Source organism: Bradyrhizobium sp. AS23.2 (assembly GCF_001908185.1).
In the GTDB taxonomy this organism is placed as follows: domain Bacteria; phylum Pseudomonadota; class Alphaproteobacteria; order Rhizobiales; family Xanthobacteraceae; genus Bradyrhizobium.
The window spans coordinates 1-56,093 of sequence record NZ_LGHM01000156.1 but is presented as its reverse complement, the minus strand read 5'-3'; the positions used below and the strand labels follow the sequence as shown (position 1 = coordinate 56,093).

Here is a 56,093-nt window from a genome sequence, read left to right as displayed (position 1 = left end):
TCAACGCCGGCTCCGGCATGAACACCGCAAGCCGCGACAAGTTTCCGCGCTCGGTGCTGCCCCGCAGCTTCGATTTCGGTTTCGCCACGGGACTGATGGTCAAGGACGTGCGGCTGGCGCTGGAGGAGATGAAGCAGCTCGGCCTGTCGATGGAGGTCGCGGATGCGGTCGGACGGTTGTGGGAGACCGTGATCAGCGCTGAAGGCGCCGATTCCGATTTCACCGCGGCGATCAAGCCGATCGAGAAGAAGGCGGGCGTCGTGGTTGGCGGGAAGACGGGCGGATTAGCGGGGAAGTAGCGATCCACACTCTCCTCGTCGTCCCGGGGCGCGCGAGGCACGAGCCCGGGACCCATAACCACAGGAAGACGTGGTTACGGAGACTCGGAGTTACAGCTTAGCCAAACAACTATAGCCTGGGGTTATGGGTCCCCGCCTTCGCGGGGACGACACCGAGGAGGAGGCGCGCTTGTACCGCCCCTCAACCGTTCACAGCCACGGTGCCGGCGTGTCCATCGCGATGAGCTGCTCGATCTCGATGCGCGGGCGCACCACGGCGTACTGGTCACCCTTCACCAGCACCTCGGGCACCAGCGGCCTCGTGTTGTACGTGCCGGCCTGCACCGCGCCGTAGGCGCCTGATGTCATGATGGCGAGAAGATCGCCGGGCTTCGGCGTCGGCAGCGTGCGATCGAGGGCGAGATAGTCGCCGGTCTCGCAGACCGGACCGACGACGTCGGCCATGATGGTCGCCGCGCCCTCGGCAGGCTGCGTCACCGGCAGGATGTCGTGATGCGCCTCATACAACGTCGGGCGGATAAGGTCGTTCATCGCGGCGTCGATGATGACGAAGTTCTTGCCGTCGCCGTGCTTCACATAAATGACCTTGGCAACGAGGATGCCGGCATTGCCGACGATCATGCGGCCCGGCTCGAACATCAGCGTGCAGCCGAGATTGTGGCTGACGCGCTTGACCATGGCGGCATAGGCGTCGGGCGCGGGCGGGGCCTCGCGGTCCATGTAATAGGGAATACCGAGGCCGCCGCCGAAATCGACGTGCGAGATATCGTGGCCGTCGGAGCGCAGCGTCTGCACGAATTCGGAGAGGATGCGGAACGCTGTCTCCATTTTGGAGAGGTCGGTGATCTGGCTGCCGATATGCACGTCGGTACCGGTCACCTTGATCCCCGGGAGTTTCGCGGCGCGCGCATAGACCTCGCGCGCATGCACGATCGGGATGCCGAACTTGTTCTCGGACTTGCCGGTGGAGATCTTTGCGTGCGTGCCGGCATCGACATCCGGATTGACGCGCACGGAGATGCGCGCGGTCTTGCCCATTTCGGTCGCGAGGCGCGACAACAACTCCAACTCGGGCTCGGATTCGATATTGAGACAGAGGATGTCGGCGGCGAGCGCGGCGCGCAGCTCGGCCTCGGTCTTGCCGACACCGGAGAACACGATCTTGCTGCTGGGAATGCCCGCAGCCAGCGCGCGCTTCAATTCGCCGCCCGAGACGACGTCGGCGCCGGCCCCGAGCTTGGCCAGCGTGCGCAGCACCGACTGGTTGGAGTTCGCCTTCATGGCGTAGCAGACCAGGACCTTCTCGCCGGCGAAGGCATCAGCGAAGACGCGGTAGTGGCGCTCGAGCGTCGCGGTCGAATAGCAATAAAACGGCGTGCCGACAGTTGCGGCCAACTCGGACAGGTTCACCGCCTCGGCGTGCAGCACGCCGTTGCGATAGTCGAAATGGTTCATGGCGTTGGCTCAGTTGCCCCAGCCTATCTGCTGGGCTTTTCGTCCAGGAGCGGGTCGAGAATAAACGATTTTTTCTTGCCGTTGGACGCCGCGGGCGCGGCGTCCGCACCGTAGGTGGGATTGAACACGCTGGGCGTCTTCTGGGCTTCGGTCTCGGTGTCGGTCGGCGCGGCGATATTGGCCGTCGAGGCGCTGGAGGCGGTCGGCGGCAAATCCAGCGGGCCCTTGCGGCCGCAGCCGGCAAGCGCAAGCGCCGTCAGGCTAAGGACAATGATGGCCCACCCCGAGCCGGCCGGCCGAAACTTTGACGTCACGACGAAATCCCCACTACGCGGGGCGCACCATACAGAGATTGGCGCGCTCTGGCGAGAGCCCGATGATCATGAAACATAAGCGAAATTTTTGCCATCAGCCCAATTTTCGCTCTTTTTCCAGCCGCTTCGCCCAAGCCTTTGCCTGGGACGCCACATTCTTCGGCGCGGTGCCGCCAAAGCTGGTGCGGCTCTTCACCGACGATTCGACCGAGAGCACGCCGAGCACGTCCTTGGTGATCTTCGGCTCGATCGCCTGCATGTCCTTGAGCGGCAGTTCGTGCAGCGCCACGCCGCCTTGCGCGGCCTTGGCCACGATCCGGCCGGTGACGTGGTGCGCCTCGCGGAACGGCATCTTCAGCGTCCGCACCAGCCAGTCGGCGAGATCGGTCGCGGTGGCGTAGCCCTCGCCGGCAGCCGTCTTCATCCTGGCCTCGTCGGGCGCGAGGTCGCGGACCATGCCGGTCATGGCGCGGATCGCCAGCGACAGCGCCGCAAAGCCCTCCATGGCGCCCTGCTTGTCCTCCTGCATGTCCTTTTGATAGGCGAGCGGCAGGCCCTTCATCACGATCAGGAGCCCGTTGAGCGCGCCGATGACGCGGCCGGTCTTGGCACGCACGAGCTCGGCGGCGTCGGGATTGCGCTTCTGCGGCATGATCGACGAGCCAGTCGTGAACTTGTCGCTGAGGCGGATGAGGCCGACCAGCGGCGAGGTCCAGATCACGATCTCCTCGGCAAAGCGCGACATGTGCACCGCGCAGATCGAGGCCGCCGACAAGGTTTCCAGCACGAAGTCGCGGTCAGAGACCGCATCGAGCGAATTCGCCATCGGGCGGTCGAAACCAAGCGCCTTCGCGGTGGCATGACGATCGATCGGGAACGAGGTGCCGGCGAGCGCGGCCGCGCCGAGCGGAGATTCATTGAGCCGCTTGCGCGCGTCCTGGAAACGGCCGCGATCGCGCGCGGCCATCTCGACATAGGCGAGCAGGTGATGGCCGAAGGTGACGGGCTGCGCGGTCTGCAGATGCGTGAAGCCCGGCATCACAGTTCCGGCATGCTCCAGCGCGCGATCGACCAGCGCCTGCTGGAACGCGGCGAGCGCCGCATCGGTCTCATCGATGACGTCACGGACGAACAGACGAAAATCGGTCGCGACCTGGTCGTTGCGCGAGCGCGCGGTGTGCAGGCGGCCGGCGGCCGGCCCGATCAGCTCGGACAGACGGCTCTCGACGTTCATATGGATATCTTCGAGCGCACGCTTGAACGTGAAGCCGCCCTTGCCGATCTCTGACAAAATCGTGTCTAGACCCTTGCCGATATTTTTCGCATCAGAGGCCGTGATGATGCCCTGGCTGGCAAGCATCGCGGCGTGGGCCTTGGACGCGGCAATGTCCTGGGCAAAGAGGTGACGATCGACGTCGATGGAGACGTTGATCTCTTCCATGATCTCATCGGGACGTTCCGAGAACCGGCCGCCCCACATCTTGTTGCTCATGATCCCCTGCTCACGCCTTGCCTGTGGCTGCTAGCGGCCTTTTTCGTCGCTGCGCGGCCCTGCCGCACGTTTGCTGGCCGCCGCCAGCCGTATTAAGAGGCCCCTGATAGCCATATCTGCGACCGGATGACAAACGATATGCTCGACAAGAAGCCCTCCGCCACGCGCCGGATCCCCATCGTCATCGCCACCGTGGCGGTCGGAGGGCTGGCCGGCTTCGCCGCGCTGTATGGCCTGGGCCTGAGCCGGGCCCCATCCGGCGATCCGGCCTGCAAGGCCGCGGTGGCGACGGCGCAGAAGATCGCCCCGCTCGCCCACGGCGAGCTGGCGGCGCTGACCATGGCGAGCGCCCCTTTGAAGCTGCCCGACCTCACCTTCGAGGACGCCGACGGCAAGCCGAGGAAGCTGTCCGATTTCCGAGGCAAGACGCTGCTGGTGAACCTCTGGGCCACCTGGTGCGTGCCCTGCCGCAAGGAAATGCCGGCGCTGGACGAGCTCCGGGGCAAGCTTGCGGGTCCCAATTTCGAGGTGGTGGCGATCAACATCGACACCCGCGATCCCGAAAAGCCCAGGACGTTCCTGAAAGAGGCCAATCTGACCCGGCTCGGCTATTTCAACGACCAGAAAGCCAAGGTTTTTCAGGATCTTAAGGCCATAGGCCGGGCGCTGGGCATGCCAACCTCGGTGCTGGTCGACCCGCAGGGCTGCGAAATCGCAACCATTGCCGGCCCCGCCGAATGGGCGAGCGAGGATGCGCTCAAGCTGATCCGGGGGGGCCGTGGGCCCGGCCGCGGCTAATTTCTAGACGATTGCACAAGGATTGGGCTAGGACCGCTCCCGATCTTTCAAGATTGGGGAATGCGAAAATCGTGGTTCATATTGACGAAAAGCTCGAGCCTATCCTTACGGAGGTGCTGCACAGAAACGCGGGCGAGGAAGAATTCCATCAGGCCGTCAAGGAGGTGCTCGGAAGTCTCGGCCGCGTGGTGGCCAAGCATCCACGCTACGCCAACAGTGCCCTGATCGAGCGGCTCTGTGAGCCGGAGCGGCAGATCATCTTTCGCGTGCCCTGGGTGGACGACAAGGGGCAGGTTCGCATCAATCGCGGCTTCAGGGTGCAGTTCAACTCGGCGCTCGGCCCCTACAAGGGCGGACTGCGCTTCCACCCGTCCGTGAACGTCGGCATCATCAAATTTCTTGGCTTCGAGCAGACGTTCAAGAACGCGCTGACCGGCATGCCGATCGGCGGCGGCAAGGGCGGATCCGACTTCAACCCGCGCGGGCGCTCTGACGGCGAAATCATGCGATTCTGCCAGTCCTTCATGACCGAGCTTCACCGTCACATCGGCGAATATGTCGACGTTCCGGCCGGAGATATCGGCGTGGGCGGTCGCGAGATCGGTTTCATGTTCGGGCAGTACAAGCGGCTGACCAACCGCTATGAAGCGGGTGTTCTGACCGGCAAGGGGCTCGTCTATGGCGGTTCCCGCGCCCGCACGGAAGCGACCGGCTATGGAGCGACGTATTTCGTGCAGAGCATGCTGGGGACGAAAGCGCAATCCTTCGACGGTCGTCGCGTCGTGGTCTCCGGCTCGGGCAACGTCGCGATCTATGCGATGGAGAAGATTGCCGAGTTCGGCGGCAAGGTCGTGGCCTGCTCGGATTCGAACGGATACGTCGTCGACGAGCGCGGCATCGACATTGCGCTCGTCAAGAAGATCAAGGAAGTTCGACGTGAGCGCATTTCCCAATATGCCCACCTGAAGAAGGCCGGCGTGCACTATATCGAGGGAGGCTCGATCTGGGACGTCCCGTGCGAAGTCGCGATCCCCTCTGCCACGCAAAACGAGCTGACTGGAAAGGATGCGCTGACACTGATCCGCAACGGCGTTGTTGCCGTCGGTGAGGGCGCCAACATGCCGTGCACGCCCGACGCAGTGCGCGCCTTTCAGGAAGCTGGCATTCTGTTCGGGCCTGGCAAAGCCGCCAATGCCGGCGGGGTTGCCACCTCGGCGCTGGAAATGCAGCAGAACGCATCGCGCGACAGCTGGACGTTCGAGCAGACCGAAGCGCGCCTCGCCGACATCATGCGCAATATTCACGATCGCTGTGCCGAGACCGCCGCCGACTACGGCGCACCGGGCGACTATGTCCTGGGTGCGAACATCGCTAGCTTCGTTCGCGTTGCGGAAGCGATGGAGGCGCTCGGCGTGATCTGAGATCGCGTGCTTTCACCCCGCTGCTGCCCTGCCTGGCAAGGTCGAAGCCGCGGAATCTGTCATCGGGCCGCGCTTCACGCGGGCCCGGTGGCGGCGCCTGGAATGACACCGAGTGAATGAGGCGTCAGAAGCGCAACGCCAGACTAGGCGGCAATATTCAGATTGCCGCCTATGCCAGCGCCGACATTGGCGAGCGAAGGAGCCTGCTGGCCTGCGCCGAGCAGCGTCAGGACGGTGGATTTCTCCATATCCATGTTCTGCTTCGTCAGCGTCGCCGCGATGTTCGACTGCAGCGCGCCTTGCTGAGCGGCCAGCATGGTGCTGACCATCGCCATCATGTCCATTACGCAAACCCTCGTACCGGCGGTAAACCTAGGCGCGTGGGGTTAACGGGAGGTGGAGATTTCGGACGGTTTCCGTGACCCGCACATATGCGACACAAAGTGCCGTACGGTGGGCAAAGCGAAGCGTGCCCACCAAATCCACCGCATGATTGGAAATATGGTGGGCACGGCGCTGCGCGCCTTTGCCCACCCTACGGCCGCGCTGCCCTACCTAGTCGGAACCGGCTTGGCGCCGCGATAGTCGTAGAAGCCGCGCTGGGTCTTGCGGCCGAGCCAGCCGGCCTCGACGTATTTCACCAGCAGCGGGCACGGGCGGTACTTGGAGTCGGCCAGGCCCTCATGCAGCACCTGCATGATCGACAGGCAGGTATCGAGGCCGATGAAATCGGCGAGCTCCAGCGGGCCCATGGGATGGTGGGCGCCGAGCTTCATCGCCGCGTCGATCGCCTCAACGTTGCCGACGCCTTCGTACAGCGTGTAGATCGCCTCGTTGATCATCGGCAGCAGGATGCGGTTGACGATGAAGGCCGGGAAATCCTCGGAGACCGCGACCTGCTTGCCGAGCTTGGCGACGAATTCCTTGGACGCCTCGAAGGTCGAATCGTCGGTGGCGATGCCGCGGATCAGCTCCACCAGCTCCATCAGCGGCACCGGATTCATGAAGTGAATGCCGATGAAGCGCTCGGGCCGGTCGGTGGCGGCGGCCAGCCGCGTGATCGAGATCGACGACGTGTCCGAGGCGACGATCGCCTCCGGCTTCAACACCGCGCAGAGCTCGTGAAATATCTTGCGCTTGACCTCTTCCTTCTCGACCGCGGTCTCGATCACGAGGTCGCAGTCGGCAAGTTCATCCAGTTTCTCGGCGAGCTTGATGCGCGCAATCGCCTTGGTCTTGTCGTCCTCGGTCACGGCCTTCTTGGAGACCTGGCGCGCCAGATTGCCGTTGATCGTGGCCATGCCCGACTTGAGGCGGTCGGCCGAGACGTCGTTGAGCACCACCTCGAAGCCGGCCAGCGCCGCGACATGCGCGATGCCATTGCCCATCTGCCCCGCGCCGATCACGCCGACCTTCTTGATCACTGCCGCCATAATGTCATCCACCGGAACGGCGCGCATTGTCGCGCCTGCCTATCCCCAAAGCCGGGAGGTCTGATTTGACCAGGAGCTTGATTTAATCAGAACCTGGGCTCGAAACCTAGATTGGATCGCTCCCCCGGCGTGCCCCACGCCAAAGAAAACGCCTCAGAAATGAAATACCGGCCGGAGTTTATACCTCCGGCCGGTGTTTTTGACGCGTTTTACTTGCCGAGCTTGCCGAGTTCGGCCGTCAGCTCAGGAACCGCCTGGTAGAGGTCGGCGACCAGGCCGTAATCGGCGACCTGGAAGATCGGCGCGTCCTCGTCCTTGTTGATCGCGACGATCACCTTGGAGTCTTTCATGCCGGCCAGATGCTGGATCGCGCCGGAAATGCCGACCGCGACATACAGCTCGGGGGCCACGACCTTGCCGGTCTGACCGACCTGCCAGTCGTTCGGCGCATAGCCGGCGTCGACCGCCGCGCGCGAGGCACCGACGCCGGCGCCGAGCTTGTCGGCGAGCGGCTCGATGTACTTGGCGAAGTTTTCCCGGCTCTGCATGGCGCGGCCACCGGAGACGATGATCTTGGCCGAGGTCAGCTCGGGACGGTCGCTCTTGGCGACTTCCTCGCCGACGAAGGACGACAGGCCCGGATCGGCCACTGCGGCGACGCTCTCGACCGGCGCGCTGCCGCCGGCAGCTGCCGCCGCGAAGGTCGAGGTGCGGACCGTGATGACCTTCTTGGCGTCCTTCGACTTCACCGTCTGGATGGCGTTGCCGGCATAGATCGGACGCTCATAGGTGTCGGGCGCGACCACCTTGATGATCTCCGAGACCTGCATGACGTCGAGCAGCGCTGCGACGCGCGGCATCACGTTCTTGAACCGCGAGGTCGCGGGCGCGACGATCGCATCATAGGACGGCGCCAGCGAGACGATCAGCGCGGCCAGCGGCTCCGCGAGATCGTGCGCGTAAGCCTCGCCCTCGGCGACCAGCACCTTGGCAACACCGGCAAGCTTCGAAGCCGCCTCGGCCGCAGCCTTGGTGCCCTGCCCGCCGCCGGCGACCAGCACGTGAACATCGCCGCCGAGCTGGGAAGCCGCGGTGAGCGCCTTGTTGGTGGAGTCCTTGAGGACCTCGTGTTCGTGTTCAGCAATCAACAGCGTCGTCATCAGAGCACCCCGGCTTCGTTCTTGAGCTTCGACACCAGCTCGGCGACGTCCTTGACCTTGACGCCGGCCTTGCGGCCCGCGGGCTCAGCCGTCTTCAGAACTTCGAGGCGCGCGGTAACGTCGACGCCGTAATCGGCGACGGCCTTCTCCGCGATCGGCTTCTTCTTGGCCTTCATGATGTTGGGCAGCGACGCATAACGCGGCTCATTGAGACGGAGATCGGTGGTGACGATCGCCGGCCCCTTCAGCTTCACGGTCTGCAAGCCGCCGTCGACTTCACGGGTGACCTTGAAGTCGGAGCCTTCGACCTCGAGCTTCGAGGCGAACGTCGCCTGCGACCAGCCGAGCAGCGCGGCCAGCATCTGACCGGTCTGGTTGCTGTCGTCGTCGATCGCCTGCTTGCCGAGAATGATCAGGCCCGGCTGCTCTTCTTCAGCGACCTTCTTCAGGATCTTGGCGACGGCGAGCGGCTCGACGGTGCCCTCGGCCTTCACCAGGATGCCGCGATCGGCGCCCATGGCGAGACCGGTGCGGATCGTCTCCGACGCCTGCGCCGGTCCGATGGAGACCACAACGACTTCGGTAGCCTTGCCGCCTTCCTTCAGACGCAGCGCTTCCTCGACCGCGATTTCGTCGAACGGGTTCATCGACATTTTGACGTTGGCGAGTTCAACGCCCGATCCATCGCCCTTGACGCGGACCTTGACGTTGTAATCGACCACCCGCTTTACCGGCACTAAGACCTTCATCGATCCTCTTTCACTCAATTTGGGAGGGGGGTTATCAACTGGCGCGGAACCTAAAGGCCTGATCCGGCCCGGTCAACGCGCGTAGGTGCCAAATTTTAGACCGTAGAAATGCGCTGCTCAATGGGTCAGCGATTCTGGCCCGGAACCCAGAGCACGTCGCCGGCGCCATTATGGTTAGCGGCGCGGCTCGCCACGAACAAAAAGTCCGACAGGCGGTTCATATATTGGATGCCAGCGGCGCCGACCGGCTCACCGGGCTGGGCCGCCAGTTCCACCATCACCCGTTCCGCCCTGCGGCATATCGTGCGAGCGACGTGGAGGTAGGCAGCGGCCGGCGTGCCGCCCGGCAGCACGAAGGAAGTCAGTGGTGCCAGCTTGTCGTTGAGCGTGTCAATGTCGTGCTCGAGCCGCTCAACCTGGCTTGCCACCACCCGCAGCCGCTCCGCCTTGCCTTCACGTTCAGGCACCGCGAGATCGGCACCGAGGTCGAACAAATCGTTCTGGATGCGGCCGAGCATTGCGTCGAGCTCGGGCGCGTCCCTGGTGTTGAGCCGCACCACGCCGATCGCGGCATTGGTCTCGTCGACCGTGCCATAGGCCGCGATGCGCAGATCATATTTCGGACGACGCTCGCCCGAGCCGAGCGCTGTCGTGCCGTCGTCACCGGTCTTCGTATAGATGCGGTTCAGTACGACCATGATGGCCTCCTTGATCTCAGGGGCATGATCTTGCCGGAAAACCGCTGCGCACTTTGCGCTGGCGCGGCCCTGCGGGTCCGGATCATGCCCTAGCGCCCCATCGCCCAGACCGCAGTCATGGCGATGACGATCGCCGCGAACTGAAGCAGCACGCGCAGGCGCATCAGCTTCTGCGAGGTGTTGGGCGAGCCGCCACGCATCATGTTGACGAGACCGAGCAGCAGCACCAACGCCACGGCGCCGGCTGCCACCGGCAGGATGAAAGTACTCAGGAGAGATGCCATCGGGGGTAGATAACACCGTATGCGGCGGTCCGCCATCTCCCCATTCTGGTCATTCCGGGGCGATGCGCAGCATCGAACCCGGGAATGACGAGGGAGAGGAACGCTACCGCCTTCGTGATCTGGCTTTTAAGCCAATAATATCAGAAGCTGGCAGGATGATTTCCGATTTGCGCGAACTGCCCGTCTTCATCGCCTCTCCCCGCTTGCGGGAAGAAGGTGCGGGCTGGGGCAAGCTGTGAAGGCCATCGGCTACATCTACGTCGTCGTGATGGATGCGTTCTACACGTTCCTAGCCGACGACGGCTGGGCGATCGCAAGCCATATCGCACTGTCGACGCTGATGGCGCTGTTCCCGTTCCTGATCGTGCTCACCTCGCTGGCCGGCTTCTTCGGCTCCAAGGAGCTCGCCGACCAGGCGGCCGGGCTGATGCTCCAGGTCTGGCCCAAGCAGGTCTCCGATTCGATCTCCGGCGAAGTCCACGACGTGCTGACCACCACCCGCTCCGGCGTGCTGACCATCGGCGCGGTTCTGTCGGTCTACTTCGCCTCGAACGGCGTCGAGGCGCTGCGGGTTGCGCTCAACCGCGCCTATGCGGTGGTGGAGATGCGGCGCTGGTACTGGCTGCGGCTGGAATCGATCGGCTACACGCTGGTTGCGGCCTTCACCGCGCTGGCCATGGCGTTCCTGATCGTGCTCGGCCCGCTCATCATCGAGGCGGCGCGGCGCCACATTCCGCTGTTCGTCGAAAGCAACGAGAGCATCCTCACCTGGCTGCGCTATGGCATCACCATCGGCGCGCTGGTGGTGGCGCTGTTCATCCTGCACGCCTGGCTGCCGGCGGGGCGGCGCAGCTTCTTCCAGATCATGCCCGGTATCGTCTTCACCATGGTGGCGTCGCTGATCTCGGGCATCGTGTTCGGCCAATATCTGGCGCGCTTCGCCAACAACTACGTGACGATGTATGCGGGACTGGCCTCGGTGATCATCGCACTGGTGTTTCTGTACTTCATCGCCGCGATCTTCGTTTACGGCGGCGAGCTCAACGCCGCGATCATCAAGTCGCAGCTTCCTCACGGCGTTTCGCTTCAAGCAGCGCAGTCGCTAAAGCCCGAGGAGACACAGGCTTGACCAGGAAGGCGTCGGCGCCGGCCTCGCGCGAAGCCGCCTCGTCCTCGCCGCGCCCGGAGACACCGATGATGGGGATCTGGGCCAGCGGTGCCGGCATCGTGCGGATCCGCCGGATGGCCTCGACGCCGTCGATGCCCGGCAGCACCATATCCATCAACACCGCGTCGAAAGCGCCCTGGGCGAGCCGGTCGACAGCGTCCTCGCCGCGCCCGATGAATTCGGCATGATGACCGAGTTCGGTCAGGATGGTGTTGAGCACGACGCGGCCGAACGGATTGTCCTCGACGCTGAGCACGCGCAGTGCCGCTATCGCATCCGCCTCACCATCGTTCTTCGACTTGCGGGACTTGCCTGATCCCGTCGCATCCAGCGACACCGTCAAAGTGAAGGTGGCGCCGCCGCCACGACGCGGTGCGACCGTGATGTCGCCGCCCATCGCGCGCGCGAGTTGCTTTACCGACGATAGCCCGAGCCCGGCGCCACCGAAGCGCGAGGCGATGGTGACATTGGCCTGAGTGAACGGGCGGAACAGCCGCTTGATCTCGGCCATGGTCAGGCCGATGCCGCTGTCTGAGACCGAGAAGGCGACGCCGACCCGGCCTTTGCCCTTTTCCTTGCTCTTGCCTTTGGCGGGACGCCAGGGCGCGACCGCGAGCGCCACGGCGCCCTGCTCGGTGAATTTGACGGCATTGTCGATCAGGTTCTCGAGCGCTGCGCGCAGGCGGACGGGATCGCCGACCACCAGCCCGGGAAGCTTTTCGGAGATGTCGACCTGGGCCTGCAGGCCCTTGGCCGCGGCGCGTCCGGCCAGCGAATCGCCGGTGCTGCGGGCGAGCGCGCGCACGTCGAACAGGTCCTGCCGCAGCGTACCGCCGCCCTTCCCAGCCCCTTTGCCGGTCCGGGCCGCATCCACGAACAGCGTGGCAAGGCTCGCCAGATGTTCGGCACCGGCCTTGATCGTGTCGGCCCAGCGCCGCTCCCGCTCACCGAGATCTGAGGTCGCGAGCAGGTCGCTGATCGCCAGAATGCCGGTCAGAGGGGTGCGGACCTCATGGGCAAAGGCGGCAAGCGCGGCCTGAACCACGTCAGGAGCGACGGTCTTCGCGCTGCGCTCACGCGTCGTGCCAGCCGCCCCGGACTGCTTCCGAGGCGGTCGCCTGGACGTCCGCGTGGTGCGCGCTGCGCGCGTTTTCGCCGCCATAAATCCCCTTTGAAGCATCCCCTTCGACCCCCCGGGGTCGTGAAGCGAGCATGGCACGGCGGAACCCCAGGAGTCACGGCGACGTTTGGCTAAACCCCAGAGAAACTTAACCTAATCCCACCAGCCGGCGGATCGCCGCAGCCGAAGCACCCGCGTCGCGCAACTCCCGCAGACCGGTCGCGCGGCTCGATTTCGACAGCTTCTTCCCGGCCTCGCCGCGAATCAGCGGATGGTGGCGATAGGCGGGTTCCGGCAAGTCGAGCAGAACCTGGAGCAGACGATGGACTGAAGTGGCGTGAAACAGGTCCTGGCCCCGCACCACCTCGCTGACAGCCTGGAGGGCGTCGTCCGCGACCACGGAGAGATGGTAGCTGGTCGGCGTCTCCTTGCGGGCCAGGATGACGTCCCCCCAGGCTTCGGGCCGCGCCGGGACGGTGCCGCGCTCGCCGTCGGGTCCCTCGCCCAGCTCATTCCAGGTCAGGCTGGCAGCGCGGCGGCAGGCGGCCGCCATATCGAGTCGCAGCGCATAAGGCGCTCCAGAGGCGATCAGCCGGTCGCGCTCATCGGCGGGCAACGATTTCGCGGTGCCGGGATAAAGCGGCGCGCCGTCGGGATCACGCGGCCACGGCCCATCCGCCTCACGCGCGGCTACGAGCTTTGCGATCCCGGCGCGACTCTCGAAGGCGGGATAGACGAGGCCGAGCGCGGAGAGCTTTTCCAGCGCGGCGCGATAATCGCCGAGATGCTCGGACTGCCGCCGCACCGGCGTCTCCCAGGAAATCCCGAGCCAGGCGAGATCTTCGTAGATTTCCGCCTCATATTCCGGCCGGCAGCGCGTCGCATCGATGTCCTCGATGCGCAGCAACAGCCGCCCGCCGATGTCGCGTGCGCGATCGAAGTTCAGCAGCGCCGAATAGGCGTGCCCGAGATGCAGGAGGCCGTTCGGGCTGGGGGCAAATCGGAAAACGGGTGGCATGAGTTCTCGGTGTATTCGTCATTGCCGGGCTTGACCCGGCAATCCATCTTCCAGGACTCTGTTACGATAGGAGATGGATGCGCGGGTCAAGCCCGCGCATGACGAGTTGAGCCACATGACCATCCACCTCGAAACCCAATCCGACCTCGAAGAAGCCGTCCACGCGCTGGTCAAGCGCGATCCACGCCTCAAGCCCGTGTTCGAGATCGCCGGCATGCCCGCCTTGCGGCGGCGCGAGCCGGGATTCGTGGGGCTCGCCCACATCGTCTGCGGACAGCAGCTCTCGACGGCCAGTGCGGCGGCGATCTGGGGACGGCTCTCTGCCGCCTTCGATCCGTTCGACCATGAAGCCGTGCGCCGCGCCCGCACCGACCGGCTGGGTCGGCTCGGCCTCTCCGCCGCGAAAATCAAGACGCTGAAACATCTCGCGCGCGAGATCACCGCACAGCGGCTGAACCTCGACGTGCTCGCCGAGGAGGATGCCGACGCCGCGCATCACACGCTGATCGCGCTGCCCGGCATCGGGCCGTGGACCGCGGACGTCTATCTCCTGTTCTGCCTCGGCCACGGAGATGCCTGGCCCGCCGGCGACCTCGCCGTGCAGGAAGGCATCCGCGTCGGGCTGGGCTTGCAGACGCGGCCGACGGAAAAGCAGATGGCGCCGCTGGCCGAACCCTGGCGTCCCCTGCGCGGCGCGGCGGCGCATCTGTGGTGGAGCTATTACCGCGCGGTGAAGAAGCGCGAGGGCGTGCTCACCGCCTGAAGCCGCCGAACAGCGTTTAAAACTATGTTGCTGTTGCAAACGGCGCGCACGTGATCGATGAGATGCCGGCACGGACAAGAGCCGGGATCGACATCATGACAGCCACCGACTTCATCGTTGCGCGCGGCGATTTCGAAACCTGCAAGACGATCGCAACCACGCTTCCCGATAGCGACGCGCTGCCGCATGATGCGCTGCTCGTCAAAGTCGATCGCTTCGCCTTCACCGCCAACAACATCACCTATGCGGTGCTCGGCGACGAGGCGAAATACTGGCAACTCTTTCCTGCGCCAAACGGCTTCGGCAACATTCCGGTGTGGGGCTTTGGCGAGGTGATCGCCTCGAAACGTCCGAACGTCCCCATCGGCGAGCGCCTGTTCGGCTATTTCCCGATGGCGACGCATCTCGTCATCGAGGCGACCGACGTCAGCAAACGCGGCCTGCGCGACGGTGCCGCGCACCGGCAAGGCGTGGCGCCGGTCTACAATGCCTATGCGCGCGTCAGCGGCAATCCCGACTATGCCGGGCGGCAGGGCGATTATCAGGCGCTACTGCGGCCGCTGTTCATGCTGTCGTTGCTGGCCGACGATTTTCTGGCCGAGAACGACGATTTCGGCGCGCGCACCGTGCTGCTCTCGAGCGCCTCGAGCAAGACCGCGTTCGGGCTCGCCCATTTGCTGCACACGCGCGGCCGCAAGGTGGTCGGATTGACCTCGGCGAACAATACCGGCTTCGTCAGCTCGCTCGGCTGCTATGACAACGTCGTCATCTATGATCGCGTGACGTCGCTGCCATCAGACACGCCGGCCGCCTTCGTCGACATGGCCGGCAACAGCGCGCTACGCGCCACATTGCACCGGCATTTCGGCGACCGGATGAAATGCTCCGTACGCGTCGGATTGACGCATCGCGCCACCGACGCCGATGAGGGCGAGTTGCCCGGCGCAAAACCACGCTGGTTCTCCGCACCCGACCAGATCCGCAAGCGCGCCAAGGAGTGGGGTCCGGGCGGCATCGAGCAACGCTTTGGCGCGGCATGGTCGGGTTTTGAGCCGCTCTTGGAGAAGTGCCTGACCGTTGTCGAAAGCCGCGGGCCAGAGGCGGTGCGGCAGGTTTATCTCGACACGCTGAAGGGGCGTATTCCCCCTGAGCAGGGCCACATGCTGTCGCTGCTCGGGTAAAGCGCTTTTGACGCAGGCTGATCCAGTATAGCGTCAACCTCAATAATTGGAGCATGATCTCTTCGGAAAACCGCTCTACACTTTCCGGATCACGCTCGAGAGGAAACGCCGCGAAGACGGCCACGAGGTCGCGCATGCTGGACCGTACCAAGGATATTTCCGTCTCCGCGCAAGCCTGGCTCGATGAATTCGAGCGCGCGCTGGGCAAGCCCGATCCCGTCGCGCTCGACCGCCTCTTCCTCGCCGACAGTTTTTGGCGCGACGTGCTGGCGCTGAGCTGGAACCTGCAGACGCTTGCCGGCCGCGATGCGATCGCACACGCGCTGACGGCGTTCGCGCTCAAGGCGACGCCGACAAACTTCAAGATCGCGCCCAACCGCGCGGCACCGCGCTGGGTGATGCGCGCCGGCACCAACACCGTCGAGGCGATCTTCAATTTCGAGACCGCGGTCGGCCGCGGCAGCGGCATCGTGCGGCTCGCGCCCGCCCCCTCGGACGGCGATCGCCTGAAGGCATGGACGCTGCTCACCGCACTCGACGAGCTCAAGGGCTTCGAGGAGCAGCTCGGCACCTCGCGGCCGCGCGGGCAGGCCTATTCGCGCGATTTCCGCGGGCCGAACTGGCTCGATTTGCTCAACGCCTCGCGCGACTACACCGATCGCGATCCCTCCGTGCTGGTGGTCGGCGGCGGCCAGGCCGGGCTCGCGATCGCAGCGCGGCTGAAGCAGCTGAAGGTCGACACGCTGATCGTCGATCGCGAGACACGGATCGGCGACAACTGGCGCAAGCGCTATCATGCGCTGACGCTGCACAATCAGGTGCAGGTCAATCACCTCCCTTACATGCCGTTCCCTCCGAACTGGCCGACCTATATCCCCAAGGACAAGCTCGCCAACTGGTTCGAAGCTTACGTCGATGCCATGGAGCTGAACTTCTGGACTGGCACCGAATTCGAGAGCGGCGCCTACGACGGGGCGAAGGGTCACTGGACCGTGACGCTGCGGCGCGCCGACGGCAGCAAGCGCACCATGCATCCTCGCCACGTGGTGATGGCGACCGGAGTCAGCGGCATCGCCAACATGCCGGACATTCCGGGCCTCACCAACTTCAAAGGCACGCTGCTGCATTCGAGCCGTTACGAAGACGGCGAGAACTGGACAGGCAAGCGTGCCATCGTCATCGGCACCGGCAACAGCGGCCATGACATCGCGCAAGACCTCTGCTCCAGCGGCGCCGAGGTGACGCTGGTGCAGCGCTCGCCGACGCTCGTCACCAATATCGAGCCGTCGGCGCAGCTTGCCTACGCGACCTACAATGAGGGCACGCTCGAGGACAACGACCTGATCGCGGCCTCGATGCCGACGCCGCTCGCGAAGAAGACGCATGTCATGCTGACGGAGCAATCGAGGGAGCTCGACAAGGAGCTGCTCGATGGCCTGCGTCGCGTCGGCTTCAAGCTCGATTTCGGCGAGGCCGGCACCGGCTGGCAGTTCAAATATCTCACCCGCGGCGGCGGATATTATTTTAACGTCGGCTGCTCCAACCTCATCATAGAGGGCGCGATCAAACTCCGGCAGTTCTCCGACATCGAGAGCTTCACGGCCGAGGGCGCGCGGATGAAGGACGGCGCGACCATCGCCGCCGACCTCATCGTGCTCTCGACCGGCTACAAGCCGCAGGAATATCTGGTGCGAAAGCTGTTCGGCGATGGCGTCGCCGACCGTGTTGGCCCGGTCTGGGGCTTTGGCGACGGCTTTGAACTACGCAACATGTATGCGCGCACGAAGCAGCCCGGCCTGTGGTTCATCGCCGGCAGCCTCGCGCAGTGCCGCATCAACTCCAAATATCTCGCGCTGCAGATCAAGGCGATCGAGGAAGGGATTTTGGGGCGGGAGGCGGGCGCAACGTAGGCCAGCCGTCATTCCGGGGCGCGCGTAGCGCGAACCCGGAATCCATTGTGCAGCAGATTTCGCGGTTGGATGGATTCCGGGTTCGCGCTGCACGCTCCCCGGAATGACAGGAGGAGAGGACATCCCATGCCAGCGATTCTCGGCACCGGCGAGCACCGCTACCGCGTCGTCGACAACTTCGCAAAGCTGCCGGACGGCTGGCAGCTCACCGACGTCGCCTCGGTCGCGGTCGACAGCAAGGACCGCATCTACGTCTTCAACCGTGGCGCCCATCCGATGGTGGTGCTGGACCGCGAGGGCAATTTCCTGCGCAGCTGGGGCGAAGGGCTGTTCTCCCGCGCCCACGGGCTGCACATCGATGCCGACGACAATCTCTACTGCACCGATGACGGCGACCACACGGTGCGCAAATGCACCACCGACGGCAAGGTGCTGCTGACGATCGGCATCCCCGAGAAGCCGGCTCCGTTCATGAGCGGCGCTCCCTTCCATCGCTGCACCCACACCGCGCTGTCGCCGAAGGGCGAGATCTACGTCTCCGACGGCTATGGCAATGCGCGCGTGCACAAATTCACGCCGGACGGCAAGCTGATGAAGAGCTGGGGCGAGCCGGGTACCGATCCCGGCCAGTTCAACATCGTGCACAACGTCGCCACCGACGCCGACGGCTGGGTCTATGTCGCCGACCGCGAGAACCACCGCGTGCAGGTGTTCAATGGCGAGGGCAAGTACGAGACGCAGTGGAACAATCTGCATCGTCCCTGCGCGCTGTGCTGCTGCGGCGGCGGCAACAACCCGACCTTCGTCATCGGCGAGCTCGGCCCCGGCATGGCCGTCAACCGCAAAGTACCCAATCTCGGCCCACGGCTGTCGATCGTGGATGCCAAGGGCAAGCGCATCGCGCGGCTCGGCGGCGAGGAAGGGCCGGGCGTTGCCAGCGGAAAATTCCTGGCGCCGCACGGCATCGCGCTGGATTCAAAGGGCGACATCTATGTCGGCGAGGTCGGCGTCACCGACTGGAAGACCAGCTTTCCGGACGAGGAGATGCCGGCCTTCGTGCGCGGCACGCGGTGTTTGCAGAAGCTGGAGCGGGTGCGGGAGTAATTCTCTTTCGTCATTCCGGGGCGCGCATAGCGCGAGCTATGATGCGCAATTGCGCATCTGAGAATCCATCCATCCCCGGAACATGCCGCCAGATGGATTCCGGGTTCGCGACTTCGTCGCGCCCCGGAATGACAGGCAAGGCTACTCCACCTTGAGCCCCGACGCCTTGATGATCCGGCCACCAGCGGTCCGCATCTTCCTTCTGGTAGGCGCGCAGCGCGTCCGGCGATTGCTGCGCGAGCGCCGAGACCTGGATGCCGAGCTCGGAGAAGCGCTGCTTCACTTGCGGGCTCGCCAGTATCTGCACCATGGCCGCGTTGAGCTTTGCGACGATGTCTTTCGACGTGCCCTTCGGCACCCACAGCCCGTACCAGAGCGAGGCGAAATAGCCGGGGAGCCCCGCTTCATCCGCGGTCGGAATGTCCGGCCAGGACGGCGATCGCGCCTTGCTCGTGACCGCGAAGGACTTGATGCTGCCGGCGCCGACCAACGCCCTGAAGTTCGAGGCCGGCTCGATCATCGCGTCGATCTGGCCGGCGACAAGGTCCTGCATCGCCGGCCCGTTGCCGCGATAAGGCACGAACTGGAATTGCGTGCGGGTCTCCTTCTGGAAGGCGATACCGGCGAGATGGCCGGTGGCGCCGACACCGGCGATGCCGACCGAGGCCTTGTCCGGGTTGGCCTTCAGCCACGCGATCAATTGTTTGAGATCGTCTGCCGGCAAGTCCCTGCGGCCGACGATGAGCAGCGGCTCGCTGCCGATCAGGATGACCGGCTCGACATCGCGCAACAGATCGAACGGCGGCGCATAGAGCCCGCCGGTCAGCGTGTGGGTGGTCGAGGTTCCGATCGACAGCGTATAGCTGTCGGCGGCGGCGCGCACCGCGCGGCCGACGCCGAGCGAGCCGGCCGCACCGCCGACATTCTCGATCACGATCGGCTGCTTTAGCACCGCGTTCAGGCGTTCGCCGAGGAACCGCGCCAGGGTATCGGTGGCGCCGCCCGCCGGGAACGGCACGATCATGGTGACGGGGCGCGCCGGATAGTCCTCGGCCGCAGCACAGCGAATCGGCGCGGCACCAAGCACGGCCGCGAGCAGCACGGCGAGCCAGCCCCGCATGGATTCCCCCCAAATCGCGGCGATTTTGAGCGTTTTGCCACCCCGCCGCCGCATTGCCTGCGCCTGAATAAGTCGCTCAACGGGCTTCACAATCCCGTCACGCTGCATGTAGTATGTCAATACATGCTGCTTCGCAGCGTACATTGGAGGCCGGGAGCGTTACTTGAACGCACATGTCTCGCAAGGCAGTTGGCCGGTGCTGGTCCTGAACGCGGACTTCCGGCCGCTGAGTTACTACCCACTGTCGTTGTGGTCGTGGCAGGACGCGATCAAGGCGGTGTTCCTCGACCGCGTCAATATCGTAGCGCATTACGATCAGGCGGTTCGAAGTCCCACGCTGCAAATGCAGCTGCCGAGCGTCGTCTCGCTCAAATCCTTCGTCAAGCCGTCCACCCATCCTGCCTTCACCCGTTTCAACGTCTTCCTGCGCGATCGTTTCGCCTGCCAATATTGCGGCTCGCCCGAAGACCTCACCTTCGATCACATCATCCCGCGCAGCAAAGGCGGCCAGACCACCTGGGAGAACGTGGTCGCGGCGTGCTCGCCCTGTAACCTGCGCAAGGGCAATCTCACGCCCGCACAGGCAAAAATGTTCCCGCGCCAGAGCGCGTTCGCGCCGACCGTGCACCAGCTCCACCGCAACGGTCGCCTCTTCCCGCCGAACTATCTGCACGACAGCTGGCTGGACTATCTCTACTGGGATACGGAGCTGGATCCGTAGGATCCAAGGACCGGTATGAAGCCTGGCTGCCACCGCGCGCTGTCAGCAGCGATATCGTTTGCGCTTGGCGTTGGGTGGCCCTTTAACGTCCGTGCTCTGGACTGCGCGTCCGCCATCCCGCCCCACTTCGAGTCCGTCGATGCGAGCATCGATCCGGCAAAGAAGGTCGCGGATCTCGAGGCACGTGCCGCCCTCGCCAATCTGAGCCCGATTGTCTTCAGCGCTCGCCTTGCCAAGGAGCGCCTTCTCGGCGGTTTGGAAGCTCAAGCTCCGGTCGAATTGCTGACATTCACGCATGTCAGGATTTTGAGAGGTGTTCTGCCTCGAACCCAGCGCGATGGCAAAGCAATCATTGCATACTATGGATGGTGCGACGCCAGCTGCTCCCCGTGGCGGCGGCAGTGGCGGCCCGGGGCAGTCCTCACAATCGGCATCGAGTCCACCTCAGACAAGGTAACGACCATCGGCGGCGAGACGATTTATCATGGGCGCATCGACGGTCGTTTTGGCCCCTGCGGCGGGGGCATTCTATCGCAGCGCCAGCTGAAGCTCATTGCCGCGCCTGCCGAAGAAATCGCGCGGCTCGAGCGGGAGTATCCGCGCCGTAAAGCTCCGTAGACGTCGGTCGGACGCCTCGCGGACGCTCACACCCCGATCGCATTCCGCGCCACTACGTCGCGATAGGACGCCGCGCTCAGTTTCGGCACCCTCGCCTGCGTTGCGAAGTCGACCCGATAGAGGCCGAGGCGTTTCCCGTAGCCAAAAATCCACTCGAAATTGTCCATCAGGCTCCACAGGAAGTAGCCGCGGATCGGCACGCCCTCGCGTGATCGTGCGCTGCATCTGGGTCAGATAGTTGCGCAGGAACATGATGCGGTCGAGGTCGTAGACCTGGCCGTCGGTGGCGATCTTGTCCTCGGACGAGGTGCCGTTCTCGGCCCATTCCTTATCCTTTCCTTACCGTCCTTTAGTCTATGACGGCAATCTCGGCCGTGATCGACGGGCCGGCCTTCCGGCCCGCCGATCCATCCGGTTCGAGGTCGTCGCCCATGCTCGCCGAAACGCTGGAACAGCTCCATGCCTCGCCGTCAAAGCGAGCAGCCTATGTGCGCTTCGTGCTGGCGGCGCTGACGGTGATCGTCGCCTTCAAGACCTTCTGGTTCGCCCGCTTCGGCGGCTGGGCGGACCGCGAGCTTGCCGACTTCGACGCCTTCCACATCGTCGCGCTGCGCATCTGGCTCGGCGATCTCGACCAGGTCTATCATTTCAAGGCGCTGCTGAAGATGCAGATGGACGCTGCGGGTGGCGCGACCGGCTTCATGCCCTGGACCTATCCGCCGCAATACGGCCTCTTGCTCGCACCGCTCGCATTCCTGCACGTCGGCGTCGGCTATCTCCTCTTCACCACTGCAACGCTCGCGGTCTACCTCGTGACGCTGCGCGCGATTGCCGGCGCAAATTTCGCGCAAGTCCTGGTGATCCTGTTTCCAGCCCTCGCGATCACGATCGGCTGCGGGCAGAACGGCTTTCTCACGGGGCGATGATCGGGCTCGTTTGCCTCAATGTGGAGCGGCGGCAGCTGGTCGCCGGCCTCGCACTTGGCGCCATGGTGATCAAGCCGCACCTTGCGATTGCCGTCAGCCTCTACTTGCTGGCGACGCGCCGCTGGATTGCGCTCGGGACGGCTGCGGCTGTCGTGCTTGCGAGTTCGCTGCTCTGCACGCTCCTGTTCGGATGGCAGATCTGGACCGCATGGCTCGGTGCGATCAGGGAATCGGCGAGCTACCTCGAGCAGGGCTTCTATCCGCTATTCCGCATGATTCGGCCTATGCGGCGCTGTACAAGGCCGGCTTTCCGGCCAGCGCCGCCTTCTGGGGACAGGCGAGCGTTGCCGCGCTCGCCTTGCTCGCCGTCCCGCTCGGCGTGGCACGCGGCGTGTCGCCCGCCTTCGCGTTCGGTATCGCGGCGATGGTATCGGTGATGATCAGCCCGTATGCCTATGATTACGACCTGCCCATGCTCGGGATCGGTCTTGCCCTGACGCTGCCCGATCTCCCCAGGATGGCGCGCCCGGGCGAGCGCAGCGTGATCTACGGGCTGATCCTGCTCGCCGGAGCCTATGGGCTGGTGCAGCCGGCGCGCCTGGCAGTGCAGTCCGGACAGAAGGCCGATCCCAATCAGCATTTTGCACCCGCGCTCGGCGGCTTCGCACTGATCGCGCTGCTGGTCCTGCTGCTGCGACTGCTGTGGCGCGGGACGCAGGCTGTGCCCCGCGGAGTAAGATCTCTACGCCCGCTGCAGGGCCAGCGTCACGCCGCCCAGCGTGAGCGCCATTGCCCCCCATTCACGCACGCCAAGCGGCTCGCCCAGGATGATCGCGGCGGAGATCACGCCGATCACGGGAACGATCAGCATGCCGGTCGAGGCCGAGGTCGGCGGCAGGCGGCGCAGCGTCTCGAACCAGGTGACGTAGCAGACACCCATCGGCACCAGCGTCATGTAGACAAAGCAGCCGAGCCCCACGGGCGTGATCGCCGAGACATTGGGATGCTCGAACAGGATGCCGAGGATCAGCATCGCGGCGCAACCGAGCCCGACCTGCCAGGCGACGACGGCCAGCGGCGGCATCGGCAGCGGCTTGCGGTTGAGCACATTGCCGAGCGCGAACAGGATGGCGCACAGCAGCGCCAGCACAATGCCAAGCAGCTTGTCGGCGCCGAACACAAAACCGTTGCCGCTCAGGAGCAGCGCGACGCCGGCGACGCCGAGGACGAGTCCGAAGACGTCCCGCATGGTCGGCCGCGTCTGCAGCACCGGCCAGGCGAACAGCATTGCCCAGATCGGCATGGTGTAGGCGAGCAGCGCCCCTTCGCTTACGGTCACATATTTCATCGCGACCGTGCCGAGCCCCATCCAGGCAAAGACGTTCGTAAGGGTCGCAAACAACAACCGCGGGATCGCCTCGCGCGGAACGGCGAACGACTCCTTCCGGCTCAGCGCCAGGGTGCCAAGAATGAGCGAGGCGCAGACGCCGGCAAGCCCACGCGCAAACAGCGGGGGCCATTCCTGGAGCAACAGCTTCATCAGCGGCCAGTTCAGCGCCCAGCCGAACGCCGTCACGCAGAGGCAGAGAGAGCCGATCGTCCTGTCGCGCCGCGCCGAATCCATGGATAGCGCTTAGCAGGCGAACGCGGCCTGCTCCACCTCGGCTGGCGCATGCGGGCCATCGCTGAGCAGGGAACCCGAAGCGCCGGCGCCCGTTCAGAGTCGAGGCCGGACGTCTCTCGAATGCGCGTTCTCGCGAGAGCGGTATCCGGCCATACGTAGCCCAAGGGGAGACACGCCATGGCCACAGCCGAGAAGGATCACGTCTACAAGATCCTGGAACTGGTCGGATCGTCCGAGACCTCGATCGACGACGCGATCAAGAACGCCGTCAGCCGCGCTTCCAAGACCGTTCGCGAGATGAAGTGGTTCGAGGTGGTGCAGACGCGCGGCCATATCGAGAACGGCACGGTGCGCCACTACCAGGTGACGCTGCGCGTCGGATTCACACTGGAAGGCTAAGGCCGCTCACCAGGCGTAGCGAACCTGCCCTTGCCGGCGTAGCTGCGGGTGACGTTCGAAAACTCGCCTTCGAAACTCGCCGCCGCAGACCAGCCGTTCAACCAGCGTGGTCAGCACCGAGTGATGGCGTCCGCACTGCACCTCACCGCGGACCGCACCGCCATCACCAAGTTCGACGGCAAGTTCACGCGCACCGCATAGACGTGCGGCGAAACTGGAACGTTGCGCCAGAGCATGATCCGGAAAAGCGCGACCTCTGTTTTTCCGAATAGATCATGCCCAAACAACAACCTAAAGTGCGATGACGATTCGTCCCAATCTCATCGCGCTTTAGAGCTGGTGACCCGCATCTCCGCGATGGCGATGCGATTTCCGCGTCGATTGCGGGCGCAGTCCTCCGACCAATGAGCTTGATCGAACGGTCGTTAAGCTAATCGTAGAGGGCAAGCGCCTTCTCCAACGATGGAGCGGCGGTCCTGGTTGCCGAGGGAGGCATTAAGAACACGAAGGTCAGGATATGGAGAATACAAAAGCCGACCGCGATGATCGACAGCAGCGTGGTCTCGCTCGGCTCCGGAATCTGAATCAAGCTTTTCCGCTGTGATTTCTCACTGATTGACATTGTCAGATCCCTTGAGGCTGGGCGCATCTGAAGCTGCACGCTGATCGGACGTCGTGATGAGATGGGCGTATTGTCGAAGGATGCGATTGGCCTGTAGCCGCCGCGAGCAATGCAAGGCTTCGAGCAAGAATATCGAAAAGCTTCTCCGTTGCGGGTGACGATCGGAATCTGCTTGAGGCGCAGCGAGTCCGGTCAAAACGACGCCCGTGTCATCGGCAGAACTCCACGATTAAAATCGTAGAGAGGCACATGTGATGCATGATCATACGGGGCCTCCCGGGCTCCTCGCCCACGCCGACGATACCATTCCGGTGAGTGCGACGTCGTGCCGAGCGTCTCAACCTGCATTGATGTTTTTGAATTAGCCCGTCGCCTCACCTGCCCTGGACCGAGGCGAAATGCTGGCGCAACATCGCGGTTCACCATGCATAGCGGACGCCGCCTTTACCCGAGTAGGACCGCGTAACGTTCGAAAACTCGCCTTCGAAACTCGCCGCCGCAGACCAGCCGTTCAACCAGTTCATCTCCACGGACGCCGTTGTGAGCGCGGAGTCGCGGGCCTGCGCCGCGCCATTGACGACGAAGCTTGCGCCCGGTAGCGCCTGAAAGGTGGTGGCGATCGATCGATCCGGATTGAAATCATGCGCCCAGGCCAGGCGGCCACGCAGTGTCAGCACGCCGTCCTGCATGGCGAAGGATTTGTCTGAGCGCAGGCCGAGCTCGGTGCGGGTGTCCGTGACGCTCTTCGCGGCATAGCTCAGGGCGAACGCGGCCGAGCCGGAGACGGCCTGCTCGGCATAGGCCGGCAGATCAATCGTCGTGAACTGCGCCGCACCATAAGGTGTGATGCCGATCCCGCCGATCCACGGTGAGACGAACCGATAGCCGCCCTCGATACGACCGGAATACGCATTGGTGTCGAACGCGGCGCGCAGACGGTCGGTGCCGGCGATCGTCACCGTGCGATCGGTGGTGACGTTCTGCCAGCCATAGGCGAGCGCGGCGGAGATATACGACGGACCGTTCGCGTGGCGCAGATAGGCGCCGGCCTGGAACAGGTCGGAGCGGCCGGAGCCAAGACCGTTCACGCCGAAGCTGGTGCCGCCACCGGCGAGCGCGAAGCCGAGCAGCGTGGTCGGCGAAAGCCGATAATCAGCACCGACCGCGGTGCCGGCGATGCGGCTGGTCGCATTGTTCGAGCCGGTGGCCGCATTGCCGTCTGTCGTCTGCGAACCGCCAAAACCCGCGGCCCACACGCTCCAGCGCTGTACTGTCTGCGGCGGCGCCTTGCTGACCATCGCAAACGCGTCGGTGCGCTTGCGTGCGGCGTAGGCGCTGGCCTGATCCTCCTCGGTAAAACCGACCGCGCCGTTCGCCGCACCTGGCCCGCCGTCCCGCTGCGCGATGGGATCGGTAAGCAGGCCCACGAACTGGCCCATAGCGCTAAACGTGGTCTGCTGCGTGCCAGTTGCCTCTTCGCCGGAAGCTTGCGTCAGCCCGGCCGGCGTCAGCGCGGCGTAGACCGCGGCGATACCGCCATTGGCGTTGAAAAAGTTCGTTACTGCGCCAGCAACGCTCTGCTGGTTGCCGTTGAGGCCGGACGGAAGCGCAAAGCTCAGGGCGACATTGAGATAGACGTTGTTGGCGTCGTAGCTCAGGCCCGCGCTCTTAATGCTGCTCGGCAGGCCGGTTGTGACAAGTGAGCCGAACGAGCCGTTGATCCCGGCACTCGCGGTCAGGATGGTGTAGCGTTTCGAAATGTAGCTGCCGCTCGCGAACACTGCGTCCACCGTGGCACCGCCCAGCGTCGCCGCGCCGCTGACGGACGCGAACGAGGCGGTCGAAGGATTGACCTGGACCAGATAGACCGCGCCGGACTGTAGTGCGAGGCTGCCGCTGACCGCAATCGAGGACCCCGCTGTGCCGTTGCCCGGCGCAAAGATGGCGCCGTTGTTGACGACCATCGCGCCGACCGTGCCGCTGCCGCTGAGCGCCGCGCCGGCCTGGACGGTTATCAGACTGGATGACGCGATCGATCCGTCCACCTGCAGCGTGCCGCCGCTGACGGCGGTCGCACCGGTATAGGTGTTGCTGCCAGAGAGCAGCAACAGGCCGGTGCCGGTCTTGGTCAGCGTGAGCGATCCCGTGCCATCACGGATCGTCCCCGAAAACATCGTCGAGGTATTGTCGCCGCCGCTAGTCAGCGTCGCCGCGCCGCCGCTGTTGGTGACAGTGCCGGCGCCGGCAAGCGAGCCGATCGCATTTGAGAAGCCGGCGAGATCGAGCACGGCGCCACTAGCGATCGTGACTGCCGAGTTGCTGCCGAACGCACTGGTCGAGCCGGCCTGCAGGGTGCCGGCATCCACGACGGTAGGGCCGGTATAGGTGTTGGCACCGGCGAGGATCAGCGTTCCGGCATAGCCGCTCGCTTTATTAACGACGACGTCGCCCGAGCCAGAGAGCACGCCGGTCAGGTTGACCGTGCTGCCGGTGAGCACGTTGTAGATGGGATCGCCAGTCGCGGCGATGTTGTTGGCAATCGTGTAGCTGCCGTTGAACGTTACGGTGACGCCAATCGTGCCGCCATTGAGCGTCAACGTACCGGAACCGAGCGCCTGCGCATTGCCGACGACGAGTGTCGAGCCCTCGTTGACGGTCGTGCCGCCGCTATAGGTGTTCGCTGCGGAGAGCGTCAGCGCACCCGCGCCGCTCTTGGTGATCGAGCTCTGCCCGCCTGTGCCGCCAAAGCCGTCCGCGGCGCTGCTGCCGCCGGAGCCGTTCTGGTCGGCGATGACATCGGAGAGGATGAAGTTGCCGGCGCCGAAGGCCAAAGCCGAGCCCTGCACGAAAAAGCCCGAGCCGAAGGCGGAGCCAGTGTTGGCGCCTGAACCACCCGTCGCAGTGTTGCCCGTGACGCTGCCGCTGCCGTTGATGGTCAGCGTGCCGCCCTTGGCGACAAAGACGGCGCCGCCCATGGCGGCGCCACCGCCGCCTGCGGCCGAGCCGCCATCGCCGGCGCCGAATCCGGCTTGGCCTGCGGTGGGACCAGATCCACCGCCACCGCCGAAGCCACCATGGCCGCCCACGGCGCTCGCAGACCCGTATCCGGCGGCGCCACCACCGCCACCGAATCCGCCGCTCCCGCCGGTCCCGCCAAATCCGCTGCCGCCAATCCCGCCGCCGCCGCCGCCAAAACCACCGGAGCCTCCGGGAACGTAGCCGATCGCGCCGCTGCCGCCGCCGCCGAAGCCGCCCGCTGCGCCGACCCCAACGTTTGGGTCCACGCCAGGTCCACCGCCTCCCCCGCCGAAGCCCCCGGCTCCGCCCAGGGTACCGTTGCCCGACTGGCCGCCGAATCCCCCGCCGCCGCCTGAACCGCTTGGCATGGCGTTGCTGCTGGTTCCCCCACCGCCGCCGCCCTGGGCGCCACCGCTTGTTCCCGTACCGTTTCCGCCGGGCTTGCCTGTCAGACCGCTGATCCCGAGATGGCCGTCCTGCCCATTGCTGTCGGGGCCACCGCCGGCGCCGGTATAACCTCCGCCACCCCCGGCGAACGGATATCCATTGCCACCGGCACCAAAAATGCCTCCGCCTCCCGAGGCGCCATTGCCATACCCGCCGCCTCCGGCGCCGAACAATCCACCACCGCCGCCGCCATTGAGACCGTTCGGATTTGTCGCGCCTCCAGCACCGCCGAGGCCGCCGCCGCCACCGCTCGTTCCGGCCGCACCGGCGCCGCCGACGGCGCTGTTGTTGTTGAACGAGACGCCGGTCAGGGTGACGTTTGCCGATTGGTTGACGAACAGCGCACCACCCGCCCCCATCCCGCCGGCGCCGCCATCTCCACCAGCCCCGCCCCGCGCGACGGCGTTGGCAAGGGTCAGGTTGTTGATGGCGACGTTCTGGGTCTGCGCGACGATCGAGCCCGCGACGACCGCGCTGGTCTGCGTCGCATGGTCGACGCCGATAAAGAAGATACGCTGCGTGCCGCCGCCGCTGATCGTGTTGCCGTTGCCATTGATCGTCACCGAATTGAAGATCGGCGACAGCGCGCCGGACAGGGTGACACTAGTCTCGATATTGATGGTCACCGGCGACGACTGCGCGTTGGCATAGGCGAGTGCATAGCTCAACGTGCCGGCCGCGCCGGTCGTCCCGGTTGCCGAAGTCCCTGGATCGCTTGCAATCGTGACTGTGCAGGTATTGCCCGCACATTGGGCAAACGCCACGTCCGCGCACGTCAAACTGGCAATTGCAAATCCGATTGCAGCAAGCCAGACGGCATGAACGCGCGTCCGGCGGCTCGACTTCATTCCCATCAGCATTTCAAACCCACTCCGCGCCGGGCACACGCACTGGCTTCGCGGCCTGGCGCGTCCTACGCCCGGCATCGAGCACCGAAGCGGACCATAGCCGCGCACCTGTCCGGACGATGTGCCGGGAGTCTCAGCCGCGGATTCATGTCGGCACTGATGCAATTGCGTCACAACCAGAACGTACGCCTTGCCACCTAATGCAGTTGCTCCGCATTGGCCGAGTGGTTAGATACGTGCGTCGAAATCGGTGCTGCGTTTGGCCTTCGTCCGTGCAGCCGGTGTTATCGAGAGTTGGCGTGGACGGAGCAGTCGCGAACGAGGGCATGCCGGCGGATAGCGGCGAGCGCGGATCGGGCGCGCTGGCGCAGTTGCGCGCAGCAACCGCCGACATCTGCGACGTCATTGCACTGACCGCCGAAGACGATTTCCACATCACCACCGCGACGATGATGGCCGGCAACGCGTTGCTGGTCGATTCGCGCGCCACCGATCTGGAATACGACCGGACACCCGCGCACATCGCGCGCGGCGGCATCGATCATTATCAGATCACCCTCTGCGTCGAAGGCGAGATGAGGTTCAGCTCGGGACGGCGCGAGGTGACGCTGCGGCCCGGTGACATCGTTCTCCTCGACATGGCACAGCCGAACCGGACCGTGCTGCGCGCCAGTGGCGGCCGCACCCATCTGACCGCGATCATACTGCAACGCGCCATGCTGGCGCCGCGACTCGCGCATCCGGACTCGGCGACGGCAACCTTCTTACCGTCGGACCACCCGCATGCACGTCTGCTCGCCAGCCATTTCGCGGCGCTTGGACTGCCAGCGGAGCGCGAGGCCGGCAACGTGGAGATCACGATCGAGGCCATCGCCGATCTCATGGCTGCGGCCGCCGGCGGGACGGCCGACATTACGGCCGGCGTCGAACGGGCCGAGCGGCAGCTCTATCTCGCGATGATTAAGCGCCACATCGCGAACAATCTCGAGACCCACGCAATCACCGTGGAAGAGCTTTGCCACCACTTCCAGATTTCGCGCGCAACGCTCTATCGGCTGTTCGAGGCCGATGGCGGGCTTGCACACTACGTGCGAGAGCAGCGACTCAATCTCGCATTCCGACGGCTGATATCGCCGGCCGCGCAGGACGATCGCCTGATCGATCTCGCCGTCGGCATGCGTTTCAGCAGCGATTCCACCTTCATTCGCGCATTCCGCCGCAAATTCGGCGTGACGCCTGGCGAGTTGAGGGAGATGGCCGACGACTGGCTCCGCGAGACCGGAGCGGTCCCTGCCATCGACACGGTGCTGCATCAACTGGCCCGACGCCACACATCGCAGCCGTGATGGATGTCGGCGCGGCATCGGGGTTTGTCGCTCGCGTTCCGACCGGATATGACTCTGATCACGCCCGAATGTTTCGGTCAGGCTGAGAGCCTTATCATGACCGACCAGATCAAGCTTGTCCTCTTCGACATGGACAATGTCCTCTGCGACTACGACAGGGGAAGGCGGGTCGCATGCCTGGCGGAGCTTGCGGGGTCCACCAGCGAATTTGTCTACAAGGCGATCTGGGAGTCCGGGTTCGAATTTCTCGGCGACTCCGGCGCTCTCGGTGCCCAGGCCTATTTGCGCGGTTTTGGGGAACGCATCGGCTATTCCCTGTCGCTGGATGAGTGGGTCGAGGCGCGGCGGTGTTCGATGAAGGCCGACCTCGCGATGCTGGAGGTTGCCGGTCATCTCCGCGGATCGGTCGATATTGCGGTCCTGACCAACAACACCACGCTGGTCTCCGACCACATCGACACCCTGCTGCCGGAATTGCGACCGCTGTTCGGCAGCAGAATTTACACCTCGGCACAGTTCAAGGCGACGAAGCCCGATCCGATCTGCTACCGCCTCTGCGTGTCGGAGCTCAAGGCTAAGCCCGAGACCGTCCTCTTTGTCGACGACCTCGAAGCAAATGTCGCCGGCGCACGGGAAGCCGGTCTCCGCGCGCATCACCACACGTCGGTAGAGACGTTCAAGCAAGCCCTTTCTGGCTACGGCCTGCTTGAAGGGTACTGAACGAGTTCGACGTCAGGCGAGATCGACGCCGCGCCGCTCCGGGATCAGGGTAAGCAGCGCCACGATGTCGATGAGGTAGAGCAGCGCAAGCCCTGCGATCGCGGTCGGAAAGCCGTAGGCTGCGCTCACGATGCCGACCACCAGCGGGCCGAAGCCGGCAACCGCCCGACCGATGTTGAAGAACACGTTCTGCGCGGTGGCGCGCGCCGCGGTTGGATAAAGCTCGCTCATCAGCGCGCCGTAACCACCGAGCATGCCGTTGACGAAGAAACCCATCACGGCTCCGCCGATCAACAATGCAATTGCAGTCGTCAGCTGCGAATAAACCACCACCATGATGGCCGCGCCCAGCATGTAGGTCAGGAACGCAGGACGGCGGCCGAAGCGATCGGCCACATGGCCGAACAGGAAGATCCCGAGCGCCATGCCGGCGATGGTGACGGCGGTCCACAGCGCCGATTGTGTCAGGCCATAACCGAACCGCGTCGAGAGATAATTCGGCAGCCAGATCATGATGCCGTAGTAGCCGAAATTCTGCACCGAGCAGAGGATGATCATTCCGATGCCGATCCTGGTCGTCTCCGCATCAGCCACGAGTGCACGAAGTGACGAGCCGGCATTCGCCGTTCTTGCCTTGTGCGCGATGAAGACGTCCGGCTCGTGCAGCTTGCGCCGGATCACATAGGCGACCACCGCCGGAAACACGCCGAGCGCGAACATCCCGCGCCAGCCGATGATCGGCAGCAGGATCGGCGTCACCAGCGCCGCAGTGAGAACGCCGAACTGCCAGCCGAGCCCGACATAGGACGTCGCCCGCGCGCGCTTGCTCGCAGGCCAGGCCTCGGCCACCAGCGCCATGCCGATGCCGAATTCGCCGCCGAGACCGATGCCGGCGATGACCCGGTAGGTCAGCAAATCCCAATAGCCCTGCGCGAGCGCGCAGAGTCCGGTAAAGACCGCGAACAGGACAATGCTCCAGGTCAGAACTCGCACGCGGCCAAGCCGGTCCGACAGCATACCGAAGATGAGGCCGCCAACGACCGCTCCGACCAGCGTCCCCGTCACGAGCGAGGCCGCCTTCGGCTGCGTGAGATGAAGGTCCTTCGAAATCGCCGTCAGCATGAAGCCGAGAATGAGAAGGTCGAAGCCATCCATGGCGTAACCGAGCGCCGATCCCCACAGCGCCCGGCGTGCTTCCGCGTCGCGATCCCCCGTGCGGGCCACCGGTGTTTCGGCCCCGCCGAGAATGACATCCTGTACCTGGCTCATGGCCCCCCCTTCGCCAACCGATCCCTCAACCGATCCTTTGGGATCGCGCCCAGACTACCCGCGCACCGTACACCTCAGGCGAGATGACACGCCACGAAATGGCCGCCTGCTCCTTCTTTCAGCTCTGGCGCGACTTCCGCGCAGCGCGGCTGGGCGATCGGGCAGCGGGTGTGGAAGGGGCAGCCTGACGGTGGCTTCATCGGGCTCGGCACGTCGCCTTTGAGCCTGATGCGCTCACGCTTGAGCTTGGGATCTGGGACCGGCACCGCGGACAAGAGCGCCCTGGTGTAGGGATGCTGCGGGTTGCGGTAGAGGTCGTTGGCTTTCGCCAGTTCGACGATGCGGCCGAGATACATCACCGCGACGCGGTCGGAGATGTGCTCGACCACCGAAAGATCATGCGCGACGAAAAGATAGGTCAGGTTCAGCTCGGCCTGGAGGTCTTCGAGCAGGTTAATGACCTGCGCCTGGATCGACACGTCGAGCGCGGAGACCGGCTCGTCGCAGACGATCAACTTCGGCTCGACCGCGAGTGCACGCGCGATCACGATGCGCTGGCGCTGGCCGCCGGAGAACTCATGCGGATAGCGCCGCATATGCTCGGCCTTGAGACCGACCTTGACCAAGAGGCCCGCGACTCGCTCCTCGCGCTCCCTGGCGGAGGATGCGAGATTGTGGATGGTGAAGGCCTCGCCGAGGATTGCGCCGACCGTCATGCGCGGATTGAGCGAGGCGAACGGGTCCTGGAACACCAGCTGCATGTTCCGCCGCATCGCGCGCAGATCGTTGCCGCCGAGGCTACGTACGTCCTGGCCGTCGAACACGACCTCGCCGTCGGTCGGCTCGATCAGGCGCAGCACGCAGCGCCCGGTCGTCGACTTGCCGCAGCCGGACTCGCCGACGAGGCCGAGCGTCTCACCGCGGTTGACCGAGAATGACACGCCGTCGACCGCATAGACGCAGCCGACCTGGCGCGACAACAGGCCGCCGAGCACGGGGAAATGTTTCTTCAAGCCGCTGACGCGCAGCAGGGGTTCGCTCATGACGCGCCTCCCAACTGTGTATCTCCCAGGTGACACGCCATGCGGTGGCCGGGCGCGATCTCGCGCAGCAGCGGCTCCTTCGCGGTGCAGACGCTCATGGCGAACTTGCAGCGCGGCGCGAAGCGGCAGCCGACCGGCGGATTGATCAGGATCGGCACCGAGCCGCCGATCGCCTCGAGCCGCGTCTTGTGCTCGCTGTCGAGATCGATGCGCGGGATCGAGCGGATCAGTCCTTGGGTATAGGGATGACGGGGATCGCCGAAGAGATCGTCGACGGGCGCCTCCTCCACGACCTTGCCGGCATACATCACGACGACGCGCTGTGCGGTCTCCGCGACGACACCCATGGCATGGGTGATCAACATCACCGCCATGCCGAAGCGTTCCTTCATGTCCTGCAGGAGGTCGAGGATCTGCGCCTGGATGGTGACGTCGAGCGCGGTGGTCGGCTCGTCGGCGATGATCAGCTTCGGCTTGCAGGCCAGCGCCATCGCGATCATCACGCGCTGGCGCATGCCGCCGGAGAACTGGTGCGGATAGTTGTGCACGCGCCCTTCTGCGTTGGGTATCTGCACCAGCTTCAGCATCTCGATGGTGCGCTCGAGCGCCTGCTTCTTCGTCACCGCTTCATGCCGGCGCAGGCTCTCGGAGATCTGCTCGCCGACGGTGAGCACCGGATTGAGCGAGGTCATCGGCTCCTGGAAGATGAAGCCGATTTCCTTGGCGCGGATCTCGTCGAGTTGATTGCTCGTCAGCGGCACGAGATCGCGCCCCTCGAAGATGATCTGGCCCGCCACAATGCGGCCGGGCGGCATCGCGATCAGCTTCAGGATCGACATAGCGGTCACGGTCTTGCCGCAGCCGGATTCGCCGACGACGCAGAGCGTCTCGCCTCTGTTGATGGAAATGTCGACGCCGTCGACGGCCTGGAGGATGCCATCGTCGGTGGAGAAGTGGGTTTTCAGGCCCTTGATTTCGAGCAGCGGCGCCATCAGATCACCCGTCGCGCATCGAGCGCGTCACGCAGGCCGTCGCCAATGAAATTGATGGCGACCACCGCGATGAAGATCGCGCCGCCCGGAAACAGCGCCCAGTGCGGGCCGATGTCGAGAAAATCCTTGGCGTCGTACAGCAGCCGGCCCCAGGTCGGGGTATCAGGCGGAAAGCCCAGGCCCAGGAACGACAGCGTCGATTCCGCGATGATGGCGGCGGCGACGTCGATGGTGCCGGCGATAATCACCGGACCGAGCGCGTTAGGCAGGATGTGGCGCACCACCTGCCGCACCGGACTTGCTCCCAGTGCGCGCGCGGCTTCGACGAACTCCTTTTCGCGGATCGAGAGGAACTGTGCACGCACGAGGCGCGCGACCGGCATCCAGCGCAAGCCTCCGATCACGAGCACGATCAGGATGAAGATGCCGCCCTCGGGGCCGAACATCTGCTTCAGCCCGTCGCGGAAGAGATAGATCAGAAGCAGCAACAGCGGCAGTTGCGGCAGCGACAGGAACAGATCGGTGAGCCACATCAGGCCGTGCCCGAGCGCGCCCCGAGACATCCCGGCGAGCGCACCTATCAGCGTGCCGACGAACACCGAGACCAGCATCGCGGCGAGCCCGACCGCGAGCGAGATGCGCCCGCCATAGATCATGCGCGCCAGAATGTCCTGGCCGAGGTCGTCGGTGCCGAAGGGATGGGCGAGCGAGGGCCCCTGGAGGCCCGCGACGATATCGATGTCGTTGATCTTCACGCGCCACACGAAGGGGCCGATCGCCACGGCCAGCACCAGGATAAGGAGCAGGAAGGCGCTGACCACGGCGAGCTTGTGGCGGCTGTAGCGCCGCCACGTCTCGCGCCAGGGCGAGTACGCGCGCCGCTTAGCGGAGGGAGATGCGAGGGTCAAGCCAGCCATAAAGGACGTCCGCGATGAGATTGAACAGCACCACGAGGCACGCGAAGACGAAGGTAACGGCCATCACCACCGGCGTGTCGTTGGAAAGGATGGAGGAAATCAGCAGCGAGCCGATTCCGGGGATGCGGAAGATCTGCTCGGTGACGATGGCGCCGCCGAACACCGCGGGAATCTGCAGCGCGATCAGCGTAACGACCGGGATCATGGCGTTGCGCATGACGTGCTTGACGATGACCGTGGCCTGCCCGAGGCCCTTGGCGCGCGCCGTGGTGACATAGTCGAGGCGGATCACGTCCAGCATCGCCGAGCGCACGAAGCGCGTCATCGACGCCGCCTGGAACAGGCCGAGCACAGCCACCGGCATGATCGCCTGCCGGATCATCTCGAGTACCCAGCGGATGCCGGTCGCCTTGATGTCGGTCGAGTAGACGAAAGGCAGCCAGTCCAGCGTGACCGAGAAGATCAGGATGAACAAGAGACCAGTGAAGAAGGTCGGCAGCGAGAAGCCGATGAAGGCGAACGTGTTCGCGATCTGGTCGAACAGCGAATAGGGCTTTGTGGCCGCATAAACGCCGACGGGGATTGCAATCAAGAGCGCCAGGATTTGCGCCGAGCCGATCACGTAGAGCGTCGCCGGCAGGCGCTGGAGGATCAGCGTGTCGACATCCATCCGGCTGACGAAGGAGAAACCCCAGTCGCCGTGCAGCATGGCGTTGAGCCAGTGCAGGTAACGAAGGTAGATCGGATCATCGAGGCCGAACTTGGCCCGAAGTGCGGCCTGCACTTCGGGCGGGACGTTCGGGTTCGTCGCCAGTTCCGAGAAGGGATCGCCGGGCGCGAGCGCCAGCACGACAAACAACACGACCGAGATTCCGAGCAGGCTCGGAATCGCGATCAGGAGGCGGCGCAGAACATACTTACTCATGAAAGAAAGACCCCGCCTAGGCGTGCGTGATCATTCCTCCCTGTACCAATCGTGCAGATTGTCGGTTTCGTTGGCCCAGCCGCTGATGATCGGACGCAGATTGTTGGCCGCTGCTTCCACCTTCAACCGATGCTGCACCGGGATGAACACGGTGTCCTGGAACATGAGATCGTTGGCCTTAATATAGTACGCCGCGCGCTTGACCGGGTCCATTTCGCTTTCGGCGGCTTCGATCGCGGCGTCATAGTCCTTGTTGACCCAGCGCGGGAAGTTCGTGCCCTGCCACTTGTTCTCCTTCGTGGCGACGTTGATCGACAGATAGCGGCGCATATGCTGCGACGGATCCGGCTGGCTCAGCGGGATCTGGAACATCTCGATATCGGCGTAGAAATGCGCATAGGTGTCGGGATTTGCGACGTCGGAGGAGAAGAACACGGACGCCACCACCGACTTCAGCTCGACGTCGATGCCGGCCTTCTGGCAAGCTTGCTTGACGATCGCCTGGGTCTTCTGACGCGGGCCGTTGATCGAGGTCTGGTAGACGATCTTCAGCTTCTTGCCGTCCTTCTCGCGGATGCCGTCCGCGCCCGGCTTCCAGCCGGCGTCGTCCAGGATCTTTGAGGCCTTCTCGACGCTGAACTCCCAGCTCGTGTTCTTGGACACGAATTTTTCCGGACCATTGAGGAAGTTGGCGGTGGTGCGGCCGGCACGGCCGTAGATCGCCTTCTTCACCGACTCACGATCGACCAGCATCGACAGCGCCTTGCGCACCGCGGGATCGGAGAACAGGGGATGCTTGGTCTTCATCGACGAGCGCTCGCCGTCGACCTCGGTGTTGGGATCGGTGAAGTTGAGCGCGATGAACTCGGTGTCACCGCCCACGGCATAGACGGTCTTGCCCTTGCCGCCCTTCTCCAGGCGCAAGAGGACGTCGTCCTCGACCTGGATGTTCCAGCCGAAATCATATTCGCCGGTCTGGATCACGGCACGCGCGGCCGAAACGGCGTCGCCGCCGCCCTTCATCTCGACCGTATCGAAATAAGGCCGGTTCGGCATGTGGTAATCGGGATTGAGCTGGCCGCGGACGAGATCGCCCGGCTTGAACTCGACGAACTTGTAGGGGCCGGTGCCGACCGGCGAGAGGTTGGTCGGCGCTTCCCGCGATTTGGACCCCTTGTAGTCCGCGAACAGATGTTTGGGGATGATGGTGTTGGGAGCGCCAACGAAGGCGTCAGCCCAGAACGGCGTCGGCTTGTTGAAGAGGATGCGGACCGTGAGATCATCCACCTTCTCGACCGTGATCTCGCGATACGTCGCGATCGTCAGCGCGGAGGTCGCGGGATCCTTGGCATATTCCCAGTTGAACACGACGTCGTCGGCGGTGAACGGCTTGCCATCATGCCATTTGACGCCCGGTTTCAGTTTCCAGGTTACCGACTTGCCATCGGCGGCCAGGCCGCCGTTCTGGATCGAGGGGATCTCCGCCGCCAGCACCAGCTTCATGTTGCCGTCGGGATCCCAACAGGCGAGCGGTTCATAGAACAGGCGCGAGCCATCCTGATCCTTGGTGCCGGTCGCGAAATGAGGATTGAGCAGGGTCGGGCCCTGCCACCACAACAGCCTCAGCGCACCGCCGCCGCCGCGCTTGGTCGGCTTGTAGACCTGGGGACCTTCGGCCATGGCGATGCCACCGAGCGCGAGGATCTGGTTGGCGAGGGGAGCGGTGAGGCCGACCGCGGCCATGCGCTTGATGAAGGCGCGGCGATCCATCCGCCCGTCCTTCACCTTGCCGATCATCGAACGCAATTCTTTATCCAGCATCGTTGTCCCCCGTTGGTTCCCGTATGGATGCAGGCAGCCGCGAGGCGACCACCGGGTTTTTCTCTGGCGGTAGATGGCACACCGAATAGGCCGCGCGTCAACTGCGACCGTGTGTGTGCCAACGGTGTTCTGGCTGTCGGTTGGGCAAAACCGTGTTCCGCAGCTCAAGCGTTCGGCAATCCGGCGCTAAAACGCGCCGAAATCCGCGCTGCACTGCGGAAAATTTGTTCGCCGTATCAGACGAAGTATCGAGACGAAATTCTACGCCACGGACATGTCGAGCGGCGGCGCGACGTGGTCCGGCAGCGGGCAGACATAAGGTGTCTTGGCCGTCCGCTTCTCGAGGTCAGCCTTGGCAGCCTTGATCAGCTCCGGATCGGTCAACGCCTTGATGCCGATACCGGCCATCGCCTTGGCCGCCTGCACCATGGCCTTGTGGGCGTGTGCGCTCTTGCCCTGCGCCACCACCTGCCAGGTGTGGAAGGGCGTGCCGATCGCAACCGTAGGTGCATGAACCTGCACGGTCGGCACCACCCAGCTCACGTCGCCGACGTCGGTCGAGCCGACCAGCGGGTTGCGCTTGGCATCGAGCGGCACCAGGAAGTCGGCCAGCGGACGATCGGTCGGCTCCATGCCGATCGCGTAATAGACCGATGCAATGTCCTTGTCGCTCAGCGTCGCGCGGATCTGGGTGGCAAAGCCCTTGTCCGCGTCGTCGAAATGCGGCGGTCCGAGCTCTTCCATGACCCGGTGCAGCGCCTGCTCCAGCGGCGTATTCGGCAGGATGTTGGAGACCGCGGAGATGATCTTCATCTCGACCTTGGTCTCGGTCATCAGCGCGGCGCCCTCCGCGATCTTGCTCACGCGTCCGACCAGTTCGGTCATGCCGGGCAGATCGCGGGCACGGATCGAGTAACGCACGCGCGCATGCGCCTGCACCACATTGGGGGCGATGCCGCCGGTGTCGAGCAGCGCGTAGTGCACGCGCGCATCGCTCGGCATGTGCTCGCGCATGTAGTTCACGCCGACATTCATCAGCTCCACCGCATCGAGCGCGGAGCGGCCGAGATGGGGCGAGGCCGCGGCATGCGAGGTGCGGCCGGTGAAGATGAAGTCCGCGCGTGTATTGGCGAGCGACGGTGTCACCGCGACTTCCCAGAAGCTGTGCGGATGCCAGGTGATGGCGATGTCGGCATCTTCGAACGCACCGGAGCGTACCATGAAGGCCTTGGCCGCGCCGCCTTCTTCGGCAGGGCAGCCGTAATAGCGGACGCGGCCCGGCACCTTGTTCTCGGCGAGCCAGTCCTTCACCGCGGTCGCGGCGAGGAGTGCGGCAGAGCCGAGCAGATTGTGACCGCAGCCATGGCCATGGCCGCCGGTCTCGATCGGCCGGTGCTCGGCGACGCCGGCCTCCTGGCTGAGGCCCGGCAGCGCGTCATACTCACCCATGAAGGCGATGACCGGTCCGCCCTCGCCCCACTCGCCCATCAGCGCGGTCGGAATGCCGGCGACGTTCTCGGTGATGCGGAAACCCTGATGACGCAACTCGGCGAGATGCTCGGCGGCGGACCACGCCTCGGTGTAGCACACCTCCGGCATACCCCAGACCTTGTCGCTGAGATCGATGAAACGCGCCTTGATCGTGTCGACGCCACGCCAGATGTCGCTGCGGTTATCCATTGCTTCGGTCCGTGATCTCTTGGCCAAACGAAGCGGCAATGGTTAGCAGCTTCATTGCAAGCCGCCTAGCACCTCGCCGGACACCAGCCATGCGGCCGGGCCGGATTGGGCCGCCGCCAACGACTTTAGACGGACAGTTCCTGTCATCTTTGGAGATCGGCGTCACAACATCTGGAATAGTTGCGGTCAAGGCTTTCAAGACGGCCTAGCCGGGCTTAAATTGCGCATGCTTCGCGCACCCTCATGGCGACGAAGGACGCTCGCAGATCAGGAGAACTCCATGCCCGCTCTGACCGAATGGAGAGTGCCGCCGGCCAACCAGCCGCGCGCGAGCGATTACGGTTTCGATCTCGACCGCGCGCTCGCCTCCGTCGTCGGCCTGCACGCCATCATCCCGCCGGACGCCTTCAGCGCCGAGACGCTCGGCACCGAACGCGCTGGCAACGGCGTCGTGATCGACAACGGGCTGGTGCTCACCATCGGCTATCTCATCACCGAGGCGGAATCGGTGTGGCTGCACCTCGCCGACGGACGCGTCGTCGAAGGCCATGCGCTCGGGTTCGATTCCGTCACCGGCTTCGGCCTGGTGCAGGCGCTCGGCCAGCTCGACGTCGAACCCTTGCCGCTCGGCAACTCGGCGGAGGCCCGGATCGGCGACCGCGTCGTGGTCGGTGGCGCCGGCGGGCGCACGCGCTCGGTTGCGAGCCAGATCGTGGCCAAGCAGGAGTTCGCCGGCTACTGGGAATACCTCCTCGACGAAGCCGTCTTCACCTATCCCGCGCATCCGAACTGGGGCGGCACGGGCTTGCTCAACGAGCACGGCGAATTGATCGGCATCGGCTCGCTCCAGCTCGAGCGCGAACGTGACGGCAAGGCCGAGCATGTCAACATGATCGTGCCGATCGATCTGTTGAAGCCGGTCCTCGACGATCTGCGCAGGTTCGGCCGCGTCAACAAGCCGGCGCGGCCCTGGCTCGGACTCTATTCGACCGAGATCGACAATCGCGTCGTGGTGATCGGAATCTCCGCCAACGGTCCGGCCGCGCGCGCCGAGCTCAAGACCGGCGACGTCATCCTCGCCGTCGACGGCGAGAAGGTCACGAGCCAGATCGGCTTCTACAAGAAGATGTGGGCGCTCGGCGCGGCCGGCGTCGACGTGCCCCTCACCGTGCATCATGAAGGTGTCACCTTCGACGTCACGGTGACCTCGATCGACCGCTTCAAGCTGCTCAAGGCGCCGAAGCTGCATTGATCCAAAGCTTGAGGAAGCAGCAATGAGCGAGGCCGTGGTCGACGACATCGTGGCCGTGCTGCCGCCGCTGCTCGATGCGCTGGAAGCGCTCGGCTTCTTCCAGCGGCATTTGCATCCGCCGGCCTTTGCGTCGGTGATGAACGCAATTGGCGCGCCAGACAAGGCGCTGCAGGGGGCCCACGCAGCGATTGGAAGGTGGCCCGAGCAGTTCGCAGGAGTGCGCGAGCGGCTCGATCGCGCCTGCGACGAGACGCTCGCCGCCTTTGCCGGCATCCGCGACGTCGAGCGCGGCAATGGTGATCTCGTCGCCGTCTTCCGCGCACTGCGTCACGTCCCTCGCGCGCTGGAGGCGCTTTATCCGCTGGCGGTGCGGTTTCCGCCGGTGAGCAGCTTCTTCCTCAACGCCGCAAGGCGCGCGGATGAATCGCTGCTGGCGAGCCTGGAAGGAGGCACTCGCGAACACACCGGCATCTTCCACGACCACAACGAACCCGGCAGCCGCGGCGGCTTCTCGATCTACGTGCCCGAATACTACTCGCCCGATCGCGCCATGCCCCTGGTGATGGCGCTGCACGGCGGCAGCGGCAACGGCCGCGGCTTCCTTTGGAGCTGGCTGCGCGATGCGCGCAGCCTCGGCGCAATCCTGGTGGCGCCGACCGCGACCGGCCCGACCTGGGCGCTGACGGGCGACGACAGTGACACACCCAATCTCATGCGCATTCTCGAGACCGTGCGTAGCCGCTGGACCATCGATGGTTCGCGCATGCTGCTGACCGGCATGAGCGACGGCGGAACCTTCAGCTACGTCACCGGGCTCGACGGCGCCTCGCCTTTCACCCATCTTGCGCCGGTGTCGGCAACCTTTCATCCGCTGATGGCGGAGATGGCGGACGCCACGCGCCTGCAGGGCCTGCCGATCTTCGTCACCCACGGCAAGCTCGATTGGATGTTTCCGGTGCAGACCGCACGCCAGACCCAGGCCGCGCTGTCGGCCGCCGGCGCCGACGTCACCTATCGCGAGATCGATGATCTCAGCCACACTTACCCCCGCGAGATCAACGCGGAGCTGCTGGCGTGGCTGAATGGGACCTGAACGGGCCGTCCTGACCTGCGCCGGACTGCCGCGGAACCATCATTTCGGCTCGACGTTATCCGCCGTCACCGGAGGTTCGCCATGAAGACTTTTTTCGGAATGATTCTGGGCGCGCTGCTGCTCGTGTGCGGCGTGTACGTCTATGACTCCATGCAGACCTCGTCGGTCGGCAATGGCGAGGTTGCGACCACCAATCGCACCATCGTGAACTGGGATGTCGCGAAGGCCGATTGGGATGCGTTGCGCGATCGCGCGCACAAGGACTGGGTTCGCATCTCGTCGAAGTAATTTCGATTGACCCGCCATGAACAAGGCGCCGACGCGGGTTCGCGGCGGCGCCTTTGTGTTGAGCGCAACGAATTCGGCGCTCAGTTCATCCTGGCCTTGCGGGCATCGGCGATGACCCGCTCGAACTCGGCCATGCTGAGCACGCCCGGCACGCGGTACTTGCCGACGATGAAGGACGGGGTGCCGCGGAAGCCGAAGGCTTCGGCCTGCTCGTTGTTGCGCTTGAGGATGGCGTCAATGTCCTTGCCGTGATCGGTGAGATCGCGTTTCAACCGGTCCATGTCGACGCCGGCTGCAGCAAGCAGCTCGTTGATGCGCGGCTCGGTGAGGCGCGAGCTGACGCCCATCATGGCGTCATGGGCCTGATGGTACTTGTCCTGGAATTTCGCCGCGAGCGCGATCCGCGCCGCCGTTACCGAGACTGGCCCGAGGATCGGCCAGTCCTTCATCACCAGCCTCACCTTGCCGTCGTCCTGAACCACCTGACGCAGCTCGGGCTCGAGCTTGCGGCAATAGGGGCAATTGTAGTCAGACCATTCGACGATGGTGATGTTGCCGTCGGGATTGCCGGCGACGGGCGTGTCGGGATCGCGCAGCACTTTGGTCTCGGTCAGCACCTCGTCATCGCCGGCCGCGGCCCGCGCCGAGGTGATCCCACCCATTGCAAGGGCGCCTGCCCCGATCAGCGTCAACGCCGCGCGCCGCGTCGGCACAAGGCCCTTATTCCTGAATCCAGTCATATCTCGTCCCGTTTCGGTCCCATCTCCGCAAATACGGCTCGGAACCAGGAATTGTTGCGAACCATATAAAGTGTCGCAGCCGCGATGTCATCGCACCAGCAGCCTGACCGCGAGCGGCACCTGGAACGAGGTCACCAAAGCGTCCAGGCTCATGACGACGCCGGCGATCTCGTCGACGGGCATCCATCACTGAAACGCTAGGCCTGGATCGTATTTGCCACCTGCGAAGCCGCAACGCGAGGCAGCATCGCCATCAGCGTCCCGGTCATGGTGGCAATCAGCGTAGTCTTGCCGTCGTGCTCGGCAAAGGCCCTGGCCTCGCAGAAGGTCAGCGTGCGACCCGGCTTGACCACCTCGGCCTTGAAGAGGAAGCGCTCGCCACGGGCAGGTGCAATCAGCGAGGTCTTGAACTCGACCGTCAGGATGTCGGCCTCGCGCGGCATCAAGGTGAAGGCGGCAACGCCGCAGGCATTGTCGAGCCCGGCGGTGACGATGCCGGCGTGAATGAAGCCATTCTGCTGCGTGAAAGCAGACGAATGCGGCATCGCCAGCTCGACCACGCCAGGCGCGAGATGGGCGATCGAGATGCCGAGCGTGCGCATCGCCTTCTGTCCTTCGAACAACGCGGCGGCGGCGGCTCGGTAGTCCGGGTTCTTCGGCTCGAATGCGGCCATGGCTCAAGCCTCGTCGAATTTGCCGGCATGCCACATGATGTTCGTGTGGCCGACGTGATCGCACTGCCACGGATAGACCGTGCCGCGATAGGTCGCCTCCTGCTCCATCGCCATTCCGTGCCCTTGCCGTATCTCTTGATTTGATACGGTGGCGTATCAGGCGTGGGACGCGTTAGCAATACGGTACCGTATCAAGAACCGGTGAGGCTTTTCTTCATGAGCGACGGCAAGGGCGACGTCTGGGTCGAGGCAGGATTTGCCGAGCTGGCCCGCTCGGGAGTCGAGGGCGTGCGGGTCGAAGTGCTCGCCAAAAACCTTGGCGTCACCAAGGGCGGCTTCTACCGCCGCTTCGCCGACCGCGCCGCGCTGCTCGACGCCATGCTGGAACGCTGGCGCGTGGGGCGCACGGCAGCCATCGCCCAGCAGACGAGCCTCGACGGACAAGACCCCCGCGAGCGGCTCAAGGCGGTGATCCAGCTCTATTCCGAACGACTGAACCCGGAGGGCATGGCGATCGAGCTCGCGATCCGGCAATGGGCCCGCTCGGACGAGAACGCGGCGGCGGCGGCCGCAAGCGTGGACGCGGCGCGACTCAAGCACGTCGCCGAACTCTATCGCGCGACCGGGCTCGCAGCCGAGGAGGCCGATGCCCAGGCCTTCTTGTTCTACTGCTTCATCTTCGGCCAGAGCCTGCTGTTCGTCGAGCGCGGTCCGCGCAAGCGATCGCAGCTCGTGGCGAAATCGGCCGAGAAGCTGTTGGACTAAAGCGCGATGAGATTAGGATGAATCGTCATCGCGCTTTAGGTTATTATTTGAGCATGATCTCCGCGCAAACGCGTTCCGCGTTTGGCGCGAGGGAAAACCGCTTCACACTTTTCCGGATCATGCTCTAGCGATTGGACCTAAGCGAAATGGCGGGAGCATTGCTCCGGCCATCGCATCAGTTCAAAGCTCAGGCGGCGCCCTTCAGCTTCTTGTTGCATTCGCTGTAATAGCCGCCGCCCTTCTCGATCCACTTCATGCCGGCATTACCGTTGGTCGCCTTGTTGGCATTGTACTGATCGACACAGGTGTGAAGGCGGGCCTTGCCGGCGGTCTCCTTGGAATATTTCGGATCAACCGCGGTCGGGAAGACCGCGGGTCCGGTCGGCGCCGGGGCGGCAGCGGGGGCCGCCTCCTTCTTGGCCTGCTTCGGCTCGGCGGGAGCAGCGGGCGCAGCCGCGGCTGGCGCGGCAGCGGGCGTCGCATCCGCGCCGCACTGGGCCTTGCGGAAGTCATTCCACTTCATGGTGCCGAGCGAGCCGTCCTTCTTGGCAGCCTGATATTTCGCACTGCACTCCTGCGAGGTCAGCGCCTGCGCCGGCGCGCTGGCCACCAGCGCACCCAGTCCCGACAACGCAACTGCACACAGCAACTTTGATCGAATAGTCATGCCTGGTCTCCTCCTTGGTCTTCCCCCGGGGGAAAGTGAAATCAGGATTGCTATCCTAGCGTGCCGCCGGCTTCCGACAAGAAAGCGATGGCTCCTGCTGCCAAAATATAGTGATCGCGCCGTTCAAATTATTCATGTCGCGTTCAGCAAGGCGAGCCGACGTTCGCAATCCTTGGCAATTCTCGCAAGAAGAGTGCAACACCATGACCCTGACCTCTCGCCTCGCTGCCGTCGCCCTCGCCTCCCTGCTCGCCTCCGGCACCGCCTTCGCGCAAGCGACTGCGCCGGCCACCAAGACTGATACCGCTGTTACCGCCGACAAGAAGGCGCCGAAGGAGCGCTCGGCCGAGTCGCTGGAATGCTCCAAGCAGGCGGACGCCAAGGGCCTGAAGGGCAAGGAGCGCAAGAAGTTTCGCCGCGAATGCATAAAGGAAGCGAAGGCCGGCACCGCTGCCCCCGCTGCCGAAAAGAAGTAAATCCGTCACAATACTGCTCGCGAGCTTCAGCGAGGGTGCACGCATCGCGGCATGACGTAGCCGCAATTGTGCGCCTCTCGCTGATTTGCGATAAGGTGGCGTGAAGCAAATCACCGCCTCCCTGCCGTTCGAATGGCCGAGCCGTGCCAAGATCTTGAGCACGGTGGAGACGCTCACCATCGGCACCGCCGGTGGCCTTGTGTTTCTGTTTGCGGGCCTTCCCGGCGGGTTGATCTCGGGCTCGATGATCGCGGTCGGAATCGCGGCGATCGCCGGCCGCCAACTGACGCTGCCGCCGATCCTGACCCAGACCGTGCTGGTGCTGCTCGGCATCTCCCTGGGCTCGGTCGTTTCGCGCCATCTGATCCAGCAGGTCAGCGCCTATCCCCTGACCATCGGGCTGCTTGCGCTCGCGACCTTCTGCTCGACCTTCGGCTCGAGCTATTACCTCCAGCGCATCCATGGCTGGGATCGCACCTCGGCCTTCCTTGCGGGCAGCCCCGGCGCCCTCTCGCAGATCACGATCCTGGCGGTCGAGCGCGGTGCCGACTTGCCGGGCATCGCGGTGGTGCAGACCATGCGCGTCATCATCCTGACCGCGGCGCTGCCGATGGTGCTGGCGCTGGCAGGCGTCGCGCCCTCTGTCGCACCGTCACTGACGACGACGATCGCTTCGCCGCTCGATCTCGTCGAGCTGGTCGCTGCCTCGCTGGCGGCGGCGCTTGTGCTGCGGCTGATCAAGTTTCCGGCGAGCTGGATGTTCGGCGCGATGATCGCCTCCAGCGTGCTGCATGGTGCAGGCTGGGTCGAGGGCGGCCTGCCGAACTGGGTGCGCGGCGTTGCACTGGTCGGCATCGGCGCGCTGATCGGCAGTCGTTTCTCGCGGATGCGGATCAAGACGATGGCCGGCCACATCAACGCGGCGCTGGGCTCGTTCGCGGTGGCGATCGCCGTCTCCGCCATCTTCGTCGGCATCGTGGCGCTGACCACGCAGGTGAAGTTCTCCGACGTCGTCGTCGCATTCGCGCCGGGCGCGATGGACGCCATGCTGGCGCTGGCCCTGACGCTGCACATCGACCCGATCTTCGTCGGCGCCCATCATCTGTCGCGCTTCGTGTTCGTGACGATCGCGACGCCGGGCATCGTGCACCTGTTCGGGCGCACGCAGGACGATGTGGACGATTAACAGAGCTCAGTCTCGGGTGGGCAAGGGCGCGCTTGCGCCGTGCCCACCACGCTTCCGCGGTGTCGTTGAAAATGGTGGGCACGCTGCGCTTGGCCCACCCTACTGCACCTACGTGCGCTTAGCCGTCGCCGCAAATCCCCACGCGGCGATTGCGGCCATCAAGAGCGAGATCAGCACGTTGTAGCCGGCGAGCGAGAGGCCGAGGAAGCGCCACTGCACCTCGTCGCAGCGCACCACCTTCACGGTGTCGAGCCGCGAGAGCAGATCATTGGCGCTGCCGAGATTGACGACGGGACCGGAGCAATCGGTCGGCCCCTTCCAGAACCCCCATTCGACGCCGGAGTGATAGACGCCGAGGCCGGCATTGGCGAGCGTCGCCAGCGCGAGGATCGCAAGACCTGCGAGCAGCAGCGGCCGCGGCGCACCGCCCCGCGCCGCGAGCACGACGAGCAAGCCGAGCGGGATCGCGAGATAGTACGCGTAGCGCTGCTCCAGGCAGAGCGGACATGGCACGATCCCCAGCACGAGCTGGAAGAACCAGGCGCCCGCGATCGTGGCTGCTGCAATCACCGTAACCAGGAGCGAGGCGGTCAGCGCGGGGTTCGCGGCCCCCGGCCTGAAGGCAGGCATTGCGGCACTCTGGGTCGTCACGGCAGCCTCTTCCGGTGGGTCACGCTGTTAAGCCTCTAACCCCGGCCCACGCGGCTGTCGAGAACAGCCGGGATCAATTTGGCGCGGGTTGACCCCGCCCTGTCCATGGCTATAGTCCGCCCGCTTCGCGACGTCCTCATCCGAGGGGCCGACCGAGGGCCCCTGTGGCGGAACTGGTAGACGCGCTCGACTCAAAATCGAGTTCCGCAAGGAGTGCTGGTTCGATTCCGGCCAGGGGCACCAAGCTGAAAACATCAATAATAACAATAACTTACGGCCGAAACTAGATTTCTGGTTTTCACCACAGCCGCCCGTTTTGTTGGCATTTTTGTTGGTATCGGGGGAGCAAACATTCACGGCGAATTTCGCTATGCCGAACGAGGGAATTGAGCAGATGGCCGCAAGAACCATGGCGCGAACGCCACCCCGAACACGTCGTGCCCGGCGTATTGTTACCCGCGTTGTAGATCGCGAGATCCAGATCATCGCCAGCCGCGTCGAATAGCCTTCTGGTGTCGCCTCGTTGGTCGCGTCCGTGACGACTGGGACCGCCTGTCCCCCGTTTCGCGCGATCTCTTGCGCAAGCAAATCGATGGCCGCCTGCGTTCGCCCGGCGATGGTCACTCTCAGGCCGTCAGCCGCAATCGCTTGCATAGTTGGGCGCCCAGCCGCGCTCTGGCCCTACTCCGATCACAACCGCTGTTTTCATCATCGCCTCTGCTCATGCATTGTCCGCTTCCAAACCTAGCGACGGCTGTACGGCTTAGACAGACAACTGTGCGTTTTGAGAAGAATGCGTAGAGACGAAATCGCGCTGGCAACGGCTTTCGGAGCAGCTTCAGGCGGCCGCTCCGTCCTTTTGCAGAGTTATTCTCTCTTTAAGAGCGCCTGACCGCCAACAGGTTGAAGCTAGGCCATTCGCAGCTACGCGCGATACACAGGCGCATGATGGCATTCGACGGAACGATCGTGGTTGGGATTGCGCTTCGATGCGCTGACCATTCCCCGCCCCGGCATGGTCAATGAAATGGAGTGGAGCGAGGTCGGTTGCGATGCCGAACGCTGGACTATTCCGGCCGTCAAGATGAAGACCGGTTGGGGCCATGTCGTGCCTCTGTCCCGGCAGGCACTCGCAATTCTTCGCAGCGTTCAGAAGCTGACCGGCCATCGTCGGTACGCGTTTTCCTGCTCGAAGGACGCGCCGCTATCAAACAACACGCTCAACAAGCGCTTGCGGCTGCTTGCCATTGACACCAAGACTGATCATTGTGCCCACGGATTCCGGGCCACCTTCTCGACCCTGTCCCACCACGAAGAGATCAAGGACGCCAAGGCATGGGATGGCGATGTCGTCGAGCTGCAGCTCGCGCATCTCGATAACTCTACTGTGGAAGGTCTCTACAAGAAGCACGGACCGCTCGCGCTGATCGGCTCGCGCACGAAGCTGATGCAGCATTGGGCTGATCGGATCGACCGCTGGCTCGATCCCAAGAAGGTGATTCCGATCAAGGGGGGCACGCAGCGCTGAGTCACCCATCATCGGGCTGGCGAATGTTGCCCAATTCAATTCGTGGCAAGGTCATGTGGACAGCGTCGGAATCGCCGCCAAACCTTTGCGAAAGCAATCGCGGCTATCCGCTAGTCTGAAGTGATCATCAGGTGGTCAAAGTGTCGAGAAGCGTTGGAGCCCAGGGAGGGAATCATACGCAACCACCGACACGATGAACCGCTGTTTGTCCTTAGTATGATAGCGTGATCACCTGGCACGGTGGCGGAGGTTCGCGACATCGGGAAATCCAAATCGCGGGGGTGGCCGCTTGTGCGACGCCCCTGGCTAGGTTCAAATCCTGGGGGCAAAGCGGCGCCGCTCTACGGTTGACGAATGTGAGGCCCTTTCGGCCATAGAATTGACGGACCGCTGTAGGCCCGAAGCGTCGATATTGGCATGTCCGCTTTTCCGCCGCTTCTAAGGGTAAACCGGACATAGCTCGGACCGGCCACGACTTCCGAGTCTGGACCCAAAGCGGTCCTATTCGGAACTGCCGGACTCAAGCCCGTTTTCTGCATTTTCGCTCGATTTCTGGAGCGGCACGTGACTCGACGCACGTGGCAGCGTCGCAATTGTACGAGCGGCGGAGGCGGCAAACCGAGCTGGATATCGCACACGACGATACGTCCCAGCTTCATTTGCGGGCTTTGCTCGCCGACGCCGGCCGCGCTGATTGCAGGCCGCAAGCTTCGATCAGTAGGCCACGTCGCCCGGCACTGATTGACCGAGCCGACAGGTCAGATAAGATGCTCAGGCGAGTGCCCATCCAGAATGGTTACGATTCGGGTTCGAATGGGCTGGTTCAGGGACAATATCAGACAGGGTTCATGGGCGGCGCTGATTGCGCTCGCCATTAACTTTGCGTTGTCCTTTGGTCACGTTCACGCCATTGGCGGCACGGGCTCAGGTCTAAGCCAGGTTGCCCTCGCCGCGCCGAGCACGCCAGACGTTCACGATCGGACGCCAAAACACCCTGCCGACGGGGTGGACTATCTCTGTCCGATCTGCATCGCCAGCGCGGCGATGGGGAACGCGCTGGCGGCGACACCGCCTGCACTACCCGTCACGCTCGCCGAGGTGTCGGTCGATCGTGCGGTCGAGCACGAGTATGCAATCCCTCAGCCGCACCGCTCGGCCTTTCAATCCCGCGGCCCCCCGATTTCCTGACACCGCTGCCTCGGTCGCGTAGCGCTGCACTCAAACTGTCGTCGCCATCGGCCGAGGTTCCATCGCTCAGCATCGCTTGCGTTGTCTTGCCCCGCAGCCCTGCATCAGCTCAGTCAGGAATCTCATGTACTTCGCCCCTTTGCGCATCCCGCGCAGCCTTCTCGTAACCGTGTCGACGCTTGCGCTGGTCGCAGCGTCAGATGTCCCCGCGCTCGCGCAAGCCGGCGCCGCCTCGCCGACGCCGCAACCATCCGCCTCCCCATCCGCGCCCGAAACGCCGGCTCCGACCCAGCCATTACCGCAGCAGAGCCCTCCTGCCACGGATCAGACCCCGTCGCCTCCGCCCCAAGCGCAGGGCGGCAATGTCCTGCCCGAAACGCGCGTGGTCGCACCCGCCGAGCGGCGGCCGCCGCGAACGCCACCACCGCGCCAGGTGGTGCGCCGCCAGCCGTCCGCGCCGACACAGACCCAGGCACCGAGCGAGGCGGCGACCCAAGCGCAGGTCGTCGCCCAGCAGAACCAGAAGTTCGATGCAGCCCGCCAAAACATTTTCCCGCCGATAGGGTCCGGTTCTTACGAGATGAGCCATCAGGCCATCGAATCCCTGCCGCAGGGCAACAACACTACGCTGGACAAGGCGCTGTTGCAGTTCCCGGGCGTGCACCAGGATTCGGCGGCGAGCGGCGAACTGCATGTGCGCAACGAGCACGCTAATCTGCAATACCGCATCAACGGGATCATGCTGCCCGACGGCGTCGGCGGTTTCGGGCAAATCCTCGACACGGGTATCGTCGGCAACATGGCCCTGCTGACGGGCGCGCTGCCGGCGCAATATGGCCTGCGCACAGCCGGCGTGCTGGATATTACGACCAAGGCGGACGCGTTCGACAATTCCGGCAAGGTCAGCGTCTATGGCGGCAGCCACCAGACCATCACGCCGTTCGCCGAATACGGTGGCACGGTGGGACAAACGCAGTATTACGTGTCGGGTCGCTATCTCTACAACAATCTCGGCATCGAGAATCCGACGCCCGCAAATGAGGCCATTCACGACCGCACGCAACAGGAAAAGGGCTTTGCCTATGTCTCGACGGTGATCGACCCCAACAGCCGCATCACCTATATCGGAGGCGTCTCGAACGCGCTGTACCAGATTCCCAACAATCCCGGGCAGCCGTCCAACTTCCAGTTAGGGAACATAACCAGCTTCAATTCCGCGCTTCTCAACGAGCGGCAGTCCGAACTCAATCAATTCAACGTCGTGGCTTACCAGCACTCGGCCGAAGGCATCGACTACCAGCTTTCCTATTTCAACCGCTACAGCCAGCTCCACTTCTGGCCCGACCCGACCGGTGACCTGCTCATCAACGGCATTTCATCGAGCGTGTACCGTCAGAGCTACGTCAACGGCATCCAGGAAGATACCGCATGGCGCATCGCCGACGCGCACACGCTGCGGTTTGGGTTCACCACGAGCGCCGAGCGGTCCCTGGTCACCGGCATCAACACGACGTTCCCCAGTGATCCGGTGAGCGGTGGTCAGGCGTTCGACCCCACCACGGGCGCACCGCTTCCACCCGTCACCATCTACGATTCCTCCAGCAAGCTCGGCTGGCTGTTCGGCGCCTATGTGCAGGACGAATGGAAGATCACCAACAACCTGACCCTCAACGCCGGCTTGCGCTTCGACCAGATGTGGCAATACGTCGACGCCAATCAGTTCAGCCCGCGCATCAGCCTAACCTGGGTGCCCCTGGACGGCACCACTGTTCATGCCGGCTACGCGCGGACCTTCACGCCGCCGCAGCAGGTGATTGCAGCGCCGACCAATATAGCGCTGTTCCAGGGCACGGTGGCTGCGCCAGCGGTCACTCAGAACGATCCGGTGCTGCCGGAACGGGCCCACGTCTTCGATGCCGGCGTGGTTCAGAAGATCTGGCCGATTCCTGGCCTCGAAGTCGGCCTCGACGGCTACGTGAAGCTGGCGCGTGATCTGCTCGATGACGGGCAGTTCGGCCAAGCCTATGTGCTCGATGGCTTCAACTATGCCAAAGCGAACAATGTCGGCCTCGAATTCAAGGCGAGCTATACCAATGGCAATCTCAAGCTCTACGGCAACGTGGCCTGGGCGCGCCAGATCGGCACCAATATCGTCTCGAACCAGTTCCTGTTCGATCCGGACGAGCTGGCCTATATCGCCACCCACTACATACACACCGACCACAGTCAGTGGGTGACGGCTTCGGCCGGCGCATCCTATCAATGGTACGATACGAAGTTTACCGCGTCGATGATCTATGGCAGCGGACTTCGCTCCGGCTTCGCCAATACCGATCACGTGCCGTCCTACACGCAGGTCAATGTCGGCGTGTCGCACGATTTCCATTTCGTCGCGCCGAACAAACCGACCACAGTGCGGTTCGACATCGTGAACCTTTTCGACAAGATCTACGAAATCAGGGACGGGTCCGGCATCGGCGTGTTCGCGCCGCAATTCGGACCGCGGCGCGGTTTCTTCGTCGGCATCTCACAGAAGATATGAGCGGGAGCAGGGGGTGATCCACAAGGACAACGGAAAAGAGAACCATATGCCTGATCGCAAATCACGGGCGAAGTCTGGGAATTTCGCCCGCATCGTCACGCTGACCATCGTGAGCCTTGCATCGCTCGCGATGCCGACGGCTGCGCTGGCTGACACATCAAATCCGCTGCTGCCCCGCAATCTCTCGCCGTGGGGCATGTTCCTCAACGCCGACATCATCGTGAAGGCGGTGATGATCGGGCTTGCGTTTGCATCGTTCGTGACCTGGACGGTGTGGCTTGCCAAAACGATTGAGTTAGCGGGCGCGCGGCGGCAGGCGCGCCGCCGCACCAGGCTGTTGGAAAGCGGCGGCAGCCTCGCGGAGGCGGTCCGCGCCTGCCGTAACGACAGGGACGCCGTCGCCCAGCTCATCCTCACCACCGCGCGCGAGGCCGCGCTGTCCGACGGCATCGTCGACGACGCGTTCAAGGAACGCGTCGCCTTGCGGCTGGAGCGCGTGCAGGCGGCGATGACACGGCAGATCTCGCGCGGCACCGGCCTGCTTGCCACGATCGGCGCGACGGCACCGTTCGTCGGCCTGTTCGGCACGGTCTGGGGCATCATGAACTCCTTCATCGGCATTTCCGAATCCCACACCACCAATCTCGCGGTGGTGGCGCCGGGTATCGCCGAAGCGCTGCTCGCAACCGCCATGGGACTGGTCGCGGCAATCCCCGCGGTCGTGATCTACAACCACCTGGTGCGGGTCATCGGCGGCTACCGCACCCTATTGGACGATGCCTCGGCGCAGCTCCTGTTGATGATCAGCCGCGGACAGCACGGCCGCGCGGCGATGCTGTCACGGGCCGCGGAGTGACAGCATGGCCATACGTCTCGGACAACGTTCGGGCAGCGACGATCTCGAAATCCAACACGAGATCAACGTCACGCCGTTCATCGACGTCATCCTCGTGCTCTTGATCATCTTCATGGTGGCGGCACCGCTTGCCACTGTCGACATCGGAGTCAACCTGCCCGCCAGTACCGCGCCGGAGCAGCCGCGGCCGGACAAGCCCGTCTTCGTGACCATCAAGCCGGACGAGACCATTGCGGTTGGCGAGACCTTGGTGCCGCGCGGGGAGCTTTCGGCCGCGCTCGATTCCGCCACCAACAATCATAGGGACGAAACGATTTTCGTCCGCGGAGACAAGACCCTCAGCTATGGCGCGCTCATGGAGGTGATGAACAGCCTGCGCGACGCCGGATATCTCAAGCTCGCTTTGGTCGGTCTGGAAACGCCGACAGCCAAGCCATGAACGCGTTTGAACTGCATTTGCCAGAACGGCGCGGACTTTCCCGCTGGACATTTGCCGGCGTGACGATCCTGATGGCGCACGCGGCGGTCGTGGCCACGGTTGCGTTGTGGTATGTCCGCAGGCCGGTCGAACCGAACATCCTGCCCGCCATCGCGGTGACATTGGCGCCGGTCGAAAGCAGTTCGCCCGAGATTCACGACCAGGACATCGCCGTCGGGCCAACCATGCAGCAGGCCGAGGCCGCACCACCGGAACCGCCCAAGGTCGAGGAGAAGCAGGAGGAGCCGGTGGTGCAGCCACCGCCGCCGGCACAAGAGGCCGAAGTCACGCTGCCAAAGGTCGAGAAGGAGTTGGACGAACCGAAGCCGGTGCCTCAACCGCCCGCGCCGGAAACCCGCGCGCCGCCAAAGAGCGAGCATATCGGACAGTTCACGGAAGCAGGTTCGAACGCCTATAACGCGCTGGTGTTCGGCCATCTGCAAAAGTTCAAGCGCTACCCCTCGGCCGCGCGCGGCAAGTCAGGCACGGTCATCGTGAGATTTGTGCTGAACCGCGCGGGCGATGTGATCGCCAGCACTGTAACGAAGTCGTCGGGCAACGATGTACTCGATCGGGAGGCGATCGAGATTCTTCGACGCGCGAGTCCCTTCCCGGCATTCCCTGCGGCCAAGCCGGGCGCGCAGGATAGTTACATCGCCCCGGTCAACTTTTCCCGGTCCAGCTGAAGGCGCCGGCACCGGGTCGCACTTGACGGGAGTGTCGAATGACAGTCCGGACCTTGTTGCTGGCTCTTTGCCTTCTGATTTGCAGTGAACTGCCCGCTGTTTCCAAAGGCAGTGTCGCAAGTAAGGAGGATCCTTGGGATCCCCGTCATATAGACGATTTGCCCGCTGAGGTCCGACAGTACATCACTGCAATCTGCAAAGGACCGGCCCGAGCCCAGCATGACTTTGCAACCTACTCTCCGCGCGAAAAGCGCTGGCGAATAAACCTTGAGTACCTTCAATGTAACGGCCTTGGCGAATACCGTCGAGGAAACCAATGTCTGGACGTTGACTTCGTTGAAGTGGGCTCGCGGTTTCGTCTCGCCGGAAAACAGTATAGGGATTGCGGCTTCTGAATCTCAGTAATTCGTGCGCGTTGTGTATCTGGTGGCATCTGCGATTTGGCCCTATTAGGTCGCGGTGCTTCTTCTTGCCTATTTTGGCTTGTTACCGAAGTAAGGCCGCCTCAATTGGCGGCCTCTATCAGACCAAACCTGCGATGTCGCCTCTTGGCCCATCGCGACAAATCTCGCACGCCCCGACGAGGTCCGCTCTTAGGGGCAGAGCCGACTAGATTTGCTCGCCGCAGGTATTGCGGGTCTTGACCCGGAATGACTCAGCCATCAATAAGCGACATTACGTTGGTGCGTAGAAGGCACGGGTTTCGGCGACCACCGCTCGGCGAAGTTCGGGTCGCGGAAACCTGTATCGACGCTTGCACCGGATGTCCGTTCTCGTCCTACGCCCGTTTGGGCTGACGGAGCGGTCAGGATCTTTGTACGTACGCACGCCGCGCGGCCAAGTGCACTCCAGTTTTTCACGAAGGGCACGAACGGCGGGAGGATGCCCTTCGTTATCAGCCGGAGAAGCAGACTCTCGTCGGGCCTCTGGACTCGGATTGAAGCCGGGCTCGAAGGCGTTGGAGCGCAGCCGCGGGGTCTCGCGGGCGAACACGAAGACGGTGGCGAACCTACGCGAACTTTAGCGATCCTAGGGAGAGAGAGGTATGCTGAAGTTTCCGATTTAAGTAAGCACGTTGTTCCATGCCGCCATGGTGGCCAGAGGCGTGGAGCGGAATTGATCGCCGGTTGGTACCGGCACCTCAGTGCGAGGCTGACTTCAGGCCGGGCGAGGAAGGTCCGGATGGTCTGTAGACTGTGCCGAGCGTTGCGCAGCGCCGGCTTTGGTTACTCAAGGCTGATGACCGAGGTTCACGACCATCTTCGGATGACGTTGACTCAGGGCCTTCAACGCGAGCAAACTCTTCCGTTCCTCGTCCCGATCGAATGTAAAACTTCCAGGTTCGACGCCGTGCTCCCAGCCCCAGCGCGTGTGGCAAGCGTCGCCGGTGAGGAGCACCGGACCTGTCGGAGTGCGGGCGAGATAGGAGACATGGCCCGCTGTATGTCCCGGGGTCGAGATCGCAAACAAGGAACCGTCACCGAAGACATCGATAACCCCTTCGAATTTCCCATCCGGGTCCTTGGTGAACTGAAATTCCTGAATGGCGGGCCTGCCCTCAAAGAAGGCGTCCTCCATCCCCTCGACGAAGAAGTTTTCG

At 64.1% G+C, this 56,093-nt stretch carries 55 protein-coding genes, 1 tRNA gene and 3 pseudogenes (1 of these 59 running past the window's edge); 29 read left to right on the top strand and 30 right to left on the bottom strand.

Annotated elements, in window-relative coordinates; translation table 11 throughout:
- Positions 1–299, top strand: the end of a protein-coding gene (locus tag AC630_RS31310; RefSeq protein ID WP_074122315.1) for an NAD(P)-dependent oxidoreductase. Its footprint begins 610 nt before the window's first position; 299 of the gene's 909 nt are visible here — the last part of the coding sequence; its start codon lies off the left edge, out of view; its stop codon occupies positions 297–299.
- 189 nt (positions 300–488) lie between these two features.
- Here the strand turns inward: AC630_RS31310 and lysA are convergent, their stop codons facing one another.
- From lysA to argH, 3 genes are all read right to left on the bottom strand, one after another.
- On the bottom strand, positions 489–1,754 hold the full coding sequence (gene lysA / locus AC630_RS31305; RefSeq protein WP_074122314.1) for a diaminopimelate decarboxylase: 1,266 nt from the start codon (positions 1,752–1,754) through the stop codon (positions 489–491).
- A 23-nt stretch (positions 1,755–1,777) separates the two neighbouring features.
- Complete coding sequence (gene lptM, locus AC630_RS31300) at positions 1,778–2,068, bottom strand: LPS translocon maturation chaperone LptM (protein WP_074122313.1); 291 nt, start codon at positions 2,066–2,068, stop codon at positions 1,778–1,780.
- A 94-nt stretch (positions 2,069–2,162) separates the two neighbouring features.
- Positions 2,163–3,560 carry an argininosuccinate lyase gene (argH, locus tag AC630_RS31295; protein ID WP_074122312.1) on the bottom strand — a complete coding sequence of 466 codons (1,398 nt, stop codon included), beginning with the start codon at positions 3,558–3,560 and terminating at the stop codon, positions 2,163–2,165.
- A 138-nt stretch (positions 3,561–3,698) separates the two neighbouring features.
- Between argH and tlpA the strand changes: the two genes are divergently transcribed.
- Both tlpA and gdhA read left to right on the top strand, forming a co-directional pair.
- Entirely contained in the window at positions 3,699–4,358 is a 660-nt protein-coding gene (gene tlpA, locus AC630_RS31290; RefSeq protein WP_074122327.1) for a thiol:disulfide interchange protein TlpA, read from the top strand.
- Positions 4,359–4,429: 71 nt separating this feature from the next.
- Positions 4,430–5,779 carry an NADP-specific glutamate dehydrogenase gene (gene gdhA, locus AC630_RS31285; RefSeq protein ID WP_074122326.1) on the top strand — a complete coding sequence of 450 codons (1,350 nt, stop codon included), beginning with the start codon at positions 4,430–4,432 and terminating at the stop codon, positions 5,777–5,779.
- 143 nt (positions 5,780–5,922) lie between these two features.
- On the opposite strand, the gene AC630_RS31280 is transcribed toward gdhA, so the two are convergent.
- From AC630_RS31280 to AC630_RS31255, 6 genes are all read right to left on the bottom strand, one after another.
- Complete coding sequence (locus AC630_RS31280) at positions 5,923–6,123, bottom strand: hypothetical protein (RefSeq protein ID WP_074122311.1); 201 nt, start codon at positions 6,121–6,123, stop codon at positions 5,923–5,925.
- Between the two features lie 207 nt (positions 6,124–6,330).
- Positions 6,331–7,212, bottom strand: a complete 882-nt coding sequence (locus tag AC630_RS31275) for a 3-hydroxybutyryl-CoA dehydrogenase (RefSeq protein ID WP_074122325.1) — start codon at positions 7,210–7,212, stop codon at positions 6,331–6,333.
- Positions 7,213–7,421: 209 nt separating this feature from the next.
- Positions 7,422–8,372 carry an electron transfer flavoprotein subunit alpha/FixB family protein gene (locus AC630_RS31270; RefSeq protein WP_074122310.1) on the bottom strand — a complete coding sequence of 317 codons (951 nt, stop codon included), beginning with the start codon at positions 8,370–8,372 and terminating at the stop codon, positions 7,422–7,424.
- Positions 8,372–9,121, bottom strand: coding sequence for an electron transfer flavoprotein subunit beta/FixA family protein (locus tag AC630_RS31265; RefSeq protein WP_074122309.1), 750 nt, complete (start codon positions 9,119–9,121; stop codon positions 8,372–8,374). Before AC630_RS31265 ends, AC630_RS31270 begins: the two co-directional genes overlap by 1 nt.
- A gap of 125 nt (positions 9,122–9,246) precedes the next feature.
- Complete coding sequence (locus AC630_RS31260; protein ID WP_074122308.1) at positions 9,247–9,819, bottom strand: cob(I)yrinic acid a,c-diamide adenosyltransferase; 573 nt, start codon at positions 9,817–9,819, stop codon at positions 9,247–9,249.
- Between the two features lie 89 nt (positions 9,820–9,908).
- The gene (locus AC630_RS31255; protein ID WP_074122307.1) at positions 9,909–10,103 is read right to left on the bottom strand and encodes a twin transmembrane helix small protein; all 195 of its coding nucleotides are present in this window, start codon (positions 10,101–10,103) and stop codon (positions 9,909–9,911) included.
- Positions 10,104–10,165: 62 nt separating this feature from the next.
- Between AC630_RS31255 and AC630_RS45765 the strand changes: the two genes are divergently transcribed.
- Positions 10,166–10,342, top strand: a complete 177-nt coding sequence (locus AC630_RS45765) for a hypothetical protein (protein ID WP_167561315.1) — start codon at positions 10,166–10,168, stop codon at positions 10,340–10,342.
- Entirely contained in the window at positions 10,339–11,232 is an 894-nt protein-coding gene (locus tag AC630_RS31250) for a YihY/virulence factor BrkB family protein (protein ID WP_074122306.1), read from the top strand. The genes AC630_RS45765 and AC630_RS31250 overlap by 4 nt, the downstream gene beginning before the upstream one ends.
- Here AC630_RS31250 and AC630_RS31245 read toward each other — a convergent pair.
- Positions 11,159–12,433 (bottom strand): ATP-binding protein, encoded by a 1,275-nt coding sequence (locus AC630_RS31245; protein WP_074122305.1) that lies wholly within the window; start codon positions 12,431–12,433, stop codon positions 11,159–11,161. The genes AC630_RS31250 and AC630_RS31245 overlap by 74 nt on opposite strands.
- Before the next feature lie 106 nt (positions 12,434–12,539).
- A complete protein-coding gene (gene gluQRS / locus AC630_RS31240) occupies positions 12,540–13,409 on the bottom strand; it encodes a tRNA glutamyl-Q(34) synthetase GluQRS (protein WP_074122304.1) in 870 nt (289 codons plus the stop codon).
- Between the two features lie 115 nt (positions 13,410–13,524).
- On the opposite strand from gluQRS, the gene AC630_RS31235 reads away from it, so the two are divergent.
- The 4 genes from AC630_RS31235 to AC630_RS31220 all read left to right on the top strand — a co-directional run bounded on the left by AC630_RS31235 (position 13,525) and on the right by AC630_RS31220 (position 18,367).
- Complete coding sequence (locus tag AC630_RS31235; protein ID WP_074122323.1) at positions 13,525–14,172, top strand: DNA-3-methyladenine glycosylase family protein; 648 nt, start codon at positions 13,525–13,527, stop codon at positions 14,170–14,172.
- 95 nt (positions 14,173–14,267) lie between these two features.
- Positions 14,268–15,353, top strand: a complete 1,086-nt coding sequence (locus AC630_RS31230) for a DUF2855 family protein (protein ID WP_083636455.1) — start codon at positions 14,268–14,270, stop codon at positions 15,351–15,353.
- A gap of 134 nt (positions 15,354–15,487) precedes the next feature.
- On the top strand, positions 15,488–17,263 hold the full coding sequence (locus tag AC630_RS31225; RefSeq protein WP_074122303.1) for a flavin-containing monooxygenase: 1,776 nt from the start codon (positions 15,488–15,490) through the stop codon (positions 17,261–17,263).
- A 126-nt stretch (positions 17,264–17,389) separates the two neighbouring features.
- The gene (locus AC630_RS31220) at positions 17,390–18,367 is read left to right on the top strand and encodes a peptidyl-alpha-hydroxyglycine alpha-amidating lyase family protein (RefSeq protein WP_074122302.1); all 978 of its coding nucleotides are present in this window, start codon (positions 17,390–17,392) and stop codon (positions 18,365–18,367) included.
- 10 nt (positions 18,368–18,377) lie between these two features.
- Here AC630_RS31220 and AC630_RS31215 read toward each other — a convergent pair whose 3' ends face one another.
- Positions 18,378–19,487: a Bug family tripartite tricarboxylate transporter substrate binding protein gene (locus AC630_RS31215; RefSeq protein WP_349539599.1), complete on the bottom strand. Its 1,110-nt coding sequence runs from the start codon at positions 19,485–19,487 to the stop codon at positions 18,378–18,380.
- A gap of 163 nt (positions 19,488–19,650) precedes the next feature.
- On the opposite strand from AC630_RS31215, the gene AC630_RS31210 reads away from it, so the two are divergent.
- A complete protein-coding gene (locus tag AC630_RS31210) occupies positions 19,651–20,208 on the top strand; it encodes an HNH endonuclease (RefSeq protein WP_074122301.1) in 558 nt (185 codons plus the stop codon).
- Between the two features lie 15 nt (positions 20,209–20,223).
- Positions 20,224–20,826 carry a hypothetical protein gene (locus tag AC630_RS31205; RefSeq protein ID WP_074122300.1) on the top strand — a complete coding sequence of 201 codons (603 nt, stop codon included), beginning with the start codon at positions 20,224–20,226 and terminating at the stop codon, positions 20,824–20,826.
- A gap of 26 nt (positions 20,827–20,852) precedes the next feature.
- Here AC630_RS31205 and AC630_RS31200 read toward each other — a convergent pair.
- Positions 20,853–21,147: pseudogene (locus AC630_RS31200) on the bottom strand (family 1 glycosylhydrolase); the annotation flags it as partial.
- A 110-nt stretch (positions 21,148–21,257) separates the two neighbouring features.
- Here AC630_RS31200 and AC630_RS47910 point away from each other — a divergent pair.
- Together AC630_RS47910 and AC630_RS47310 are read left to right on the top strand one after the other, a co-directional pair.
- Positions 21,258–21,752, top strand: a complete 495-nt coding sequence (locus tag AC630_RS47910) for a glycosyltransferase family 87 protein (RefSeq protein ID WP_283808465.1) — start codon at positions 21,258–21,260, stop codon at positions 21,750–21,752.
- Positions 21,749–22,189 (top strand): glycosyltransferase family 87 protein, encoded by a 441-nt coding sequence (locus AC630_RS47310; protein WP_283808464.1) that lies wholly within the window; start codon positions 21,749–21,751, stop codon positions 22,187–22,189. Before AC630_RS47910 ends, AC630_RS47310 begins: the two co-directional genes overlap by 4 nt.
- Positions 22,190–22,494: 305 nt before the next feature.
- Here the strand turns inward: AC630_RS47310 and AC630_RS31190 are convergent, their stop codons facing one another.
- Positions 22,495–23,376 carry a DMT family transporter gene (locus AC630_RS31190; RefSeq protein ID WP_074122322.1) on the bottom strand — a complete coding sequence of 294 codons (882 nt, stop codon included), beginning with the start codon at positions 23,374–23,376 and terminating at the stop codon, positions 22,495–22,497.
- A 177-nt stretch (positions 23,377–23,553) separates the two neighbouring features.
- Here AC630_RS31190 and AC630_RS31185 point away from each other — a divergent pair, with 177 nt between their 5' ends.
- A complete protein-coding gene (locus AC630_RS31185) occupies positions 23,554–23,775 on the top strand; it encodes a dodecin (protein WP_074122299.1) in 222 nt (73 codons plus the stop codon).
- A gap of 6 nt (positions 23,776–23,781) precedes the next feature.
- Here AC630_RS31185 and AC630_RS48465 read toward each other — a convergent pair.
- From AC630_RS48465 to AC630_RS43010, 3 genes and pseudogenes are all read right to left on the bottom strand, one after another.
- A pseudogene (locus tag AC630_RS48465) lies at positions 23,782–23,879 on the bottom strand (autotransporter outer membrane beta-barrel domain-containing protein); the annotation flags it as partial.
- Between the two features lie 326 nt (positions 23,880–24,205).
- Positions 24,206–24,364, bottom strand: a complete 159-nt coding sequence (locus AC630_RS45755) for a hypothetical protein (RefSeq protein ID WP_167561313.1) — start codon at positions 24,362–24,364, stop codon at positions 24,206–24,208.
- A 452-nt stretch (positions 24,365–24,816) separates the two neighbouring features.
- Entirely contained in the window at positions 24,817–28,626 is a 3,810-nt protein-coding gene (locus tag AC630_RS43010) for an autotransporter outer membrane beta-barrel domain-containing protein (protein ID WP_245330571.1), read from the bottom strand.
- A 383-nt stretch (positions 28,627–29,009) separates the two neighbouring features.
- Here AC630_RS43010 and AC630_RS31155 point away from each other — a divergent pair, with 383 nt between their 5' ends.
- Together AC630_RS31155 and AC630_RS31150 are read left to right on the top strand one after the other, a co-directional pair.
- Complete coding sequence (locus tag AC630_RS31155; RefSeq protein WP_245330570.1) at positions 29,010–30,056, top strand: helix-turn-helix domain-containing protein; 1,047 nt, start codon at positions 29,010–29,012, stop codon at positions 30,054–30,056.
- A gap of 96 nt (positions 30,057–30,152) precedes the next feature.
- Complete coding sequence (locus AC630_RS31150) at positions 30,153–30,776, top strand: HAD family hydrolase (protein ID WP_074122320.1); 624 nt, start codon at positions 30,153–30,155, stop codon at positions 30,774–30,776.
- A gap of 12 nt (positions 30,777–30,788) precedes the next feature.
- Here AC630_RS31150 and AC630_RS31145 read toward each other — a convergent pair whose 3' ends face one another.
- From AC630_RS31145 to AC630_RS31115, 7 genes are all read right to left on the bottom strand, one after another.
- Positions 30,789–32,045, bottom strand: coding sequence for an MFS transporter (locus AC630_RS31145; RefSeq protein WP_083636453.1), 1,257 nt, complete (start codon positions 32,043–32,045; stop codon positions 30,789–30,791).
- 74 nt (positions 32,046–32,119) lie between these two features.
- Positions 32,120–33,088, bottom strand: a complete 969-nt coding sequence (locus tag AC630_RS31140) for an ABC transporter ATP-binding protein (protein WP_074122297.1) — start codon at positions 33,086–33,088, stop codon at positions 32,120–32,122.
- Positions 33,085–34,080, bottom strand: a complete 996-nt coding sequence (locus AC630_RS31135) for an ABC transporter ATP-binding protein (RefSeq protein ID WP_074122296.1) — start codon at positions 34,078–34,080, stop codon at positions 33,085–33,087. The genes AC630_RS31140 and AC630_RS31135 overlap by 4 nt, the downstream gene beginning before the upstream one ends.
- Complete coding sequence (locus AC630_RS31130) at positions 34,080–34,997, bottom strand: ABC transporter permease (RefSeq protein WP_074122295.1); 918 nt, start codon at positions 34,995–34,997, stop codon at positions 34,080–34,082. The genes AC630_RS31135 and AC630_RS31130 overlap by 1 nt, the downstream gene beginning before the upstream one ends.
- A complete protein-coding gene (locus AC630_RS31125) occupies positions 34,963–35,922 on the bottom strand; it encodes an ABC transporter permease (RefSeq protein ID WP_074122294.1) in 960 nt (319 codons plus the stop codon). The genes AC630_RS31130 and AC630_RS31125 overlap by 35 nt, the downstream gene beginning before the upstream one ends.
- A gap of 30 nt (positions 35,923–35,952) precedes the next feature.
- A complete protein-coding gene (locus tag AC630_RS31120; RefSeq protein WP_074122293.1) occupies positions 35,953–37,743 on the bottom strand; it encodes a peptide ABC transporter substrate-binding protein in 1,791 nt (596 codons plus the stop codon).
- Positions 37,744–38,004: 261 nt separating this feature from the next.
- A complete protein-coding gene (locus AC630_RS31115; RefSeq protein ID WP_074122292.1) occupies positions 38,005–39,423 on the bottom strand; it encodes a M20 family metallopeptidase in 1,419 nt (472 codons plus the stop codon).
- 280 nt (positions 39,424–39,703) lie between these two features.
- On the opposite strand from AC630_RS31115, the gene AC630_RS31110 reads away from it, so the two are divergent.
- From AC630_RS31110 to AC630_RS31100, 3 genes are all read left to right on the top strand, one after another.
- Entirely contained in the window at positions 39,704–40,675 is a 972-nt protein-coding gene (locus AC630_RS31110; protein ID WP_074122291.1) for a S1C family serine protease, read from the top strand.
- A 22-nt stretch (positions 40,676–40,697) separates the two neighbouring features.
- Entirely contained in the window at positions 40,698–41,768 is a 1,071-nt protein-coding gene (locus tag AC630_RS31105; protein WP_074122290.1) for a carboxylesterase family protein, read from the top strand.
- 81 nt (positions 41,769–41,849) lie between these two features.
- Complete coding sequence (locus AC630_RS31100) at positions 41,850–42,056, top strand: hypothetical protein (RefSeq protein ID WP_074122289.1); 207 nt, start codon at positions 41,850–41,852, stop codon at positions 42,054–42,056.
- Positions 42,057–42,136: 80 nt separating this feature from the next.
- Here the strand turns inward: AC630_RS31100 and AC630_RS31095 are convergent, their stop codons facing one another.
- From AC630_RS31095 to AC630_RS31085, 3 genes and pseudogenes are all read right to left on the bottom strand, one after another.
- The gene (locus AC630_RS31095; RefSeq protein WP_074122288.1) at positions 42,137–42,796 is read right to left on the bottom strand and encodes a DsbA family protein; all 660 of its coding nucleotides are present in this window, start codon (positions 42,794–42,796) and stop codon (positions 42,137–42,139) included.
- A gap of 197 nt (positions 42,797–42,993) precedes the next feature.
- Positions 42,994–43,470, bottom strand: a complete 477-nt coding sequence (locus AC630_RS31090) for a PaaI family thioesterase (RefSeq protein WP_074122287.1) — start codon at positions 43,468–43,470, stop codon at positions 42,994–42,996.
- A gap of 6 nt (positions 43,471–43,476) precedes the next feature.
- Positions 43,477–43,578, bottom strand: a pseudogene (locus AC630_RS31085) (thioesterase); the annotation flags it as partial.
- Positions 43,579–43,686: 108 nt separating this feature from the next.
- Between AC630_RS31085 and AC630_RS31080 the strand changes: the two are divergent.
- Positions 43,687–44,235 carry a TetR/AcrR family transcriptional regulator gene (locus tag AC630_RS31080; RefSeq protein ID WP_074122286.1) on the top strand — a complete coding sequence of 183 codons (549 nt, stop codon included), beginning with the start codon at positions 43,687–43,689 and terminating at the stop codon, positions 44,233–44,235.
- 187 nt (positions 44,236–44,422) lie between these two features.
- Here the strand turns inward: AC630_RS31080 and AC630_RS31075 are convergent, their stop codons facing one another.
- Positions 44,423–44,902, bottom strand: a complete 480-nt coding sequence (locus AC630_RS31075; RefSeq protein ID WP_074122285.1) for a hypothetical protein — start codon at positions 44,900–44,902, stop codon at positions 44,423–44,425.
- A 203-nt stretch (positions 44,903–45,105) separates the two neighbouring features.
- Here AC630_RS31075 and AC630_RS31070 point away from each other — a divergent pair, with 203 nt between their 5' ends.
- Positions 45,106–45,378, top strand: a complete 273-nt coding sequence (locus tag AC630_RS31070) for a PsiF family protein (protein ID WP_074122284.1) — start codon at positions 45,106–45,108, stop codon at positions 45,376–45,378.
- A gap of 100 nt (positions 45,379–45,478) precedes the next feature.
- The gene (locus AC630_RS31065) at positions 45,479–46,564 is read left to right on the top strand and encodes an AbrB family transcriptional regulator (protein ID WP_074122283.1); all 1,086 of its coding nucleotides are present in this window, start codon (positions 45,479–45,481) and stop codon (positions 46,562–46,564) included.
- A 108-nt stretch (positions 46,565–46,672) separates the two neighbouring features.
- Here the strand turns inward: AC630_RS31065 and AC630_RS31060 are convergent, their stop codons facing one another.
- A complete protein-coding gene (locus AC630_RS31060; protein WP_074122282.1) occupies positions 46,673–47,215 on the bottom strand; it encodes a disulfide bond formation protein B in 543 nt (180 codons plus the stop codon).
- A gap of 158 nt (positions 47,216–47,373) precedes the next feature.
- Here AC630_RS31060 and AC630_RS31055 point away from each other — a divergent pair.
- From AC630_RS31055 to tolA, 7 genes are all read left to right on the top strand, one after another.
- Positions 47,374–47,458, top strand: a tRNA-Leu gene (locus AC630_RS31055).
- 730 nt (positions 47,459–48,188) lie between these two features.
- Positions 48,189–48,743, top strand: a complete 555-nt coding sequence (locus AC630_RS31050; protein ID WP_245330569.1) for a tyrosine-type recombinase/integrase — start codon at positions 48,189–48,191, stop codon at positions 48,741–48,743.
- An 813-nt stretch (positions 48,744–49,556) separates the two neighbouring features.
- Positions 49,557–49,931: a hypothetical protein gene (locus AC630_RS31045; protein WP_083636452.1), complete on the top strand. Its 375-nt coding sequence runs from the start codon at positions 49,557–49,559 to the stop codon at positions 49,929–49,931.
- A 124-nt stretch (positions 49,932–50,055) separates the two neighbouring features.
- On the top strand, positions 50,056–52,473 hold the full coding sequence (locus AC630_RS31040) for a TonB-dependent receptor (protein ID WP_074122280.1): 2,418 nt from the start codon (positions 50,056–50,058) through the stop codon (positions 52,471–52,473).
- A gap of 46 nt (positions 52,474–52,519) precedes the next feature.
- The gene (gene exbB / locus AC630_RS31035; protein ID WP_074122318.1) at positions 52,520–53,329 is read left to right on the top strand and encodes a tonB-system energizer ExbB; all 810 of its coding nucleotides are present in this window, start codon (positions 52,520–52,522) and stop codon (positions 53,327–53,329) included.
- A gap of 4 nt (positions 53,330–53,333) precedes the next feature.
- Positions 53,334–53,768 carry a TonB system transport protein ExbD gene (gene exbD / locus AC630_RS31030; protein ID WP_074122279.1) on the top strand — a complete coding sequence of 145 codons (435 nt, stop codon included), beginning with the start codon at positions 53,334–53,336 and terminating at the stop codon, positions 53,766–53,768.
- Entirely contained in the window at positions 53,765–54,493 is a 729-nt protein-coding gene (tolA, locus tag AC630_RS31025) for a cell envelope integrity protein TolA (RefSeq protein ID WP_074122278.1), read from the top strand. The genes exbD and tolA overlap by 4 nt, the downstream gene beginning before the upstream one ends.
- Before the next feature lie 1,230 nt (positions 54,494–55,723).
- Here tolA and AC630_RS31015 read toward each other — a convergent pair.
- Positions 55,724–56,093 (bottom strand): MBL fold metallo-hydrolase (locus AC630_RS31015; protein WP_143198458.1); only part of this gene is annotated, 370 nt, incomplete at its 5' end.

Excerpts from the sequence above, each read along its gene's own strand:
- tolA (WP_074122278.1), top strand. The coding sequence starts at position 53,765 with ATGAACGCGTTTGAACTGCATTTGCCAGAACGGCGCGGACTTTCCCGC.
- AC630_RS31245 (WP_074122305.1), bottom strand. The coding sequence starts at position 12,433 with ATGGCGGCGAAAACGCGCGCAGCGCGCACCACGCGGACGTCCAGGCGA.
- AC630_RS31225 (WP_074122303.1), top strand. The coding sequence starts at position 15,488 with ATGCTGGACCGTACCAAGGATATTTCCGTCTCCGCGCAAGCCTGGCTC.
- AC630_RS31260 (WP_074122308.1), bottom strand. The coding sequence starts at position 9,819 with ATGGTCGTACTGAACCGCATCTATACGAAGACCGGTGACGACGGCACG.
- gluQRS (WP_074122304.1), bottom strand. The coding sequence starts at position 13,409 with ATGCCACCCGTTTTCCGATTTGCCCCCAGCCCGAACGGCCTCCTGCAT.
- AC630_RS31190 (WP_074122322.1), bottom strand. The coding sequence starts at position 23,376 with ATGGATTCGGCGCGGCGCGACAGGACGATCGGCTCTCTCTGCCTCTGC.
- AC630_RS31105 (WP_074122290.1), top strand. The coding sequence starts at position 40,698 with ATGAGCGAGGCCGTGGTCGACGACATCGTGGCCGTGCTGCCGCCGCTG.
- argH (WP_074122312.1), bottom strand. The coding sequence starts at position 3,560 with ATGAGCAACAAGATGTGGGGCGGCCGGTTCTCGGAACGTCCCGATGAG.
- AC630_RS31080 (WP_074122286.1), top strand. The coding sequence starts at position 43,687 with ATGAGCGACGGCAAGGGCGACGTCTGGGTCGAGGCAGGATTTGCCGAG.
- AC630_RS31140 (WP_074122297.1), bottom strand. The coding sequence starts at position 33,088 with ATGAGCGAACCCCTGCTGCGCGTCAGCGGCTTGAAGAAACATTTCCCC.
- AC630_RS31235 (WP_074122323.1), top strand. The coding sequence starts at position 13,525 with ATGACCATCCACCTCGAAACCCAATCCGACCTCGAAGAAGCCGTCCAC.
- AC630_RS31270 (WP_074122310.1), bottom strand. The coding sequence starts at position 8,372 with ATGACGACGCTGTTGATTGCTGAACACGAACACGAGGTCCTCAAGGAC.
- exbD (WP_074122279.1), top strand. The coding sequence starts at position 53,334 with ATGGCCATACGTCTCGGACAACGTTCGGGCAGCGACGATCTCGAAATC.
- AC630_RS31100 (WP_074122289.1), top strand. The coding sequence starts at position 41,850 with ATGAAGACTTTTTTCGGAATGATTCTGGGCGCGCTGCTGCTCGTGTGC.
- tlpA (WP_074122327.1), top strand. The coding sequence starts at position 3,699 with ATGCTCGACAAGAAGCCCTCCGCCACGCGCCGGATCCCCATCGTCATC.
- AC630_RS31220 (WP_074122302.1), top strand. The coding sequence starts at position 17,390 with ATGCCAGCGATTCTCGGCACCGGCGAGCACCGCTACCGCGTCGTCGAC.
- AC630_RS45765 (WP_167561315.1), top strand. The coding sequence starts at position 10,166 with ATGCGCAGCATCGAACCCGGGAATGACGAGGGAGAGGAACGCTACCGC.
- AC630_RS31135 (WP_074122296.1), bottom strand. The coding sequence starts at position 34,080 with ATGGCGCCGCTGCTCGAAATCAAGGGCCTGAAAACCCACTTCTCCACC.
- AC630_RS31265 (WP_074122309.1), bottom strand. The coding sequence starts at position 9,121 with ATGAAGGTCTTAGTGCCGGTAAAGCGGGTGGTCGATTACAACGTCAAG.
- AC630_RS31185 (WP_074122299.1), top strand. The coding sequence starts at position 23,554 with ATGGCCACAGCCGAGAAGGATCACGTCTACAAGATCCTGGAACTGGTC.
- AC630_RS31120 (WP_074122293.1), bottom strand. The coding sequence starts at position 37,743 with ATGCTGGATAAAGAATTGCGTTCGATGATCGGCAAGGTGAAGGACGGG.
- AC630_RS31115 (WP_074122292.1), bottom strand. The coding sequence starts at position 39,423 with ATGGATAACCGCAGCGACATCTGGCGTGGCGTCGACACGATCAAGGCG.
- AC630_RS31040 (WP_074122280.1), top strand. The coding sequence starts at position 50,056 with ATGTACTTCGCCCCTTTGCGCATCCCGCGCAGCCTTCTCGTAACCGTG.
- lysA (WP_074122314.1), bottom strand. The coding sequence starts at position 1,754 with ATGAACCATTTCGACTATCGCAACGGCGTGCTGCACGCCGAGGCGGTG.
- AC630_RS31110 (WP_074122291.1), top strand. The coding sequence starts at position 39,704 with ATGCCCGCTCTGACCGAATGGAGAGTGCCGCCGGCCAACCAGCCGCGC.
- exbB (WP_074122318.1), top strand. The coding sequence starts at position 52,520 with ATGCCTGATCGCAAATCACGGGCGAAGTCTGGGAATTTCGCCCGCATC.
- AC630_RS31280 (WP_074122311.1), bottom strand. The coding sequence starts at position 6,123 with ATGGACATGATGGCGATGGTCAGCACCATGCTGGCCGCTCAGCAAGGC.
- AC630_RS31255 (WP_074122307.1), bottom strand. The coding sequence starts at position 10,103 with ATGGCATCTCTCCTGAGTACTTTCATCCTGCCGGTGGCAGCCGGCGCC.
- AC630_RS31230 (WP_083636455.1), top strand. The coding sequence starts at position 14,268 with ATGACAGCCACCGACTTCATCGTTGCGCGCGGCGATTTCGAAACCTGC.
- AC630_RS47910 (WP_283808465.1), top strand. The coding sequence starts at position 21,258 with ATGCTCGCCGAAACGCTGGAACAGCTCCATGCCTCGCCGTCAAAGCGA.
- AC630_RS31215 (WP_349539599.1), bottom strand. The coding sequence starts at position 19,487 with ATGCGGGGCTGGCTCGCCGTGCTGCTCGCGGCCGTGCTTGGTGCCGCG.
- AC630_RS47310 (WP_283808464.1), top strand. The coding sequence starts at position 21,749 with ATGATCGGGCTCGTTTGCCTCAATGTGGAGCGGCGGCAGCTGGTCGCC.
- AC630_RS31075 (WP_074122285.1), bottom strand. The coding sequence starts at position 44,902 with ATGACTATTCGATCAAAGTTGCTGTGTGCAGTTGCGTTGTCGGGACTG.
- AC630_RS31125 (WP_074122294.1), bottom strand. The coding sequence starts at position 35,922 with ATGAGTAAGTATGTTCTGCGCCGCCTCCTGATCGCGATTCCGAGCCTG.
- AC630_RS31130 (WP_074122295.1), bottom strand. The coding sequence starts at position 34,997 with ATGGCTGGCTTGACCCTCGCATCTCCCTCCGCTAAGCGGCGCGCGTAC.
- AC630_RS31145 (WP_083636453.1), bottom strand. The coding sequence starts at position 32,045 with ATGAGCCAGGTACAGGATGTCATTCTCGGCGGGGCCGAAACACCGGTG.
- AC630_RS31150 (WP_074122320.1), top strand. The coding sequence starts at position 30,153 with ATGACCGACCAGATCAAGCTTGTCCTCTTCGACATGGACAATGTCCTC.
- AC630_RS31045 (WP_083636452.1), top strand. The coding sequence starts at position 49,557 with ATGGGCTGGTTCAGGGACAATATCAGACAGGGTTCATGGGCGGCGCTG.
- AC630_RS31070 (WP_074122284.1), top strand. The coding sequence starts at position 45,106 with ATGACCCTGACCTCTCGCCTCGCTGCCGTCGCCCTCGCCTCCCTGCTC.
- AC630_RS31095 (WP_074122288.1), bottom strand. The coding sequence starts at position 42,796 with ATGACTGGATTCAGGAATAAGGGCCTTGTGCCGACGCGGCGCGCGGCG.
- AC630_RS31205 (WP_074122300.1), top strand. The coding sequence starts at position 20,224 with ATGAAGCCTGGCTGCCACCGCGCGCTGTCAGCAGCGATATCGTTTGCG.
- AC630_RS31275 (WP_074122325.1), bottom strand. The coding sequence starts at position 7,212 with ATGGCGGCAGTGATCAAGAAGGTCGGCGTGATCGGCGCGGGGCAGATG.
- AC630_RS31090 (WP_074122287.1), bottom strand. The coding sequence starts at position 43,470 with ATGGCCGCATTCGAGCCGAAGAACCCGGACTACCGAGCCGCCGCCGCC.